Origin of the sequence: Flavobacterium cheonanense (assembly GCF_039539185.1) — a bacterium.
Classification (GTDB): Bacteria; Bacteroidota; Bacteroidia; order Flavobacteriales; family Flavobacteriaceae; genus Flavobacterium; species Flavobacterium cheonanense.
The window spans coordinates 173015-230685 of record NZ_BAABCT010000005.1; the positions used below are offsets into that span (position 1 = coordinate 173015).

The 57671-nt window shown below is 32.5% G+C and carries 51 protein-coding genes, 1 tRNA gene and 1 pseudogene (2 of these 53 running past the window's edge); 22 read left to right on the forward strand and 31 right to left on the reverse strand.

All coding sequences use genetic code 11. The features are described 5' to 3' along the window. The 9 genes from ABD766_RS10615 to ABD766_RS10655 form a co-directional block, all read left to right on the forward strand. Positions 1-1148: the 3' portion of a sugar porter family MFS transporter gene (locus ABD766_RS10615; RefSeq protein ID WP_344816669.1), read on the forward strand. The gene continues 217 nt to the left of window position 1, outside the view; the window shows 1148 of its 1365 coding nt (coding positions 218-1365); its start codon lies beyond the left edge, outside the window; it ends in the stop codon at positions 1146-1148. Further along, complete coding sequence (locus ABD766_RS10620; RefSeq protein ID WP_344816670.1) at positions 1139-3292, forward strand: GH92 family glycosyl hydrolase; 2154 nt, start codon at positions 1139-1141, stop codon at positions 3290-3292. Before ABD766_RS10615 ends, ABD766_RS10620 begins: the two co-directional genes overlap by 10 nt. 53 nt (positions 3293-3345) lie before the next feature. Continuing rightward, a complete protein-coding gene (locus ABD766_RS10625; RefSeq protein ID WP_344816671.1) occupies positions 3346-5220 on the forward strand; it encodes a beta-L-arabinofuranosidase domain-containing protein in 1875 nt (624 codons plus the stop codon). A gap of 361 nt (positions 5221-5581) precedes the next feature. Continuing rightward, positions 5582-5965: an HU family DNA-binding protein gene (locus tag ABD766_RS10630; RefSeq protein WP_344816672.1), complete on the forward strand. Its 384-nt coding sequence runs from the start codon at positions 5582-5584 to the stop codon at positions 5963-5965. Between the two features lie 963 nt (positions 5966-6928). Further along, positions 6929-8518, forward strand: coding sequence for a type I restriction-modification system subunit M (locus ABD766_RS10635; RefSeq protein WP_344816673.1), 1590 nt, complete (start codon positions 6929-6931; stop codon positions 8516-8518). A gap of 54 nt (positions 8519-8572) precedes the next feature. Then, positions 8573-10420, forward strand: a complete 1848-nt coding sequence (locus ABD766_RS10640) for an RNA-binding domain-containing protein (protein ID WP_344816674.1) — start codon at positions 8573-8575, stop codon at positions 10418-10420. A 19-nt stretch (positions 10421-10439) separates the two neighbouring features. Next, positions 10440-11693 (forward strand): restriction endonuclease subunit S, encoded by a 1254-nt coding sequence (locus tag ABD766_RS10645; RefSeq protein ID WP_344816675.1) that lies wholly within the window; start codon positions 10440-10442, stop codon positions 11691-11693. 11 nt (positions 11694-11704) lie between these two features. After that, positions 11705-14704: a type I restriction endonuclease subunit R gene (locus ABD766_RS10650; RefSeq protein ID WP_344816676.1), complete on the forward strand. Its 3000-nt coding sequence runs from the start codon at positions 11705-11707 to the stop codon at positions 14702-14704. A 32-nt stretch (positions 14705-14736) separates the two neighbouring features. Further along, positions 14737-15234 carry a hypothetical protein gene (locus ABD766_RS10655; RefSeq protein ID WP_344816677.1) on the forward strand — a complete coding sequence of 166 codons (498 nt, stop codon included), beginning with the start codon at positions 14737-14739 and terminating at the stop codon, positions 15232-15234. A 33-nt stretch (positions 15235-15267) separates the two neighbouring features. On the opposite strand, the gene ABD766_RS10660 is transcribed toward ABD766_RS10655, so the two are convergent. Together ABD766_RS10660 and ABD766_RS10665 are read right to left on the reverse strand one after the other, a co-directional pair. After that, a complete protein-coding gene (locus ABD766_RS10660; protein WP_344816678.1) occupies positions 15268-16248 on the reverse strand; it encodes an HNH endonuclease in 981 nt (326 codons plus the stop codon). A 43-nt stretch (positions 16249-16291) separates the two neighbouring features. Then, positions 16292-16414, reverse strand: a pseudogene (locus ABD766_RS10665) (DUF1826 domain-containing protein); the annotation flags it as partial. A gap of 33 nt (positions 16415-16447) precedes the next feature. Between ABD766_RS10665 and ABD766_RS10670 the strand changes: the two are divergent. The 6 genes from ABD766_RS10670 (at position 16448) to ABD766_RS10695 (ending at position 24712) form a co-directional block, all read left to right on the forward strand. Further along, positions 16448-16918, forward strand: coding sequence for a hypothetical protein (locus ABD766_RS10670; RefSeq protein WP_344816679.1), 471 nt, complete (start codon positions 16448-16450; stop codon positions 16916-16918). 523 nt (positions 16919-17441) lie between these two features. After that, positions 17442-17807 (forward strand): helix-turn-helix domain-containing protein, encoded by a 366-nt coding sequence (locus tag ABD766_RS10675; protein WP_344816680.1) that lies wholly within the window; start codon positions 17442-17444, stop codon positions 17805-17807. Beyond that, positions 17807-19099, forward strand: a complete 1293-nt coding sequence (locus tag ABD766_RS10680; RefSeq protein WP_344816681.1) for a type II toxin-antitoxin system HipA family toxin — start codon at positions 17807-17809, stop codon at positions 19097-19099. Before ABD766_RS10675 ends, ABD766_RS10680 begins: the two co-directional genes overlap by 1 nt. Before the next feature lie 154 nt (positions 19100-19253). Then, positions 19254-22583, forward strand: coding sequence for an AAA domain-containing protein (locus tag ABD766_RS10685; protein ID WP_344816682.1), 3330 nt, complete (start codon positions 19254-19256; stop codon positions 22581-22583). Beyond that, on the forward strand, positions 22583-23926 hold the full coding sequence (locus tag ABD766_RS10690) for a phospholipase D-like domain-containing protein (RefSeq protein ID WP_344816683.1): 1344 nt from the start codon (positions 22583-22585) through the stop codon (positions 23924-23926). The genes ABD766_RS10685 and ABD766_RS10690 overlap by 1 nt, the downstream gene beginning before the upstream one ends. 216 nt (positions 23927-24142) lie before the next feature. After that, positions 24143-24712 carry a hypothetical protein gene (locus ABD766_RS10695; protein WP_344816684.1) on the forward strand — a complete coding sequence of 190 codons (570 nt, stop codon included), beginning with the start codon at positions 24143-24145 and terminating at the stop codon, positions 24710-24712. A 77-nt stretch (positions 24713-24789) separates the two neighbouring features. On the opposite strand, the gene ABD766_RS10700 is transcribed toward ABD766_RS10695, so the two are convergent. The 5 genes from ABD766_RS10700 to ABD766_RS10720 all read right to left on the reverse strand — a co-directional run bounded on the left by ABD766_RS10700 (position 24790) and on the right by ABD766_RS10720 (position 28853). Next, a complete protein-coding gene (locus ABD766_RS10700; RefSeq protein WP_344816685.1) occupies positions 24790-24999 on the reverse strand; it encodes a KTSC domain-containing protein in 210 nt (69 codons plus the stop codon). A gap of 12 nt (positions 25000-25011) precedes the next feature. Further along, the gene (locus ABD766_RS10705) at positions 25012-25296 is read right to left on the reverse strand and encodes a DUF6804 family protein (protein WP_344816686.1); all 285 of its coding nucleotides are present in this window, start codon (positions 25294-25296) and stop codon (positions 25012-25014) included. Between the two features lie 103 nt (positions 25297-25399). Then, positions 25400-26068, reverse strand: a complete 669-nt coding sequence (locus tag ABD766_RS10710) for a DNA-binding transcriptional response regulator (protein WP_344816687.1) — start codon at positions 26066-26068, stop codon at positions 25400-25402. Positions 26069-26078: 10 nt separating this feature from the next. Then, a complete protein-coding gene (locus ABD766_RS10715) occupies positions 26079-27731 on the reverse strand; it encodes a tetratricopeptide repeat-containing sensor histidine kinase (protein ID WP_344816688.1) in 1653 nt (550 codons plus the stop codon). Positions 27732-28154: 423 nt separating this feature from the next. Next, complete coding sequence (locus ABD766_RS10720) at positions 28155-28853, reverse strand: DUF1826 domain-containing protein (protein WP_344816689.1); 699 nt, start codon at positions 28851-28853, stop codon at positions 28155-28157. 132 nt (positions 28854-28985) lie between these two features. On the opposite strand from ABD766_RS10720, the gene ABD766_RS10725 reads away from it, so the two are divergent. Further along, complete coding sequence (locus ABD766_RS10725) at positions 28986-30608, forward strand: hypothetical protein (RefSeq protein ID WP_344816690.1); 1623 nt, start codon at positions 28986-28988, stop codon at positions 30606-30608. A gap of 91 nt (positions 30609-30699) precedes the next feature. Here ABD766_RS10725 and ABD766_RS10730 read toward each other — a convergent pair whose 3' ends face one another. Continuing rightward, a complete protein-coding gene (locus tag ABD766_RS10730; RefSeq protein ID WP_344816691.1) occupies positions 30700-31131 on the reverse strand; it encodes a hypothetical protein in 432 nt (143 codons plus the stop codon). 119 nt (positions 31132-31250) lie between these two features. On the opposite strand from ABD766_RS10730, the gene ABD766_RS10735 reads away from it, so the two are divergent. Further along, positions 31251-31859: an RDD family protein gene (locus ABD766_RS10735; RefSeq protein WP_344816692.1), complete on the forward strand. Its 609-nt coding sequence runs from the start codon at positions 31251-31253 to the stop codon at positions 31857-31859. Positions 31860-31912: 53 nt separating this feature from the next. On the opposite strand, the gene ABD766_RS10740 is transcribed toward ABD766_RS10735, so the two are convergent. The 18 genes from ABD766_RS10740 to ABD766_RS10825 form a co-directional block, all read right to left on the reverse strand. Beyond that, on the reverse strand, positions 31913-32104 hold the full coding sequence (locus ABD766_RS10740; protein WP_344816746.1) for a YgaP family membrane protein: 192 nt from the start codon (positions 32102-32104) through the stop codon (positions 31913-31915). A gap of 34 nt (positions 32105-32138) precedes the next feature. After that, positions 32139-32444: a hypothetical protein gene (locus tag ABD766_RS10745; RefSeq protein ID WP_344816693.1), complete on the reverse strand. Its 306-nt coding sequence runs from the start codon at positions 32442-32444 to the stop codon at positions 32139-32141. A gap of 132 nt (positions 32445-32576) precedes the next feature. Beyond that, the gene (locus ABD766_RS10750; protein WP_344816694.1) at positions 32577-35771 is read right to left on the reverse strand and encodes an efflux RND transporter permease subunit; all 3195 of its coding nucleotides are present in this window, start codon (positions 35769-35771) and stop codon (positions 32577-32579) included. A gap of 157 nt (positions 35772-35928) precedes the next feature. Beyond that, positions 35929-37017: an efflux RND transporter periplasmic adaptor subunit gene (locus ABD766_RS10755; protein WP_344816695.1), complete on the reverse strand. Its 1089-nt coding sequence runs from the start codon at positions 37015-37017 to the stop codon at positions 35929-35931. A 48-nt stretch (positions 37018-37065) separates the two neighbouring features. Beyond that, complete coding sequence (locus ABD766_RS10760; protein ID WP_344816696.1) at positions 37066-38379, reverse strand: TolC family protein; 1314 nt, start codon at positions 38377-38379, stop codon at positions 37066-37068. Between the two features lie 136 nt (positions 38380-38515). Continuing rightward, positions 38516-40114, reverse strand: a complete 1599-nt coding sequence (locus ABD766_RS10765) for a hypothetical protein (protein WP_344816697.1) — start codon at positions 40112-40114, stop codon at positions 38516-38518. An 80-nt stretch (positions 40115-40194) separates the two neighbouring features. Next, the gene (locus ABD766_RS10770; RefSeq protein WP_344816698.1) at positions 40195-40395 is read right to left on the reverse strand and encodes a hypothetical protein; all 201 of its coding nucleotides are present in this window, start codon (positions 40393-40395) and stop codon (positions 40195-40197) included. A gap of 58 nt (positions 40396-40453) precedes the next feature. Then, complete coding sequence (locus tag ABD766_RS10775) at positions 40454-40789, reverse strand: hypothetical protein (protein WP_344816699.1); 336 nt, start codon at positions 40787-40789, stop codon at positions 40454-40456. A 100-nt stretch (positions 40790-40889) separates the two neighbouring features. Beyond that, entirely contained in the window at positions 40890-41078 is a 189-nt protein-coding gene (locus ABD766_RS10780) for a hypothetical protein (RefSeq protein ID WP_344816700.1), read from the reverse strand. 96 nt (positions 41079-41174) lie between these two features. After that, positions 41175-41372, reverse strand: coding sequence for a DUF6132 family protein (locus ABD766_RS10785; protein WP_344816701.1), 198 nt, complete (start codon positions 41370-41372; stop codon positions 41175-41177). Between the two features lies 1 nt (position 41373). Beyond that, entirely contained in the window at positions 41374-41640 is a 267-nt protein-coding gene (locus ABD766_RS10790; RefSeq protein ID WP_344816702.1) for a heavy-metal-associated domain-containing protein, read from the reverse strand. Between the two features lie 11 nt (positions 41641-41651). Further along, positions 41652-41954: a thioredoxin gene (trxA, locus tag ABD766_RS10795; RefSeq protein WP_344816703.1), complete on the reverse strand. Its 303-nt coding sequence runs from the start codon at positions 41952-41954 to the stop codon at positions 41652-41654. Between the two features lie 2 nt (positions 41955-41956). After that, positions 41957-42154, reverse strand: coding sequence for a hypothetical protein (locus ABD766_RS10800; protein ID WP_344816704.1), 198 nt, complete (start codon positions 42152-42154; stop codon positions 41957-41959). Between the two features lie 8 nt (positions 42155-42162). Further along, positions 42163-43569 carry an MBL fold metallo-hydrolase gene (locus ABD766_RS10805; RefSeq protein ID WP_344816705.1) on the reverse strand — a complete coding sequence of 469 codons (1407 nt, stop codon included), beginning with the start codon at positions 43567-43569 and terminating at the stop codon, positions 42163-42165. A 99-nt stretch (positions 43570-43668) separates the two neighbouring features. After that, positions 43669-45087: an MBL fold metallo-hydrolase gene (locus tag ABD766_RS10810; RefSeq protein ID WP_344816706.1), complete on the reverse strand. Its 1419-nt coding sequence runs from the start codon at positions 45085-45087 to the stop codon at positions 43669-43671. Positions 45088-45143: 56 nt separating this feature from the next. After that, the gene (locus tag ABD766_RS10815; protein WP_344816707.1) at positions 45144-45953 is read right to left on the reverse strand and encodes a sulfite exporter TauE/SafE family protein; all 810 of its coding nucleotides are present in this window, start codon (positions 45951-45953) and stop codon (positions 45144-45146) included. A 64-nt stretch (positions 45954-46017) separates the two neighbouring features. Then, a complete protein-coding gene (locus tag ABD766_RS10820; protein ID WP_344816708.1) occupies positions 46018-46647 on the reverse strand; it encodes a Crp/Fnr family transcriptional regulator in 630 nt (209 codons plus the stop codon). 2 nt (positions 46648-46649) lie between these two features. Further along, complete coding sequence (locus ABD766_RS10825) at positions 46650-47105, reverse strand: DUF1801 domain-containing protein (protein ID WP_344816709.1); 456 nt, start codon at positions 47103-47105, stop codon at positions 46650-46652. Positions 47106-47213: 108 nt separating this feature from the next. On the opposite strand from ABD766_RS10825, the gene ABD766_RS10830 reads away from it, so the two are divergent. Both ABD766_RS10830 and ABD766_RS10835 read left to right on the forward strand, forming a co-directional pair. Next, complete coding sequence (locus tag ABD766_RS10830; RefSeq protein WP_344816710.1) at positions 47214-48329, forward strand: DUF3667 domain-containing protein; 1116 nt, start codon at positions 47214-47216, stop codon at positions 48327-48329. Between the two features lies 1 nt (position 48330). Continuing rightward, positions 48331-49362 carry a M28 family metallopeptidase gene (locus ABD766_RS10835; protein ID WP_344816711.1) on the forward strand — a complete coding sequence of 344 codons (1032 nt, stop codon included), beginning with the start codon at positions 48331-48333 and terminating at the stop codon, positions 49360-49362. A 43-nt stretch (positions 49363-49405) separates the two neighbouring features. On the opposite strand, the gene ABD766_RS10840 is transcribed toward ABD766_RS10835, so the two are convergent. Further along, positions 49406-49867: a hypothetical protein gene (locus ABD766_RS10840; RefSeq protein ID WP_344816712.1), complete on the reverse strand. Its 462-nt coding sequence runs from the start codon at positions 49865-49867 to the stop codon at positions 49406-49408. Between the two features lie 120 nt (positions 49868-49987). Between ABD766_RS10840 and lpxD the strand changes: the two genes are divergently transcribed. Next, positions 49988-50977 (forward strand): UDP-3-O-(3-hydroxymyristoyl)glucosamine N-acyltransferase, encoded by a 990-nt coding sequence (lpxD, locus tag ABD766_RS10845; protein WP_344816713.1) that lies wholly within the window; start codon positions 49988-49990, stop codon positions 50975-50977. A 60-nt stretch (positions 50978-51037) separates the two neighbouring features. Here the strand turns inward: lpxD and ABD766_RS10850 are convergent. The 4 genes from ABD766_RS10850 to ABD766_RS10865 form a co-directional block, all read right to left on the reverse strand. Then, positions 51038-51111: transfer RNA gene (locus ABD766_RS10850), tRNA-His, on the reverse strand. A gap of 62 nt (positions 51112-51173) precedes the next feature. Next, positions 51174-51890 carry a bacillithiol biosynthesis deacetylase BshB1 gene (bshB1, locus tag ABD766_RS10855; RefSeq protein WP_344816714.1) on the reverse strand — a complete coding sequence of 239 codons (717 nt, stop codon included), beginning with the start codon at positions 51888-51890 and terminating at the stop codon, positions 51174-51176. Between the two features lie 164 nt (positions 51891-52054). Next, the gene (locus ABD766_RS10860) at positions 52055-53113 is read right to left on the reverse strand and encodes an isochorismate synthase (RefSeq protein WP_344816715.1); all 1059 of its coding nucleotides are present in this window, start codon (positions 53111-53113) and stop codon (positions 52055-52057) included. Beyond that, entirely contained in the window at positions 53110-53538 is a 429-nt protein-coding gene (locus ABD766_RS10865) for a hotdog fold thioesterase (protein WP_298305333.1), read from the reverse strand. Before ABD766_RS10865 ends, ABD766_RS10860 begins: the two co-directional genes overlap by 4 nt. Positions 53539-53669: 131 nt before the next feature. Between ABD766_RS10865 and ABD766_RS10870 the strand changes: the two genes are divergently transcribed. Continuing rightward, a complete protein-coding gene (locus tag ABD766_RS10870; RefSeq protein WP_344816716.1) occupies positions 53670-55277 on the forward strand; it encodes a hypothetical protein in 1608 nt (535 codons plus the stop codon). 187 nt (positions 55278-55464) lie between these two features. Then, positions 55465-57671, forward strand: partial view of a phosphoribosylformylglycinamidine synthase gene (gene purL / locus ABD766_RS10875; protein ID WP_344816717.1) — the 5' portion only. It continues 1459 nt past the right edge of the window; 2207 of the gene's 3666 nt are visible here — the first part of the coding sequence; the start codon lies at positions 55465-55467; its stop codon lies beyond the right edge, outside the window.

Below are 57671 nucleotides of genomic sequence, written 5' to 3' on the forward strand. Positions count from 1 at the left end.
TAGGACGAAGAGCTACAATGCTAATTACGGCAATTCTTTTTATTCTAAATTCTGTTGGAACGGCGCTACCCAATTCATTCACCATGTTTGTGCTATTTCGTATTGTGGGCGGAATTGGTGTTGGTATAGCTTCTATGGTTGTACCGATGTATATTGCCGAAATTGCTCCACCAAAAAGACGTGGTGCTTTAGTAGGCAACTATCAATTAGCCATTGTTATCGGTATTGTTGTGGTTTATTTTGTGAATTACTTCATTGCTTTACAAGGTGATGCCCATTGGAATTTGAACATTGGATGGCGTTGGATGTTTGGTTCTGAAATCATTCCTTCTATCCTATTTCTCGTTTTTATATTTCTAATTCCCGAAAGCCCTAGATGGTTATTGCAAAAAGGAAAATCGGAACAAGCTGTTGCCGTATTAGAAAAAATAAACGCACCAGAAGACGTGGCTCAAGTGCAATCTGAAATTCAAAATTCATTGGAACAAGAAGACAAAGGTCAGTTTAAAAATCTAATGAATCCAATCTATAAAAAAGCACTGTTTGTTGGCATTGGTCTTTCTATTTTACAACAGCTAACCGGTATCAATGCTATATTATATTATGCTCCAGAAATTTTTAAAAGTTTAGGTAGTTCAACCGATGCTTCTTTGTTGGAAACCAGTATTTTAGGTATTGTAAACTTAATTTTTACTTTATTAGCCATTAAATGGGTTGACAAAATGGGAAGAAAACCGTTGCTTTACATTGGCTCTGCTGGAATGACTATTTCATTGGCAGCAGTAGGTATTTTCATTTACAATGAAGCTGTTGGGAATTATGTACTACCCTTTTTAATACTTTTTATGGCTTCTTTTAGTATTTCTTGGGGACCAATTGTTTGGGTGTTGCTATCAGAAATTTTCCCAAATAAGATAAGAAGTTTGGCATTGGCGATTAGTGTTTTTATTCAATGGGTAGCCAATTTTGTAGTAACACAAGTTTTTCCAAGTTTGATTGAAAACCAATGGTTGAAAGATAATTTTAATGGAGCTTTTCCGTTTTATTTGTTTTCTGTAATCTGCTTATTTTCTTTATTTTTCGTTTGGAAAAAAGTACCTGAAACCAAAAATAAAAGTCTAGAACAAATGGATGCCTTATGGAAATAAGAAAAACACTCTTTAACGGATTATTATTCATTTGTTTTTGGAGTATAAATGCTCAAAACAATGCCAAATTTGTAAACACCTTTATTGGTACGGATGGCACCGGACACACATTTCCAGGACCTTCAATGCCTTTTGGAATGGTACAACCCGGACCTGATAACAATATCGCTGGTTGGAATCATACGAGTGGTTATCAATACAAAGACACTTTGCTTTTGGGATTTTCACAAACGCGTTTCAGCGGAACAGGAATTGGTGAAATGGGTAACATTTTGTTGCTTCCATTCCATGAAAAAAAGTCGAAACTTAAAAACAGTTATCATAAAAATTCTGAAAAAGCGAGTGTTGGCTATTATTCATTAATCAAAAAAGATGGTGTCAAAGTAGAATTAAGTTGTTCAGAACGAGTTGCATTTCATAAATATACTTACCCAAGTAAAAACGCAAAATTGTTAGTAGATTTCCAACATGGATTTCAATTTCTAAACGATAGTTTGGTTTTGGAAAGCGACATCAAAATCGAAAACAATAACACTATTTCTGGATATTGCAAAACGAAAGGTTGGGTAACCAAAAAGTATTTCTTTACAATTCAATTTCAAACGCCATTTGTGGCATCTAAAGAACTTCCGAAAGAGAAAAAGCAAAATGCACCCAAATACATTTTGGATTTTAATTTGTCAAAAAATAGAATTTTGCAGATAAAAATTGCTTTATCAACGGTAAGTGTTGCAGGAGCAAAACAAAATTTAAAATCAGAAATTCCACATTGGAGCTTTGAAAAAGTAAAACAAAATGCCGAAAAAGTTTGGAACGACTATCTGAATCGAATTGAAATTGAAGCACCTCAAAAACAAAAAGAAATCTTCTATACCTCGCTGTATCATTTACTTTTACAACCTTCCAATATTGCCGATGTTGATGGTAACTATCGCGGTGCCGATGATAAGATTGCATTAGCACCAAATAAAGCCTACTACTCTACTCTATCCATTTGGGATATTTACAGAGGTGCCTTTCCGTTGCTTCAAATTATAGCACCAGAAAAAATTGATGGTATTGTAAATACCTTGCTTTTGCATCACAAAGCCGCTGGATTTTTACCCATTTGGACGGCTTGGGGACAAGACAATTATTGTATGATTGGTAATCATGCCATTCCTATGATTTTATCGGCTTATACTAACGGATTTGATGGTTTTGATAAACAAGAAGCACTTAAAGCAATGATTGAAACTTCTACCAAAAGTCATATTAATTCCGATTGGGAATTGTATAATCAATACGGTTATTATCCTTTTGATAAATTAGATAATGAAGCGGTTTCAAGGACTTTAGAAAGTGGTTATGACGATTGGTGTGTGGCGCAAATGGCTGAAAATTTAAACAATAAAATAAATCAAGTTACCTTTCAAAAAAGAGCCAATTATTATAAAAACCTTTTTGATAGTGAAACAAAGTTATTTAGAGGTAAAGATACCAATGGCAATTGGAGAACGCCGTTTGATCCATTAACAGCAACTTCACCCATGAACAATCCAGGCGATTATACCGAAGCCAATGCCTGGCAGTATTTTTGGACTCCAGCACAATACGATATCGATGGTATGAAAAATCTATTGGGTGGCAAAAAGGAATTCACTAAAAAACTGAATGATTTCTTTACTATTGAAAGTTTAAATCCAAATAAATTTTTAGGTCAAGAAGCGATGATTGGTCAGTATGCACATGGTAACGAACCTAGCCATCATATAGTGTATTTATATGCTTCTTCGGAAACCCCTAAATTTGGACAAAAATACATTCGTAAAATCATTAACGAATTTCACAACAACACGCCTGATGGTATGATTGGCAACGACGATTGCGGACAAATGTCGGCTTGGTATATTTTGTCTACGTTAGGTTTTTATCCTGTAAATCCTGCCAATGGCGAATTTGTTCTTGGTGCTCCACAAGTTAAGAAAGCAACTTTGCATTTAAAAAACAACAAAACTTTTACTATTGAAGCAACTAACTTCTCTAACGAGAATATTTTTCAAGAAAACCCTAAACTGAATAGTACTTCACTATCAAAACCATTCATAACCTATTCAGAAATCATGACTGGTGGCACTCTTAATTTTCAAATGACAAACCAATAAAATATCTTATGCGAAATTTATATTTAACAATAGTAATTCTAGCGTCATTCACAATGAATTCACAAGAAAAAAATGCAACTAAAACGGAAGAGAAATATCAGATATTACCTTTTGGAAGCATAAAACCCTCAGGTTGGATAAAAGAACAAATGCAAAAAGATGTCGATGGTTTTGTAGGTAATTTGGATAAATTGGTGCCTGACTTAATCCATGACCCTATTTACAGCACAGGTAGATTGCACAAAAATAGCACGATTAAAGATTTAGGAAACAATAAAGAAGGTGATGCCGAAGGCAGTGAACAATACAAATGGTGGAACAGCGAAACGCAATCCAATTGGTGGGATGGATACATTAGAAACGTAATTTTAATCAACGATAAAGTGGGTCTTAAAAAGGTAGAAAAATACATCCAAGAGGTTTTGAAAACTCAAGATGAAGACGGCTATATTGGTATTTACGATAAAGAATTACGTTACCAATTCAACTCTGAAAATGGCGAATTATGGTCTAAAGCAACAATGTATAGAGGTTTACTAGCCTATTACGAATACTCAAAAGATAAAAAATTGTGGAACGCTATTGTGAAAGCAGTTGACAATGTAATGACCAATTATCCTATTGGAACATCTAGTCCGTTTTCTTCTGGTACTGCATTTAATGGTGGTGTTTCTCACGGATTGACTTTTACCGATGTTTTGGATAAAATGTATCAAATTACAGGCGATACAAAATATACCGATAATGCGCTGTTTCTGTATCAAGATTTTAGCAAAACCTATCAATCAGAAAAAGATGTGCAATTGAGCAATATTTTAAATCCCAATTACAAATTGCAATCCCACGGTGTGCATACTTATGAGCATTTGCGACCACTACTAGTTGCTGCTTATGCTTCTGATAATAAAGAACTACAAAAAGCACTTCAAATTTACATTCAACGAATTGAAAATACTACAACCCTAACTGGTGGTGCTATTGGAGACGAATGGATTGCTGAGCGAACTGCCGATGCTACTCACACTGGTTATGAATATTGTTCTCTTCAAGAATTATTAGATAGCTATTCTGTTGTGTTTCAAAAGCAAGGAAATCCGAAAACTGCTGAAGCCATTGAAACTATTTTTTACAATGCAGCTCAAGGTTCTCGAAACCCAGATCATTCTTGTATTGCTTATCTTAAAACCGATAATTCCTTTGAAATGGAAGGCACAAAAAATGGTGAAATCGAAGCCGACCGAAAACAAACACGTTACAAATATTCTCCTGCGCACCAAGATGTAGCGGTTTGTTGCAATCCTAATGCTGGACGAATTACGCCTTACTTTATAGAAAAAGCATGGTTGAAAGAAAATAAAAACACCTTAGTAAATGTGCTTCTAATGCCCAATAGTATTACCACTAAGATTCAAAATAAACCCATCACCATCGAGACTGTAACGGAATATCCTTATGAGAACAAATTCGTTTTCAAAATTTCAAATCCAAAGCAAGCTTACTTTGTTTTAAAAATTAGAAAACCATCATGGGTGAAACAGATTGTAACGAATGAAAAATATACCATTGAAAACGACTTTATTGTCTTCAATAGAAAATTTAAAAAACAAGAGGCGCTAACTATAGAATTCAAAGCCGAAGTTCAAATAAAAAAAGACTTGAACAACGAAAACTATTTCAGCTATGGTGCATTATTTTATGCTAAACCTATCGAAGCTTTTGAACAAAAAGGTAAATCTTATTTCACCAATTTTGATGATTTAACCTATAAACCAAAAGACAACCATCGTTTTGAATTTATTGAAGAAAACCAAGCTTCTTTCAATAAGGGTCAAATTACAATCAAAGCAAAAAATAAAACAACCCAACAAATAGAAAACATCACGCTTATTCCATTTAGTAAAACCATTTTGAGACAAGTAAGTTTTTAGAGGTTTTGACCTAATTTACCTAAACTATTTATGCAACTTTCAGACTCACGAAAGTTGCAAAATAGTATCAAAGTAAACCCTTAAAATTCACCACGAAAACTTATCGTAAAAATTCATAAATCCCTTATTTTTAGGGTTTTTTTTGATTTATAGCATTTTTAAATAATTGTTTTTCAAATAGTTACAAAAATAAAAAAATTAGTAGTATTCCTACACATTGTTAAAAAGTAAAACCGATTGTCAATAACTTTGACTTTCTTTTTCGTTTAAAATTAACAATCTTTGTATCTGTTGGTCAGGCAAATATCCGGAGGTTTGCTCAGAGGCAAAATTTATTATTTTAATTTAATACTTACAAATTATGTCAGTAAAGTTTAAGGTTCTTCAAAGAAAGAACCCGCAAGACATTCTTGCACCAGAAAAATTCTATGCTGCTGCTATTGCAGACGGCGAAACCGATTTAGAAAGACTCGCGGAGTTAATTTCTTATCAATGTACTGTGACCGAAGCCGATTGCTATGCGGTATTGATGTCGTTAGAACACAATATCATTGGCGAATTGAACGAAGGTCGTATTGTAAAATTGGGACGTTTGGGTAACTTCCAAGTAGGATTAAGTTCTGAAGGTAAAGACACCGCAGAAGAGGTATCTTCTAGTGTTATCAAAAAGAACAGAATCCTTTTCAGACCTGGTAAGAAAATGCGCAATTTGTTAAGCACATTATCTTACAAAAAAGTCAGCTAGAACCCCGAAACTAAGTAATTTAGTTTGTAAGACCTCGAGTATTCCAGTGCTCGGGGTCTTTTTTTTGTGCATTTTTTCACGAAAATTTTCGTGATTTCGTCCCGACAAAGCATTTGTTTCGTACTGACGAAGCAGTTGTCTCGTACTGATGAACTGAAATTCTCGTCCGTACAAATTGAAAAAAAACTATCTAAAGGAAAAAAAGGAAATGAAAAACTCTTTTTCAGCTTTTTTTGTGCAAAAAACTATCATTTTTGAGTCTTTTTGTATGGAAAATTAGCACTAAAAAACAGTTCTCGATACCATTTTAAGCTTCAATTTTTGCAATTTTAAACCTCAAAATCACTCCAACTGAAAAAAAACAAACAATTTTAAGCGACAAAAAAATCCGTAAAATCTGTTGCATCTGTGTCATCCGCGTTCCAATTTCAATAGCATTTATGTTTCATTAAAAACCACCTCGGCTATCAGCCACTCCTCCAAAGGAGGAGAAAACTACACTTTACCGCATAAAAAAAGCTCAAAAAAAGCAGCTAGAACCCCGATTTTTGAGCAATTAAGTATTGTAAGACCTCGAGTAATTCCAGTTACTCTATCGAATTATGTTGTAAATTTAATACATTGTTGTACAACTTGTACAACACCTGTTGAAAACTCACCAAAATCGTTGCTATCATTGGCTTAACACTCAGTAAGTTTTTAACAAACCGTACTTTTTACAGAAGAAAATTCTTATTTACACTTTCCATTTTGTACTCTTTCTCCTCCATCCTATCGTTTTGGTAGTTTTGGAAAGTGTAAAATTTTGTTTAATAACAAATTTTACTTAAATACGGAAAACCGTAAAGTTCATTAAAACGACTTTTTTACCTTTACAAAATCACGTAAAACTACCTATATAATTCTTGTTAAAATGATTTATTTTTGGTAGGTTTGAATACTAATACCTCAACAATACAAAGCATGTCTAAAAATACTGTAAAAGCCGATATCAATTTTGAACAAGAACTCTGGAAAGCTGCCAACGAACTTCGTGGCGCAGTAGCTGAAAATCAATACAAAGACTATGTCTTACCGATGATATTCTTGAAGCACATGTCAGAACGTTATGAAATGCGTAAAGAAGAATTGTTGCATTTAGTGCAAGACAAAACTTCTACTTATTTCACTGCTGATGAAGCTGAAATTAACTACGTTTTAGAAGATGCCGATGAGTATTTATCTAAAAATGTTTACATAATACCCAAAGAAGCTACTTGGGAATACCTAAAAGCCAATGCAGAGCAAGACAATATCAAAGTAATTGTTGACGATGCTTTTGATACGCTTGATGCTACTTTGGCTAAATTCAGACCTGATTTAAAAGGTATCTTACCTCGTATTTTTGTTAAAAGCCAATTGACGGCTCGACAAGTTGGTGGTTTGATTAACTTACTTTCTAACCCAAAACTTTCTCAAAAAGAAAACCCTGAAAGCGATATTTTAGGACGTGTCTATGAATATTACATTGGTAAGTTTGCGCTTGCCGAAGGCTCTGGTGCTGGGCAATTCTTTACGCCTGGCAGTATTGTGCGCTTGATGGTAGAAATGATTGAACCTTATGAAGGTAAGATATTTGATGCCGCTTGTGGCTCAGGTGGAATGTTTGTACAATCTTTGAAATTCTTAGAATCTCATGGTGGTGACAAACGCAACATTGCCATTTACGGACAAGAGCGTTATGATGGTACGTTGCGTTTGTGCAAAATGAACCTTGCTTTGCGTGATTTGTCTTTTGATGTGCGCTTGGGCGACTCGTTGTTGCAAGACAAATTCCCTGATTTGAAAGCCGATTTTATTATTGTAAACCCACCTTTTAATGTGAGCCAATGGCATCCTGAAGACTTGCCAGAAAACGACCCAAGACTGTTTGGACCAAAAGAAGAATTTACTACTGATGGCAACGCCAACTATATGTGGATGCAAACCTTTTGGAGCCATTTGAGCAACAAAGGAACCGCTAGTGTGGTAATGGCAAACGGCGCGATGACCTCTAACAACAAAGGCGAAAAGAACGTGCGCGAGTTTATGGTAAACAACAACATGATTGATTGTATTGTGCGCCTACCCGATAAATTGTTTTTGACTACAGGCATACCAGCTTGTATTTTTATATTGAGTAAAAACCGTGATGGCAAAGACGGACAACACCGAAAACGCACCGACGAAATCTTGTTTATAGACACCAGTAAAATGGGAACTATGGAAAGCCGTAAACTGCGCGTTTTTACCGATGCTGATATTGATAAAGTAGCAGCTACTTATCATGCTTGGAGGAACATTGGTGGTACTTATGAAAATACTGATGGCTATTGTTACAACGCCACTTTAACCGAAGTACAAAAACAAGACTACAAACTAACGCCTGGTATTTATGTAGGAACCGAAGAAGTAGAAGACGATGGTATTTTGTTTGAAGATAAAATGGAAGCCCTAAAAACCCAATTGCAAGCACAGTTTGCTAAAGGGAATGAGTTGCAAAGTAAGATATTGGAGAATTTTGAGAAATTGTAGTATCAATTAAATATAGTAATTTTATAAATTATTTCCAGATTTAAAAAAGTTAAAATGAAATCAGAATTTATAACCGAAACTTTATCTAAAATTGAGCAATCCATTAATTCCGGATTATTCATTGATGTAGAAAAATCAAAAGTTGAATTAAAAGATTTATCAACCACTGGTGATTGGAAATCTCTTAATGAGACCATTTGTGCATTTTTAAATACCGACGGTGGAATTGTAGTTTGTGGAGTTAGAGAAAAAGATAAAAAATATTTCTACAAAGGATTTAATAGAAACAACGAAAGTAAATTAATCGATTTACAAACTATTTATTTTAAAGATGATAATGATGTTTTAGTTGATGTTTCTGACAATATTTTATTTGATTATTTTGATTTTGATAATGGTGAAGTGGCAGTAATTGCTGTATATCCATTATCTGATGATAAAAAATATGTAAAATATAATAATGAATATTACGAACGCAAACTAACTCAAGATAGAAAAATTGCTCCTGCTAAAATACAACAACAAAAGGAATATAAAAGAGAAATTGAATATGCCAAAGAGCTTTCAAAAGTTAATGATGCACAGGTTGAAGATTTAAGCTTAGACAAAATTAATTACTATATCAATTTATTAAATAAAGAAATAAGAAATGAAACACTTAAAGCTAGTCATGAACAAGCTATATCATTTTTAAACAAACAACATTTTATTAAAGATAAAAATGTTTCTACTCTTGGAATGTTAGTTTGTGGCGATGATCCTTTTCATTTCCTTGGATCGCGTGTTGAGGTTAATTGCTATTATGACACCAGTGTTGACATCGGAAAAGACAAAAAAATATTTAGAAATGATGTTATCAATTTAATGGAAGATACGTTCCGTTATATTTGGGGTCATATTAAAATAAATAGAACCATTCGTGAAGGAGGAAAAAGCGAACCTGAATATCCTGAAAAACTAATTCGTGAAACTATAAATAACGCACTTGCGCACAGAGATTATACAATTGATAATTTTGTTACAGTTACTATCGAACCTAATCAATATATTGAAATAAAAAATCCAGGATCGTTTAAAGAAAAAATAAAACTTATTCATACTGATACAGAAATAATTGTACGAAGGTTAATTCCTGGTATTCCTGAAAGTAAAAATCCAAAGTTAGCTTCTGTTCTTAAAGTTTTTGATAAAATAGAAAGTCAAGGTCGAGGAATGGCTTCTTTAGTTAATGCTGCATTAGATAACCAGATAGATTTGCCAACTTATGAAATTAAAGATGGACTAATTGCGTTAAAAATAACAACAGGTAAATTAGTTGATGAAAGTATTGAAACATGGTTGGATGGTTTTAAAGCTTACCTAATTTCGAAACTAAAAACAGAAATAACCTTTGAGCACAAAGCTGTTTTAGCCTATTTCTATAAATCAGAATTAGTAAACAGACAACGCCTATTTTCTATTTTATTGACAGAAAGTAATAATCATTTTATAGTTATAGACGCCTTAAAAAAAGCTAATTTAATTGTTGAGTATGTTGCAAGTACTGATGAAAATCCTATATATGTTTTAGACAGAGTATTACTAAAAATTGATTTTACTGATGAATTAATTACAATGCTTGGTACAGAATACATTCATTATGATGATGCAGTGAAACAGGTTCTTAACTTAACCTATCTTTTTAGCAAATACAATAACAAATCATTGAAAGCAGCCGAAATAACACCAGAAGTTTACAGAAGAATATACGGAAAAGAAATTGTAGGTAAAACCTATGAAACTCTTGGTAGAAAAGTTAGAAACATATGTAACAAATTTGAAAAGCAAGGTGTACTTACCAAAGGAAGTAAAAATGATTATTCTTTTAATTTTGATTACACTGCCGAAAATTTGCTTTTTTAATCTACTTACATAGTACTAAATGCCAAACAACTGGAAAACATATAAACTTTCTGAAATAACTGATGTGATCACAAAGGGAACTACACCTTCAACTTATGGATTTGGTTTTACTGATGATGGTGTAAACTTTATAAAATCTGAAAGCACAAGTTATGATGGAAGACTTGATGAAAATGCTTTTGTGAAAATTTCAGAAGAAGCTCATCAAAAATTAAAGCGCTCACAATTAAAAGAAAATGATATCCTTTTTTCTATGGCTGGAGCATATCTTGGTAAAACAGGAATCATTTATAAAAATCATTTACCTGCAAATACAAATCAAGCTAATGGAATTATAAGAGTTAATGAAAATAAAGCTTTACCAAAATTTATATGTTTCTTATTACGAAATCCTTCATTAATTAGTTACGTAAATGCAAGTGCAGGACAATCTGCACAACCAAATATTAATTTGACTGATATTGGAAATTTAGAATTTAATCTTCCTTTATTGGAAGAACAACAATCCATAGCTTCCATCCTATCCGCAATAGATGACAAAATAGAAAACAACCTAGCCATAAACAAAACCCTTGAAGAAATGGCAATGGCACTATACAAACACTGGTTTGTAGATTTTGGACCTTTCAAAGATGGTGAGTTTGTAGAAAGTGAATTGGGGTTAATTCCCAAAGGTTGGGAAGTCAAGAAAATAACTACGTTAATTGATGTTAAAGACGGAACTCACGATTCTCCGAAAAGAGTTGAAGATGGTCATTTTTTAATAACATCGAAACACATGTCAGGGAATAGTATTGATTTTTCAAGTGCATATAAAGTAAGTTTTGAAGATTTCAGTAAAATTAACAAAAGGAGTTTAGTGGAAAAAGGTGATATTTTAATGACAATGATTGGAACTGTAGGTAATTTTTATTTTGTTAATGAAGAACCTAATTATGTAATAAAAAATATTGGTTTATTTAAAACTTCAAAGACACCAGAATTACAGTCATATTTTTATTCTTATTTCAAATCTAAAATTGGCCAAGAATTTATAAAGGCTCAAATGACAGGTTCAACACAACAATATGTAACTCTAAATACATTAAGAAATTTTGATATTATTATTCCAAATAAACAAACATTGACTAGTTTCAATCAAATAACAAATGATTATTTTGAAAGAATAATGATAAATACAAAAGAAAATCAAACCTTAACCCTATTACGCGATACCTTATTGCCTAAGTTAATAAGTGGTGAAGTGCGGTTAAAGGAGTTTAGAGAAAACTAAAAGCATAAAAAATGACCACAGAAGCACTAATAGAACAAGCCACAATAGACTGGCTCACCGATTTAGGATATAGCCACATAAAAGGTACTGAGTTGCCAGAAAATGCCAATGCGGTTATCTTGAAAGGGCAACTGCTGTCGTTTATCCAACAACAATACCCACACTTACCAGAAGAAATACAACATTTGGCAGTAGCCGATTTTTGCAATAATGTAGGTGCTGACGTTGTTTATAGAAATCGTGCTTTTCATCTTAAACTTACCAAAGGTTTAGACTATGAATATAAAGATGCTAATGGTAATGAAAAAGCGGTTCACCTTTACCCAATCGATTTTCAAAACCCATTAAACAATACCTTTTGGGTAGTAAATCAGTTTAGCATTGTAGGCAAAAACAAACGCCGACCAGATATTATTATTTACATCAACGGTATTCCGTTAGTATTGTTTGAACTTAAAAACTGGTTCAATGAAAACACCACCATAGCCGAAGCTTTCAATCAAATTGAACATTACAAAAAAGACATTCCGCTATTGTTTGAATACAATGCCATCTCCATAATAAGTGACGGAAACGAAGCGCAACACGGTATGTTCAATGCTTCCACCGAATGGTATGCTGCATGGAAAAGTATGGATGGTATCACTACCATTGCCGATGATTTTCAAATGCATACGTTGATCAATGGCTTGTTTCCTAAAGAACGATTACTGAATTACATAAAAAACTTCGTCTTCTTTGAAGACCATAACGGCAACTTAATAAAAAAAGGTGCCAAATACCATCAATTCTTTGGTGTAAACTTTGCCGTAGAAGCTGCTAAAAAAGCTATCAAACCATTTGGTGACGGTCGTATTGGTGTAATATGGCACACGCAAGGAAGCGGAAAAAGTATCTCAATGGCAATTTATGCCGGCATACTTAGAAGTTTGCCTGAGTTGAAAAATCCAACGATTGTCGTACAAGTCGATAGAAGTGATTTGGACTTCCAATTGTATGAAAACTTTGTTTTAGCCAAAGACTTAGTTGGTGATGTGCAACACGCTGACTCCACAGATGATTTACGAAGATTGTTATCTACAGGAAGCGGTGGCGTGATTTTTACTACTATCGAAAAGTTCCGTTTAAAAATGAGTAACGATAATCAATTAGGTGAAATCGAACATCCTATTTTATCGGAACGTGAAAACATTATTGTTATGGCAGACGAAGCCCACAGAACCCAATATGGTTTGTTGGATGGTTTTGCTTCTAATTTGCGAAAAGCGTTGCCTAATGCATCTTTCATAGGCTTTACAGGAACACCAGTAGATAGTAAAGATGCCGATACGCAAGAAGTTTTTGGAGAAACGATACACATTTACGACATCAAACAAGCAGTTGATGATAAAGCAACAGTGCCAATCTATTACGAACCACGACTTGCCAAGTTGCATTTATGGAATGAAAATATTGATGCCGAAGTTGATGTAATTACGGCTGATGTAGAAGATGACAGCAATTTAAAATGGGCAGCTATTGAGGATGCAGCAGGTTCAAAAGAACGTGTTGAGAAAATTGCCAACGACATCATGAAGCACTTTAAAAATCGTACTGAAACCTTGCCTGGTAAAGCGATGATTGTGTGCATGAGTAGAAGAAATAGTGTCAAAATGTATGATGCCTTAAAAGCCATTGAAGGTTGTCCTGAAATAGCAGTAGTAATGACAGGAAATATCTCAACCGATCCTATAGAATGGAACGAGCACATAAGAACACAAGATGCTACCGAAGCATTAAAGAAACGTTTCAGAAATCCGAAGGATAAACTTGAAATTGTGATTGTTCGCGATATGTGGTTAACAGGTTTTGATGCGCCTTGTGTGCATACGATGTATGTTGACAAGATTATGAAAGGACATAATTTAATGCAAGCCATCACCAGAACCAACAGAGTTTTTAAAGACAAACCATCAGGTGTAATTGTAGATTATATTGGTATTGGCGACCAACTAAAAACAGCAACGAGTAAATATACTGGAGGTGGCGGAAAAGGTAAACCAACCATCGATATGACACAAGCCTTGAATATGTTTTATAATCAGGTTGATGTGTGTAAATCGTTGTTACCAGAAGCCATAGATTACAGCAATTGGAAAGGATTACGCGATGGAGATAAAGTATTATTGGTTAGTAATGCATTGAATAAAATCATTAAATACGACGAGCCATCCAATCAGTTTATGTTGGAAGAAAAGAAATTAACTGGTTTGTTATCTATAGTTAAATCGCAACCAGAAATACAAGAATTTGCAGTCGATGTCTTGTTCATGCAACATTTATCGAAAGCCATTAGAAATGCTAAATCCGTAAGAACAGGAAAAGGCAATCAAAAAGACCAGATAAAGGAATTAATTAGTCGCAGTATCGAATCGGAAGATATTGTTGATGTATTTGCAATGGCAGGATTAGAACGAGCTGATATCTCTATATTAAACGAAGATTTCTTGCTTGGAGCAAAACAAGAGAAAGACAGTATTGATATTAAAATTGCGTTAATGCGTTCCATTTTAATGGATGAAGTAAAACTGAGGTTGCACAAAAACATCAAAAAATATACTTCACTAAAAGAAGAATTAGAAAAAGTAATCGACCGCTATCACACCAATGCGATTGATTCTTACACAACAATAGCGGAATTAATTGAAAGAGCCAAAGAACTTCAAGAAGAAGACCACAGAATAAAAGAATTGGGATTAAGTGATGAAGAGTTGGCATTCTATGATATTCTCGCTTCCAAAAAAGATATCATCAACGAAACTGGTCCAATACAAGATGTAGTTCATGGTGTAGTAAAAGCAGTAAAAAGCAATCTACAAATCGACTGGATGAATAAAGAAGATGCCAAAGCTGCAATAAGATTAGCCGTTAAAAAGGAATTACGTGGTAAAGTAAATATCTTAGAATTGAATACTATTCTGCAAGAAATTATGGAACAAGCCGAAGGACAGTTTAGCGAGTGGAGGGCATAGATTATTAGTAGGTTTGAAAGTAAAAAAATAATATGAAAGAAAAAGTAAATGTAATGCAAGCCAATACAAATGAAATTACTTTGTATTGTTTTCTTGGAGAAGCTTTGATAAAAATTCAAGCGCTAGAACAAGCATTAAGTCATTCGGTTACTATTAAAATGAATCCTGATGAATCAAAGGAGAAAGCTGATGAATTTTTAAAAAAGCAGCAGGGATATACTTTAGGCAGAGCCATAGGTACTGCTTCAGAAAAGAAACTCTTTAATACGGTCATACAAGAGGAATTAAACTCTTTTTTAAATCAAAGAAACTGGTTGGTTCATGGTGTTATCATTGGAAATGAAGAAAATTTTAATGCAGGAAATATAAAAGAGGAGTTATTTCAAAAAATTAAATCTATTTCAGACAAAGCAGAAGAAATTCAACGTGTAATTGAGAATGATATGATAGCGTTCTGTTCTTTTAAAGGAAAAGATATGTCAAAAATAATGGAACAAGCTAAGGAACGGTTTAGTGAGAGGAGAGCTTAATTTCTTTTTAATATTAAAGACTCATTAAACAATTTATAACACAAAACACTCCTTACGATGCCAACTTAAATTTTGAATTGAGGGATAAAGTTTAAGTTCTTTAGGCAAGTCAATACGTTTTCCTGCAAATTGTGTAATTCCATAAGGACTATTAGATTCATTAACTGATGGTGATATTCTAACTATGTACTCTTCGTTGATAGTAAATAAACCTCTGTCAAAAGCACGATGTAAATTAGGCGATAAGCAAATGCCATTCGAGATGGTATCATCATTAGAAATACTAAAAGGAATAATATGACAGGCATCTACCATTTGTGCATTACTAGTGGTTTGAATCTTCATTCCAGAAATGCAACATTGGTGGTTGTAAATTCGTGGGATTTCTTTTTTAAATATTCCACCCCTGATGAAACGTTCTTCTTGAATTTCTTCTTCAGTTAATACTTCTTCAAGAGATTGCATTTTGGTTTGGTATTCTTCTTTAGTATCGTTTACTATTTGATTTTTTATTTCTAACTCTAAAGTATATTGCAAATCGGATGCTTCCTTTAAATAAGAGGCTGTGCTTGATGGAAAATAGAATTCTAAAAGTATATTTTCTAACATAGTATTAGTAACAGCATCTGCCATTAAAAGAAAAAGAGGTTGGTCGATTTCGGCAAAGGCTATAGTGTCGTTTAAGCTTTTTAATGTACTTATACTTTTTAATGCTCCTGCTCCACTTCTTAAATAAGTCAAATGCCAAAAAGGTTCACTTTTTAAATGGAAGAATGGTAAAGCAAATGTGCATATATTGTTTGTAGTAACAAGAGTATTCCAATTGCTTTTAAATGCAAGAACTAATTCTGGTGTAATAAATATTCGATTGGAAGTAATTTCACCTTTTCTTATTAGCTGCAAAATAGACAATAAAAGAATTGGCTTATGAGGTGCCTTTATTCCATTATTGGTCGCTCTGTTTAATTTGGTTAAATATTTTATGTAAGTATTTTTTACTTGCTCGTTTGTCATATTATCTTAAATGATTGCATAAAAATAGTGTTATTTAGGTTATCTAACAAATCAACAACAACCTATATTCTCCATCCTTTTCAATTGGTGCTCTGTGAATGCATGGTGATACTTTTTGTGTTGGATGGTCTACTGCCAGTCGCCAAACAAGATCTTTGCCTAAGTTAGTTCCTTATTGCAATTTGTAAGTATAAATAAGTTGTCAAATGGACACCCTACAATTTGGACAAAATATAAAATAGGCTTGCAGCATAAAACCTTTGATAGCTATACATCGGTTTGTGCCCAAATTGAAACCACAAATGGCATATTAAATGTCTATGCAACAATCATAGGTGTTTTTGGAGGAATTGGGGAACGCTTCAAAAGTGATTTAGAAAATCAACTTTTAGACTTTGAAAAGCTAACTTCCAAAAAACCATTTTGCATTATTGGTGATTTAAACGTTACTTTTTCAGGAAGAGTGTATCCTAGTCATGATGCACGAAATAAATTAAATAATGCTTTTGAAAAATTGAAACTCACAAACGTAACTGCAGCTATTGAAAACAATGTGGACCATATTGTAATAAGTAAAGATTTCATTAAAAATAAAAAAGTGACAATCAAAACCTGGAATCACGATAAAAAACTAAGCGACCATATCGGGATTTGTTTATCCATAGAATAAAAATTCATTGCTATTCCTCAATAAACAATTGAATAACAAAACGATAAACCTCTTTTTGCACAATAAACCAATCAAGTTTATTATGCAATGGTAACTTTATCAAACGAGGGTATTTTTTATCCAAACTCTCCTAAGTCTCCTAACCTCTGCTGTTATCTTTAAATAAAAAAGAAACCAAAAAAACTTTTGTGCCGTTTGTGTTTAAAAATACATCCTGACCATCCCAAGCAAAGCGCACAAACAAAAAATCATAAAGATTGCATCAATTTACACGTTCCGCGAACAAACAAAAAAAGGGAACACCTATTGCATATCGCGATTTGCGATAAAAAGAATAAGTTGAGGTAAAACTTCTCCGAATAATCACATGTTTTCTAAGAAGTACCTAGTTTAATTTTTCCCATAACACCGGCGATTATCGCCGTAATATTGAATTTTGGTAAACTATAAAGAAATAAAATAACAAAAAAACACCTTATTTAGAATATTATTTGCTATTTTTGTTGGAAATAATCAGCATTAAATGAAAATAAAACAGTTTATGATGGATATTTCAAGCAATACTTGGTTAGCAATGAGTGATGGGGCTTTAGTAGAAACTATTGGGGCTTTTGTAAAACACCATCGTTTGCTACAAAACAAAACACAGCAGCAACTCGCTACAGAGGCCGGGATTAATCGCTCTACCATAACCCAAATAGAAAAAGGAGAAAAAATCACACTACAATCCCTACTACAAGTCCTAAGAGTGTTGAACCTGCTCTACATCATGGAGGTATTCAAAATACAAGAACAAGTAAGTCCGTTACAATTAGCCAAATTGGAACAAAATAAAAGACAAAGAGCCAGAAACAAAGACAATAGTAACGACAACAAATCCGACTGGTAATGATTACAACCGCTTTTATATACCTTTGGAATGAACGAGTGGGAGCTGTGGCATGGGATACCAACACACAAACAGCCAGTTTCGAATACGACCCGAAATTCATAGCAAACAACTGGGAAGTCGCACCTTTAAAAATGCCTCTAAATCAAGCCAACCGAATTTTTTCCTTCCCGGATTTAGTTAGAAATACTACCTTCAAAGGATTACCAGGCTTACTCGCCGATGTTATGCCCGATAAATATGGGAATCAATTAATAAACGCTTGGTTAGCACAAAATGGTCGTCCGGAAAACAGTTTAAATCCGGTCGAGTTATTATGCTTTATTGGTACACGTGGAATGGGTGCTCTGGAATTTGAACCTGTAAATTTCAAATCCAATCAAACCGCTTTCACTATCGAAATGGACAACTTGGTTAAAATAACACAGGAAGTAGTCAACAACCGACAAGAATTTGAAACCAACCTAAATCATGATGAACAAAAGGCACTCCTTGACATTCTAAAAATTGGTACATCAGCAGGTGGCGCCAGACCAAAAGCAATTATTGCTTATAACGAAAAAACGGGAATCATCAAATCTGGCCAAGCCAAAGCACCTAAAGGATTTAACCATTGGTTGATAAAATTAGATGGTGTAAGTGACAGTCAATTCGGAGCTTCAACAGGATATGGTCGTGTAGAAATGGCCTATTATCTGATGGCAAAAGCCTGCGAAATTGAAATGACCGAATGCCAATTATTAGAAGAAAATGGTAGAGCACACTTCATGACACAACGTTTTGACAGAGAGAATGGGGATATCAAACACCATATCCAAACCTTTTGCGCCATGCAGCACTTTGACTTCAATAACGTCAATAGTTACAGCTATGAGCAGTTATTTCAAACAATGCGACTATTAAGACTTCCCTATCCACAAGCCGAACAGATGTTCCGAAGAATGGTCTTTAATGTAATGGCACGAAACTGTGATGATCACACCAAAAATTTTGCTTTTCGTCTAAGAAAAAACCAAGGTTGGGAACTAACACCGGCCTACGATATTTGCCATGCTTACAGACCGGGAAGCGAATGGGTAAGTCAACATGCTTTAAGTATTAACGGTAAAAGAAATGCAATCACTAAAGAAGATTTATTGACAGTTGCCAAATCGATGAACATCAAAAAAGCAACAGAAATCATCCATCAAACTAGTGAGACAGTAAAAAACTGGACCAAATTTGCGGAAGAAACAAAAGTAGAACCTAAATTGAAAGAAGCCATAAAATCAACTTTAATTACTTTTAAGTAGTAAAAGAAAATCTCATCTACCGCCAATAGTAATTACAAATACTTTCCTCTATTATTTATAAAAACTTCTTTACTTACAAATAATTTTAATATTTTGGACTTCTATTTAAGTTATAGAGACTTCAGAAAAGAAATATAAAAATATAAACCAATATATGATTCTAGGAAAATACCAAATAAACCGTAAAAAAGAAGAGAGAGGGTATTCTATAACAGCAGTTGTTCAAGACGAATTTGAAAACAATTATTTTGCAAAATGGATTAAAGGTATTGAGCAAAACTCTCAAGCAAGCAAAATTTTGTTTGATAAATTACGAAACTTAAAAAAAGCTACCCATAAAAACTTAGCAAAAATCATTGAGTACGATTGGGATGAAAACGAACAGGCATATTGTATAATTTTTCAATTCATTCAAGCAAGAACACTAGAAAATGAGTTGTATTCACTTAAACCAACCGTTTTTTTAAAGGGTATTGAAAATAGTGTAGCATGCTTAAAAGAACTTAATCAAAACTTTAGAATTACCCATGGCGATATTAATCCTGCCAATATTTTAATTGATGAAAATGAAGATTTCTTTCTAATTGATTTTGGTATTGCAGATATTGCCACAACTTTAAGTCAAGAAAAAGAATTAGAAATTTTTGCAAGAGATTTTGCTGCTCCAGAAAAATGGAATAGAAAAGTCAGTAAAGGTTTTCCGCATCAATCAGATATTTATTCTATTGGTAAAATAATTGAATGGTACTTTGAAAAAAGAGAATTGACAGAGTTTTCAACCATCAATGAACTGATTGATAGATGCTGCGAAAATGCACCAGACCAACGAATAAACTATTCCAACTTAAAAGAAGCTATTGGTGCAATACTATTTAGTAGTCCGTTTGAAAAAGCCAATAGTATTGAAGTTAAAGGCGAATTTACCAAAGAAATAATTAAAGAGTTAAACGGTGTTGATGATGGAAAATGGTTGCCAAAAATAAACGTTTTGCCAAAAGCTCAAAACAGTACTAAGGAAAACTATTTACTAGATATTTATACCAAAAATTATTACTTACATTGTCTTTGGGTAGTGTCTGACAAACAATTAGTAATTAGGAACCATTCCAAAAAGGAAAGCATAGACGATAGTAAAAAAACGGCTGAGAAATATGCGCAAAAAATTGGAGTACCAGTTAAGTTTGATTGTTACAGTTACACAACTTTTAATTTAACACCAATACTAAAAAAAATACTAAAAGAAAAAGATAAAGAAGGCAGCTATAGAAAAGGAAAACAAGAAACTAACAAAGAATTAAAGTTTTATAAAGATTTAATTTCAAAAGAACTCGAAGTAATAGAAAAAAACTCACTTCGTTTGACGTACACTAGTTTTGAAAAGAAAAGTGAAGATGAAGTTTGGTTTAAAGTAGAGGATAATGAAAAATACAGCAATCAGGGATTAATCGTTAACCATATTGATCAATCTTTACCACCACATCCAGAAGAGTTTGAATACATATTAAGCGATACTGCCGATAAAAAACAAATAAAAAAACCACTGAAGTTTTCAGGTATAGCTTATGATTTTGATACTAAGTTAAGAATCATAAAATTCAAAGATTGTGAAAAATTATCTTTTGATGCAATACCATCAAAAGGATATTTATTTCAAAATATTAGTAAACAAGAAGAAGAAAAAAAACGTCAACTAGAAGCTATTAAAAAAGTAGAATTTAATGATGTTCAAAACAGAGATTTAATTCATTATTTATTCAACCCAAAAGACTTACAAAGTAAGTTTTTAGACATTCATTCATTAGAAGAGATATATCAAACAGACGACAAAGGAAATCCATTTGTATATAGTGATAACCAACAAAAAGCGGTTATTAATGCATTAAATAGAGAACCATTAACCATCATTCAAGGTCCACCAGGAACAGGGAAAACTACTGTAATTACTGAAATAGTATTTCAAATTTTAAACAAACAACCAAACGCTAAGATTTTAATTACTTCTCAAACCAATGATGCGGTGGATAATGTGTTAGATAATCTTTTAGAAAAAGACATTCCGTTTGTTAGATTAAGTGGTGTAAGACAGCCAAAACCAAGTTTAGCAAAGCATACGTTAGAGAGAAAAATTGAAGGTTGGAAAGAAAAAATCAGAAAAACTACCAAAGAAAATTGGAGACCAGTTAAAGAACGTTTTTTGACTGAGGTTAGAAAATCCAATGCAAATCTAGATCTGATAATTGAAATTATATCATACAATAAAAGTTGGGAATATAAAGTAAATGAATTAAAAAAAGAAATTGATGGTACTATTGAAATTCAATTCCTAAAAAACTTTTTAAATTCTGAAAGCGAACTGATTAAGGAGTTATCAAATAAAACGAAAGTCAATTTTGAAGAATATTTCATCAAGCAAAATCTTTACAAAGATTGGCTAGCAACAATAAGCTCTTTAGATGAAAAGAGTAATCTAAATCAAAAGTTAATTGATAGCATTCGGGTAATTGGAGCAACTACAAATCATATTGCCTCAAAAAAATATGCTAAATATAATTTCGAGTTTGACTATGTAATTATGGATGAAAGCGGTAAAGCAACTACTGCCGAATCACTTATTCCATTAGTTTTAGCTAACAAGGCAATTTTAGTTGGAGACCATAGACAACTCAGACCGATGCTAACAGGAACAAGAGAAGTTGAAAAATGGTTGCGATCAACCTTTAAACCAGATGAAGAATTTGACAGCTATGATGATTATTTTAACAGACCAAGTTTGTTCGAACAAATCATCACCAACATAGATGATGATTTCAAAAGCCAATTAGAAGTATGCCGTAGAAGCTCACACGACCAAGTTGTACTGACTTCCAAATGCTTTTACGAACCGTATGGAGATGAACCAATTCTACCAGCCAAAAGACCTATTGAAAAAGAACATAATTTAGATTTAAAAGTAAATAGTTCTATCATTTTTTTAGATACAGGAAATAATTGCGATAGTAAAACTAGTGGTAATAGTTCTTCTAAAAATGAAGGAAGTGCTAAATTAATTCCAGAAATTTTAAAACGCTTAGACCAATACCCTATAGTTAAAAAATATTCTATTGGTTTAATCACAGGATATTCGGCTCAAGTTCAAGAAATAAAGTATGTAATGAATAAAAATTTTGATTACAGAAAATGTAAAAATATAAAATCAGAAAATGTAACATTATCTGTTGTCGATAAATTTCAAGGTTTAGAAAAGGATATTATAATCTTTGATTTGGTTAGAAGTAATCAAAAAAATTTAGGTTTTCTAGCCAATGCAAATCGTATTAATGTAGCGCTTTCTCGACAAAAGAAACTACTGATAATTATAGGAAATTATAATTGGTTATTGTCAGCAGAAGCACCTTATCTAAAAGGAGAAACACCTGCTTTAAGAAGGTATTTAAAAGAAATTAAAAAAGAATGGATAGTTACTAATATTGAACAAATTTTCTAATGGATATAAAAGAAATATATAAAAAACTTGAAGACCAATGTCCAAGTAATTACCGAATCAATGAAATTATTCCGATTGCATATCCCTACAGAAAAGTAGTAATTAATGCAATGGTCAATAAATCACCTGAAGAATCAATTCAACAGGTGTATGCAATTTTTATTAAAGCAATAAAATCCGGAATAAATACCGAAAGTGAACTAACACATTTTTTAGGATTAGACAAAGACGATTTTATTTTAAGAGAACTTTACTTTCTTCGAGAGAGAGGATACTTAGATTTTATATCGAATGAATGGATGATAACTGAATCAGGTGAAGAATTTAGTAAAGACAATAGTATTCTTAAAATTTTATCTGAAGAGGAGTTTGAATTTTATATTGATGCTTATTCAGATGAAGTTTTACAAAATGATTTTTCTTTTTACAATGATTATAATGTTCAAAATAAAATACAACCCAAAATTAAATTTAAAAATAAAAGCCCAGAATTATTAAAAGGGAAGAGTGAACAATTGGGTGATATCTATAAAAAGGACAAAGCAGGAAAAGCATTTTTGGTAGATTACGATGAAAATGAAATCAAGTTTGATAAAGAAGTTTTTAACGATTACTTTTTAATTGAATACATTCCAACAAGAGAAAAAGAAAATGAATTAGAACCAAGAATCGAAATTAGAAATAGAAACAAGGAATATTCATTGAATAAACGTTTAACTAAAATTCTTTCACAAGAATACCCAAATATCATTTATGATTTTACCGATTCAGAGAGAGCTATTGTGGCAAATATTGAGTTAGACATAAAAAATAATGAAATTGTATTTGAGAAAATCCCAACACTAGAAAACAAAGCTCAAATAGAAACCTTGTCAATTTGGGAAACCAAAGCAAAATTCATTGAAGCTATTCAGAATTCAAAAGAAAAACTCCTAATAGAAAGTCCTTGGATAAAAAGAGCAGCTTTAAATTACATTCCAGAATTAGAAACAGCACTAAAAAGAAAAGTAAATATTATGGTGCTTTATGGTATTGAAGGAAATGATGAGCATGATTTCAAAGCAATAAGAGAAATGGAACGATTAGTTCAAAATTATAAGAACTTTAAATTGATTCATTTACCAACACATTTTGAAAGTACAGGAAATAAAAATATGGTTGGATCACATAAAAAATTAGTGATAAAAGACAATGAATATTACATTCATGGTAGCTTCAATTTTTTATCATTCAATAAAAATGAAGGTCAAAAAGTAGCCAATGAAGAAACCTTATTAATTAGCTTAGACGTTTCAAAAAAATGGACACAAGTTTTCAATCAATACAAGATTGATAAAATTTAATTCAATTCTAAAAGGATTTAGTTTTAATGTTCTAATAATAGATTCTATCACGAAAAAAAGTCAGTAGTAGAAATGACGCTGATGGTTCCATAGGGCACTCCTTCCCAACGCTCTAAAAAAAATTAAAGACACAGTTTTTATAAAAACATATACTCTTCAATACCAATAATTTTCTTCTAATTTTTATATTTTTGAATAAATTATAAATTACCCCAAATGTCCATAACCAACAAGAAACTCAAAATCAATATTTTTGGAGAGTTATGGACTTTAAAGAAAGTACTTTTAACACCCATCGAAATGGAGTATTATAGTAGCATTGCTTCTGGAATGAATCAACCGCTGCATCAAGCTTTATTAGACCCATTCTTTTATCCAAAATTACGATTGGAAAGCACTACTTCATTTATTGATTTAAAAGGAAATGTAATCTCAGGTGTTACCGAAAATTCATCCAATCAAATTGATCTTTGGTTTGATGGGAAAAAAGAGAAAATATGGGTTGCTAATTTAAAGAATGTTACCCTCTTCCCTATCTACAATATTACCTTTTCAGAAGATTTAAAAGAACTTTCAAGTGGAATTTATATCGAAACTTTAGAATTTGGAAAGATTGCTTCTTGCGAAGTAATGTTAGATGATTTTAGCAAAGAGCGTTTAGAATTTAATTTTATAAAACACAAGGAACTACTTCTACTTGAAAATAGATTTAAATACAATGGTAAAATTTTGAAAAGTAACAAAACCGATAGTAATTTTATTAGAATTCATAGTTTTGAAATCTAATAAAAGTGAATAAATCACCAAACATAAAACCATAAAATTTCTATTCTTTAGGGTTTTCCGTAAAACGGTAAAAAAACTCAAAAAACATCAAAATGATATTTGTACTGTATGAAATCGAAATAAAATTCTTCGATGTCATCGGCTTTCATAAAAGCCACAAATTCGTCTAGTGGCACTTCAAAATAGAGGTGAATTACTTTGCGTTTGAACTCTATTCCTAAAATTTGATTCTCTTCATCATATCCCACATTGAGTATATTAATAGAGTTTATTGGGTATTTAGTCATGATATACATGTTTTAATTTTCTTTAAAGCCATATATCAAAAAAATAAATCCTGTAGAGATGTCTATTGACATCCAAATTGATTTTTTGTAGAGATAAATAGGAATTATAGGATTGAAGAGAATTGCTAAACAAATAAAGGTTATTCCAAAAAGGTTTACATCTTTTTGAACCTCCTTAAACAATACCAAAATGGCTCCGATTGTAATTGCCATTCTTAAAAAAGTATAGTAGCCTATTGGCATATCAAAGCAAGCTATCAAAGCAATAACAGCGCATATCATACATATTGTTCTCATAAATGAAATATTATTTTAAAATAATATTTCAAACTTAAAACCAATAAAAGAGTATACCTTACGGGAAACCGTAAAGAGAATAAAGAAATAAAAAAGAGAGTTTTTATACTATTCCTAAATCTTTAGCAATAGAGATTAAATGAACGGTATTGTTGGCTTTAAAGTAATCTTTGAGTTTGCCGATTCTTTTTTCAATAGTGCTTTTACTGCTTGGAGTTATGCCTAATTCTTTGAATTTGATGTCCATTTTATCTTGTGGGACACCTAATGATAATTGTTTTATAAGTTCAATATCAAAATTATCAATTTCATTAATTGTTTTGTCCTGAAGTAAATGTTCCATTTCGGGTGAAATATACTTTTCATTAGTTTGAAAAAGGTTTTTGATTGCTTTTTTCAATTCATGAATACTTCTACGTCCTTTAATTACAAAACCATCAATATTTTGATTTTCAAAAAGAGATTTTATATGAAAGGTTTTATCTTCAACCGAGTGCACTATTATTTTTAAATCGGGTTGTACTTCTCTTACCCATTTTATCAAATCATCACCAGAAATTAATTGTACTTTTCTATGATCAGCTCTAAAAGACAAATCACTTATTAATAAATCAAATGGTTCGTTGTCAAGAATGGCTTTCTTGATTTTTAATTGTGCATCATCACAGTATTTAGCATGGTGAATTTCTGTAACTCCAAGTTCACTTAGTACTTGCATCACCGCTAAGTTAATACTATCAAAATCTTCCGCTATTATTACTTTCTTAAACATGACTTTGTAATTATTTAGGTATTTTCAATTTTGCTTTGAATCCTTTATTAGTTTCCGTTTCAAAAGTAATAGTTCCGTTTATGGATAAAATACGGTTTTCCGCATTTTGCAAACCTTTTTTTAAATTTAACAAATCTGAACATCCTATTCCGTTGTCTGAATAATTGATTTCGACACCTTTTTTATAGGTTTCAAATCCAATTACTACCAAGCTACAGCCACTGTGTTTTCTCATGTTTACCATCAATTCTTGCAAAGTTCTGTAGATAACTATTTTGGATTCTTTCTTGAGTTTTTGCCAGTCTGCTGGAGCGGTATTATTTTTTACAATAACATTAATATTGTTGCTGTTATAACTTGAAAGCATGGCTTTAAGAACAGCTTCAAAATTATCACCAGTATCAATTTGGCTGTTTTCTTTAGAAATATTTCTTGATTGCGTGTAGATTTTATCTAAGTTTTCAAGAAGAAATTCTTTATTGGTTGGATTGTTCAAATCTTGTGTATCTGCATAAGTCATAGCGTTAAAAACATCATTAGCTAATTCATCATGAAGCTTTTTGGAAATTCTAGTTTCGGTTTCGTAAGTTGCTTTTTGAAGCTTTCTTCTGTTTTTTGAACGAATTGTAAAAAACACAAATAAAGATATTGTGGATACAAAAATGAACAATGAAAGGTAGAGTTGTTTTTGACTTTTTTGCTTTTCGCTTTCTTTTAAAGCTATGTTGGCATCGTACTTAATTTTAGCAAATTGTGTCTTTGAGTTTTGTCTTACTTTATTAATGCTATCCGAAATATTCATTTGCTTTAAAGCAAGACTTTTTACCTCATTAGTGTTGGATGAAGCAATTAGAAACTTAATAGCTTCAATTCTGTCATCTGGACTGTTGATTGCTGTAGCAGCATTGTAGGCTTTTTGAGCAAAATCATTAGATAATTTCAAATTCGATTTTAAATAATACTCCGCCATATCCATGTAAGAAGCAATTAGCTCAGAATTATTATTAATACTATCACGGATTTTTAAAGATTGATTTAAATAATCAATTGCTTTAGGATTGTTCAATTTAAAATAAGCATATCCAAGATTATCAAGAACTTTGGCATAATTGGATTTGTCTTTAATGAGTGAAATATCTTTAGAAAGATTTAGAAGTAATTGTCCCGCTTTATTATATTCTTTCGATTCTATATAAGTATAAGCTATATTATTTATATAAACCAATTTATCTTCTTCAGTTAAGGCAGTACTTTTTGCAAGATTGAAATATTTATGAGCACTTTCATAATTATACTGTTCCAAGTGCGATATTCCAATTAGATTATAAGTTGTATTTATACTTTTATAATCAGGTAAAATAGAAATTATGCTTGTTGCAGTTGCTTCACTTCCTGAAAAATCACATCTTTTTTGTTGTATTTCTGCAAGATAATATAAAGCATATACCCTTCTTTCCTTTTCCTGATCTGAACAAGCATCATTAGCTTTATAAAAATAATAGTAAGCACTATCATATTCTTGTTTGTTATAAAATGATAATGCTTTTTCTATATTTAAATTATAGTTCTCATTTTTTGGATTTTCTATTTTCTTATTACATGAAATAAAAATAGAAAACACAATTACAATAAAAATCGGGAAATGTACTTTTTTAAATATCATTCCCTGAAATTATCGATTTTAATTAGAATAGAAAAATATTTCTATTTAATTATGGTGTTACAGGTGGCGGTGGCGGAGGAGTGTATCCAACTTATCCACTTAATAAATTTGACAAATTAAATCCAGATGATTTAACAGAAAAAATTAAGAAAACGAAGGTTACAACAAGTAAACAAAACGAACTTGTAAAGAAGGATGATAAACCGATTATTAAGAAAGATGATATAATTGGAGTCGGTAAAAGTAAATTTAAACAAAAAATTGGAATTGGTTCGTTGGTTGTTTTGGGATTGTTTGGTGCGAAAAGTATGTTTTTCAAAGAAAAAGAATGTATGGAGTGAAAAGAAGATCATTATGACTTGGTTGATTGCCAAAGTGAAGAAGTTGGATTTGCATCTGAAACATTACCAAATATTAAATTTTCTAACAAATCAACAACAACCGATATTCACCATCCTTTTCAATGGGTGCTCTGTGAATGCATGGTAACACTTGTTGTGTTGGATGGTCTACTGCCAGTCGCCATAGATGACCTACGCCTAAGTTAATTGGAGTGGCGTTGGGTTGCGCTTGGTAATGCAAATCGAAATAATTTTCTTTTAAAAAGTCTTCAAATTCAGCTTCTGGGCCATCGTGGAGGTCTTTTAATTGTGCTCTAATTTCGGGAACTAGTATTTTTTGTTGGGCTTCATCGTTGGCAATGAGGTCGCTTGCTGCTCCGTGATAGGTACACAAAAAAGTGTCGGCGGCAATGGGCGAACGGTCTACATGAAAGGAATACACATCGGTAGTAATGAAATCAAAGTCGGTATCGCGTTCGTAACATTGGAGTAAGTTGAGCACTGGAGCTGCTCCAAGGTCGGTTAGTTCTTGCAAATCCTTTAAGATAATTTCTCTAGCGCAATTTCCTTGTGGTGAAAGTTGCAGAGCCAATAGGTCTTTGGGAGTTACTTCGGTGATGTTCTCTTTCAATTGGAGTTTGCTTACTAGCTCTTTAAAATCGCCTTCCAAATTTCGGTACCAGCACAGCGCATTGCGAGTTCCTTCAAAATCGGTTTGTATCAGTTCCGAAAAAGAGGTAACGATTCCAATTTGTTTGCTGTTAGAAAATGTAGGGTTCATATAGGTAAATAAGTTTGGTAACGCGTTGCAAAATTAGTACATAAACCCTCTAAAAATTAGTTTTTTAATAAAAACATTGGTTGGTTGGAACTAACGAACTTTTTATATATTTGTAAAAATTAAACCTTACTTATGAAAAAAGTTTTTTTAGCATTATTCCTGCTTGCGTCTTGTAGTTTTTTTGCGCAATCTACCGATTTAGATCCGTTTGAAATCAACTACTCTTATGTACAACTTCCTACGAAACCTATCTTGGATAAGAAAAATAGAAACTATTCGTTTTTAATTTCTTTTGACCGCTCTTTGTTGTACAACAAATCGAAGTACTTTATTGAAAACCAAGTAACCATCTCTGGTTTAGAAAAAAGAGAAAAAAATGGTTATATGAGTGTTGAAGTAATGCTTCAGAACCCAGTGGTTACCAAAAAAGAAGTAACTACTAGAACGGTTACTAACAAAGATAGAAACGGAGTTCAATCTACTAGATACTATTACACTCCTGTGGTTTCTTATAGCCAACAAGGAAATGCAAAAGTGGTAAGTGGTGATGGTAAAATCAACAAAATCATCAGTTTCAATGGTTCTAATACCATAAAAGGAACTGAAACTGAGAATTACAACCAAGCACAAAATGGTCAGTATTCACTACAAAGTACTATAATAAACAACTATTTGAATGAAGTAGTGAACCGTTTGAATAACGAACTAAACAACGAATTTGGTTACCCAATAAAAGAAGGTAAAGACCAATTTTGGATTTTGGCAAATAAAAAACACCCAGAGCAAGCGGCTGAATACAATGCTTACTTACAAGCCAAAGCGGTTTTTGACAAAATGAACTTTGCTGAACCAGTAGATGGTTTTGAAAAAGAATTGGAAGAACCAATCAACTATTTCAAATCATTGTCTAACAAATATACTACTGATTCTAAAGCTGATAGAAAAATACGTTACAGTGCTTACTATAATTTAGCTAAAATCTACAACTATTTAGACCAACCAGCTAAGTCTAACGAATGGGCTAATATCTTAGTTACCAACGATTACGACCCAGGAGATGGAAAAACAATGATTAAAGAAAATGACAACAATATTGCGTTATTTAATGTTAATCAATTAAAAACAAGACACTTTCCTGTTGATACTAAGAATTTTATATTTGAAGAAAATGTACCTCAACAACAAGTTTACAATTCAAATCCTTCTTATTCGCAATCAGCACCTTATAGCATTGAAACCGATCCAAACTATACTTTGGCTTATATCTTGACTATCAAAAAAGATACAATTACTGGTTATATGCCAAAAAGCAGAGGATTAAACTTAAGTGATGCTGTAATGGTAACTGTAAAAGATTTCCAAGGAAAATTCTCTGAAAGAAGTTTTAAAGCGAATGAAGTAAACAAATTAATCCTAAGTAATGGTGAAGAGTTTGCAACAGTAGCGTTCAAAGTTTCGACTGAAAATGGAGGTGTAACACTTTCTGGAGCTAGTAAAAAATTCGTTAAAGAAATGTATGCTGGAAAAAAGATGTCGGTTTATCAATATTTTAATGGAGAAATTATCGTCAAAGCAGCTAACGAATCGGAAGGAAAATCGAATGCTTCTGCCTCTTGGATGTTAGGACCGAAAAAACGTTTTGAAGAATTAGCTGCAGGTTGTCCGGAACTATTAGCTAGAGTCGACAAAAAAGAGTTTAAAAACAACTTAGAAAGTATCTTATCGTTTGCACAAGCGCTTGACGAGTGTAAATAATAAGTTTAGATAAATTAAAAAAAGGATAACTCGAGTTATCCTTTTTTTTATGCCATACCTTTTTTATAGCAATACTATAAAATAGCGATAACTAAATAACTTTTTCAATAGTCTTAAAACCTACTGTTTTCCCTGGTGAAGACTTTGGTCTTTTTATAAAATAACCATCACCGTCGTCGTCACTATCCTCTTTAATAATTAACGTAAAACTATATTTAAGGTCTTTGCCTATTTCGTCCTCATTCACTACAACCTCTACTTTTATGGATTGATATTTAGGATAGAACGTTCTATTGACTTGATGGAAATCATAAGCTTTTAAAGTGGCATTGTAATTCAGATAAGTAGTAAACTCTTCGCTATGCTCTTCTTCTGTGATGCTAATTTTAATACATTCTGGATGCGGTTTGGCTTCCATAGTTTCGAAATGCAATAGCGTGAATTTTTTCGTATCATGGAGCACGCTTTTCAAAGGCATGGCTCTATTGGCTCTTAAGTTCATGATAGAAATAAAATTACTCATTTGCTGATTTTTAAAAACTAAAGATACAAAAAACAAATGTTGTATTATTCAAAAAAAATAAATAGGTTTGAGGTACACAATAGTACTAAAAAAACTATTTCATTTACAACAACAAACTCATGGAAGACAAGCAATTACCTGTTCATTTAGAAGGAAGTTACGACAGCATTTATGGTAACTTTGGCTATAGATTTGCTGCTTTACTCCTTGATGGAATCATCCTTGCTCCAATATCTGTCGGATTTTTTGTTTTTAATAGTATGGATTTAAATAATGTCTATGCAGGTATTTTGGTTAGTAATGCCATTACTATTTTCTACCACATCTACTTCCCTACCAAATTTGGCGCTACGCCAGGCAAACTTGCATTAGGATTACATATATTAAAAATGAATGGTGATGCTATAACCTATAGTGACGCCTTTAGAAGGTACTTACCCAATTTACTACTTGGACTTATTGCGATAATCAATACCCTATTTGCAGTAAGCAAAGCCGATGCAAAAGTATACAATGATTTGAGTTGGATGAAGCAATCGGAATACTTGCAAAGTATGAATTCAAGTATGTTTTATATCCAAATGATTTGTATTAACGCTTTATTATTTACAAGTTTTTTCATCTTTATGTTCAACGAAAGAAAAAGAAGTATTTCTGATTTAAGTGGTGATACCGCTGTGGTAAAAAAATACTACTTGAAGCAAATAAAAGAAGTGATGAATAAATAATAAAAATGGTTCCCACTAAGAGAACCATTTTTTATTCAAAGCAATTAATTGATTTAATCTTTCACTCCTAATTTAGTCAATATATCGGCCATCAAACACCATTTTGTAATGGATGATTGTAAAAGATTAGCACCGACAAAGGCAGTAAACCACAACCAATTCTGATTTACATATAAAGATAAAAGTATGCTGATAAGGATAAAAGTTCCTGCAACGGCATGAATAATTCTTGTTTTCATTTTAATATTAGATTTTAGATATTAAATATTAGATATCAAATTAATTAGATTTTTCTATATTCAGAATGGCGGAATGGATATGTGATAATGTTTCTTGTTTTGCATTGAATTCAGTTATAGCGCTACAAACCATATCAACATTTTCCTTTTCTACAAAGGCGTAAAACATTATGGATTCATTTTCGTTCATTTCTGTTCCAAACCAATTGCTTTCAATGGCGTCTTCTGAAGTGTCTCTATAGCCTGTAACTTCTCGGTAAGAGAACGTTTTGACTTGTGCTTTTTTTAGAATTTGTTTGACTTCTTTTTCAAATTCAGCTACTGCTGTTATTAATAATAGTTTCATGTTTAAAAGTTTAAGAGTTTAAAAGTTTAAGAGTTTAAAGGCATAGCTTAAAAACTAAAACTTATATTTAAAATGCATTTCGACAAGCTCAGTGTGACAATTGACTGAATACTGAACACTGACCACTGACCACTAATTATTCTCCCATTTTTTTCTTTCTGTAATGTAGTAGATTAATGGCACTACAATCAAGGTTAGAATTGTTGAAACGATAGCTCCAAAAACTAATGAAATCGCTAATCCTTGGAAAATTGGATCGAATAGAATGATTACGGCTCCAATTACAACGGCTCCTGTTGTTAGTAAGATTGGTGTGGTTCGCACTGCTCCTGCTTCGATAATGGCTTGTTTTAATGGAATTCCGTCATTAAGTCGGATTTCAATAAAGTCGATGAGCAAGACGGAGTTTCGAACCATGACTCCTGCCAATGCAATCATTCCAATAAAAGATGTTGCTGTGAAAAAAGCTCCTAGTAACCAGTGACCGAATACAATTCCGACCAACGAAAGTGGAATTGCCATCATCATAACCATTGGTGTTTTGAAATTTTGGAACCAACCTACAATCAGCATATAAATGATAACAATAACAACCGCAAACGCTACACCCAAATCACGGAACACTTCTAATGTAATTTGCCATTCTCCATCCCATTTTACCGTGAAATCACTTTCATCTGATGGTTGATCCATATACAATTCGTTGACTTTGTATCCTTTTGGCAATTTCATCTTTTGCAATTCTTCGTTCATTCCCAAAATAGCATACACCGGACTTTCTAGTGTTCCTGCCATATCAGCCGTTACATAAACTACTCGTTTTTGGTCTTTTCTGTAAATTGTTTTCTGCAAAGTATCAGCAACCACTTTAACCAAATCAGAAACTGGAACCACATTACCCTGACTTCCTTTAATTTTTAAATTCTGAATGTCTTGCAACGATGTTTTGTCTTTATCATCAAGAGACAATACGATTCCAACACTGTTATTAGAATTTTCATCATACAAATTAGAAACTGGATATTCTTTCAAAAGATAAGTAAGATTTCCAACTACTTGTTGTGGTGCAATTCCGTTAAGCATTGCTTTTTCTTTGTCCACTTCCAATCGATATTCAGTTTGATTATCTTCAGTCATCCAATCGACATCAACAATATCGGATGTTTTTTCTAAAATACCTTTTACTTGATTGGCTACGGCAATTTGGTCTTTATAATTTGGTCCATATATTTCGGCAACCAATGTCGATAAAACTGGTGGTCCTGGTGGCACTTCGATAATTTTGACATTCGCACCATATTTTTTAGCAATCTTTTGCACTTCTGGACGAACCAATTTGGCAATATCATGACTTTGTAAATCACGGTCTTCTTTGTGTAACAAATTCACTTGAATATCAGCCATATTGCTTCCGCCACGCAAATCGTAATGACGAACCAAACCGTTGAACGTAATAGGTGCAGAAGTTCCGATGTAATTTTGATAATCCACAACTTCTGGAATAGTCGTAAGATATTGAGCGATTTCTTGAGTAACGGCTGCCGTTCTTTCTAACGTAGTTCCTTCAGGCATATCAACTACCACTTGGAATTCGTTTTTGTTATCGAAAGGCAACATTTTTACCAAAACGGATTTGGTGAAAAACATCAAAACAGAACCTGCTAATAAGACAACCGTAATTCCTAACATTACTCTACGTTTGGTAGAATTTTCAAGAAATGGACGTTCAATTTTGTTGTAAACTCTATAAATCCAAGACGTTTCTAATCCTTGTTCGGCTTTGTGTTCTTGTTCGTCCTTTTCGTGTAATAAATGATACCCCAAATAAGGCGTAACAGTTAAAGCCACAAACAATGAAAGCAACATCGCAATAGAAGCTCCAATTGGCATCGGACTCATATAAGGTCCCATCATTCCTGATACAAACGCCATTGGAAGAATTGCTGCAATAACGGTAAACGTTGCTAAAATGGTAGGATTTCCAACTTCATTAATCGCAAAAATAGCGGCTTGTTTGAACGGTAATCGCTTCATCTTGAAATGTCGGTGCATGTTTTCGGCAATTATAATACTATCATCTACCACAATTCCCACCACGAAAACTAAGGCGAAAAGCGTAATTCTGTTAAGCGTATAACCCAACATATAGTAAGCAAACAAAGTCAAAGCAAACGTTAATGGCACAGAAAAGAATACCACTAATCCACCACGCCAACCCATAGCTAACATTACTAAAAGCGTTACGGCAATAATCGCAATTCCTAAGTGCATCAATAATTCTCCTACTTTGTGAGAAGCAGTTTCTCCATAATTACGAGAAACCTCCACATGAACGTCGTCGGTAATTAAAGTTTTCTTCAAACCTTCTACTTTTTCAAGGATTTTATCTGCAATTTTCATCGCATCAGCGCCTTTTACTTTTCCTATAGAAATAGTAACCGCTGGATATTCTGATTTGTTTTTAGTATATTTTTCATTGGCTTTTCCGTAACCAAAAGACACATAACTTCTTGGTGTTGAAGGTCCATCTTGAACAGCAGCTACTTGTTTTAAATACACTGGCATGTTTGCATTTACACCCACAACCAAATTCTCAACGTCTTCTGAATTGGATAGAAATTGTCCTGTTGTAAGCAAGTATTCTTTATCATTAGAAACAAAACTTCCCGATTGCGAACTACCATTATTGGCTTGAATCATTTGCATAACTGACAAAGCATCCACACCATTTTCAGCCATTTTATCTTTGTCTAAAACTACTTTCAGCTCACGAGTTCTTCCACCAATTTCTTTGGTAATGGCAACATCTTTTACTTTTTCTATTTCAGAAGTTACTTCTTCGGCAATTTGACGAATTTCAAAATCGTTTAATGTTTCGCTCCAAAGTGTCAATCCCATCATGGGAACATCGTCAATCGAACGCGTTTTTACCATAGGTTTGTAAACACCTTTTGGGAACATATTTTCGTTTTTCATTAACTCGTCGTATAATTTTACATACGAGCGTTCCGAATCTTCACCTACATAAAATTGCACAATAATCATGGCTTGACCATTCATAGCCATACTATGTAAATGCTCAACGCCTTTGATGTTTGACAAAACTTTCTCCAATGGTTTTATAACACGGCTTTCTACTTCTGCCGGACTTGCTCCTGGATAACCAATCATGACATCGGCCATTGGAACATTGATTTGTGGTTCTTCTTCACGCGGAATTAAGAACGAACTATATACACCGATTATCATCAATCCAACCATCAATAGAATGGTTAATTTAGAGTTGATGAAAAAATGGGCTATTTTACCTGATATACCTTCTTGCATTTTTTTTAGTTTATGAGTTTAGAAGTTTATGAGTTTAAAAGGCAATGCTTAAAAACTAAAAACTTATATTTAAAAAGCACTTCTACTGAGATTACTGCGACTGAATACTGCGACTGAATACTGCGACTGAATACTGCGACTGAACACTGAACACTGATTACTGAATACTAACCAAAGCTCCGTTATACAATTTTCCTTCTGCTGAAACGATGTATTGTTCGTTAGCCGATAATCCTGATAAAACTTCTACTTGGTTTCCGAATGATTTTCCGGTTCTTATCCATCTTAAAATGGCTGTTTTTCCGTTGGCTATGGTGTAAATTCCTGTAAGTTGTCCTTGTTTTACCAAAGCACTTTCTGGCACCATAACTTTATCTGATTTTATTGTTGTTTCCGTTTTAGGTTTGTTCGCAATTGGAAATTGAACATTCACAAACATTCCTGATAAAATGGCTTTGTCAGTTGCGTTCAAGGTTACTTTTACTAAATATTGTCCACCTGTATTTTTAGCCGAACCACTTACTTCAGAAACTTTTCCTGACACTTCTTTGTTGATTGATTTTACTAAAACTTTAACTGCCATTCCGTTAGTAATTTGAGCAATATCACTTTCAGAAACCATTGCAGTTACTTGCATTCTTGAAACTCCTTCAACACTAACTAAAGGCATTCCTGGATTCGCCATATCACCTTCTTTAACAAACGTATTAGTAACTTCTCCAGAAAATGGAGCTGTAATATTGGAATAAGAAAACTGCGCCATTACTTCGTTTCGCATTTGCCTTGCTCCTTCTAAACCTGCTTTTGCCATTTCGTAACGCGAAGTCATATCGTCCAATTCTTTTTGAGTAGCACTTTGTTGTGCAAATAAGGCTACAAAACGATCATAATCTTTTTTGACATTATTATACCCTGCTGTTGCTTGCAAAATAGAAGCATCTACTTGTGCTTTCTTGGCTTGTAAGTCGGTGTTGTTTACACTTACTAGAAGCTGCCCAGCTCCTACTTTTTGCCCTACTTTTACGTGAACTTTTGTCACATAACCCATCATTCGAGTAGAAACATTGGCACTATTTTCGGCTTCAATTTTTCCACTTGCGGTTACAAATGGCGCATTTGAATCGGCTGAAATTCCGCTTACTTGAACTGCAATGGCTGGTTCGTTATTGGTTGCTTCTTTCGTTTCTTTTCCGCATGATACGAATAAGATAGTTGATAGGGTTAGGATGGTTATTACTTTCTTCATAATATTTTCTATTGTCTTAATACTTAATACTCTAATCTTAATACTCTTTTACTTAGTTAAAAATTGCAAATACTGCTTAGTGAAATTATATTCAAAAACCGATTGCAAATGCTCCAATTCTTTTTGAATCATTTGAGTTTCTGATTGCAATAAATCGGTTGTTTTTTCTAATCCTTGCGTAAATCTATTTTGACGAATTCTATAAGCTTCTTGGGATTGTTCCAAGGCTAATTTTGACAGATTTACTTTATTTTCAGCATCTTTCAATTGACGATTGGTTTTGTTTAATTCCAATTGGCTTTGTTTTTTGTATTGGTCTTTTTCAACATCGGCTTTTTGCGATTCAGCTTTGGCTTTTTGAAATTTTCCAATCGATTTATATCCGTCAAAAACATTCCATGATAATTGCGCTCCGACTAAATATCCTTTAGCAGCAGTTCCTAAAAAGTTTTGGTCGTACAATTCATAACTTCCAAAAGCATTTAATCTTGGTAAGAAAGCCATTTTAGAGGATTGCAACATTTTAGCATAAGCTTCAGACGATTTACTCATCGCTTGAATATCCTTTCTATTATCTGATAATGAAGTATTTATTTCTTCAATTACAATTGCATTATCTAATTCTTCCGATGGTTTGTAGATTTTCCCATTACTATCTTCATTCAATAAAAAAGCTAAATAATCGGACGCATTTTGCACATTACTCTTGGCATATTGCAGTTGGTTGGCGATTTCATTTACTCGAACTTGAACATTCAGCAAATCGGTTTTTTGCAACATTCCTTGTTTGAAATAATTATCAACTAATTTCAAATTGGCTTTTCCTGTTGAATTGGCTTTTTCTAAAACTTTTACTGCTCTGTAAGCCAATTGCAATTGCATGTACGCTTTTGAAACCTCTAATTCTAAATATTCTTTAGTACGTTCGGTTTGCAATTGATAGGCTTCCATTTTAGATTTTGCAGCTTTTCTTTCAAACAAACCATCAACATTAATTAAAGGTTGTTGGATTTCAAATTTGGTAGCAAAATTTTGCGTTTTAGCTGGATCATTTAACAACGCTGGATTGAAATCTGCCATAGTCAAAATTTCTTGATTCAATTTAGAACCAAAAGCCATCAATGGATTGGTGGTAGAAATTCCGGTATGCGACACATTGATGTTGGGCAAAAAGAGTGCGTTGGATTGATTGTAATCTGCCTTTGCTGATTGATAGGTTTTTTCAGCAATTTTTATTTGTAAATTCTTTTCGGATAGTTTCTGAGACAATTCGCTTTTAGAAATAGACAAAGTATCTTGACTAAAACCAAAAAGTGAACTCAAAATTGTTCCTGTAAAAATGATGTAACTTATTTTCTTCATAATTTTATATCTGAATTATAAAGCAAAAGTAGAACGGTAAAAATGTCTTTACAGTTACAAATGTTACAGAGTAACTAATGTTACAAAAAAAGCGTCCAATTTCTTGAACGCTTTTTGAATAAATAGTGTGATTTATTTAGTTAACTATCACTTTTTGAGAAACATAAAATTTATCATTAAAGATAAAAGTTATGATAACAGTTTGATTTGCAACGCCATCGATTTCAAAATTCATTGAATTTTCTCCTTGTTTGGCATCAGAAACTTCACCATCTGTAATAATTTTTCCGTCTAATGAAGTTACGAAATAATCAATTGTTGTTTCATAAGCCATATTAAAGTTAATTTTTACAACACCATTTTGAGTTGGATTTGGAGAAACCGACATAGAAAATGGATTTTTTCCGTTGATTTCTTGAACTCCCAAAGGTTGATTACGTATCAATTTTACTTCATAAATGGTTGGATTTGCTGAAGTTGTACTAGTTTGATTCACGCTGAAAGGATTTTGCGTCGGACTGCTCAAACCACCTACGATATGACCAATTACAAATTCATTTGCAGTGATTTCATCTAACTTTATTACTTCATTTGAAAAATGTGGTAATGCTTTGTTTTGAATAAATTCGGCACTAGCACCTTTTAAACTCGGCATTGTTTCTGGCAATTGATATTCTTGCAAAGAACCATCTGCAAAGCGTGTTGTGCGACTAATTGTATTTACAAAAGGAACCGCATTATCCTGAATCAAAGTGGTTCCGTTATAATAGTATTGGCTAATTCCTCCAAAAAACAAATTGTGCATTCTGTTGGTTGATGCATCATACAAACAGGATTTGGCACTGTGATAGTTACTCAAATACTGATTAAATGTAGTTTGAGCAACATGTCCAGATGCCTTAATATCAACCGGATACAAAAATGGTAAATCTACATTGATTTGAAAAACACCTGATGAAATCGTATAACCCAATTCGCCATTTGGAAAAACTTGTGGTAACAAATTATAATCTCTTCTGTGTAAATGAACAGCATCGGTAATTACTTCATAATTAGCAATACTCAATTGTGTTCCTGAATTGTTAATGGTAAATTTTTTAATTCCATTAGTGTAGGTTTGCACAAAAGTTGGGTTGTTCATTGGGTTATATCTTCCGTCAAATCTATGACCTCCAACAAGATAAAACGTGTTTCCAATTTTACCTAATTGTCCGCCAGTAACTGCAAAATTTTCATCCGTTATTTGTTTGAAATAACTTGCAATTGGAGTTCCTGCAATTACTGCATTTATCAAGTTGGGCACATCAACTGATGTCATTTTATTGAACGTGATATGATCATTGGCTGTAGCCGAAAACGCGTAACCACCAACTAAATAAAGAGTTGTGTCATCTTGGTAAAAGTTGAAATTTGTCGCTTGAAGTTGTTCTTTTAAAGCAGTTGCCAAAGAATTTACTGAAGCTGACCAAAACTGATTGGTAGCAATATCAACCACATAAATATTGGTATTATTACTTGCAGCTGGAAAAGCATTGAAAGGTTGGCGTGCATGAATTCCGTCGATTCTCCCTCCTATTATTAACCATTTTCCGTTATGTTGTGCAAAGGCATACGAATGAATTCCGGGAAAATTCGGAATGGTTATCGGATTTAATTGCACCTGATAATCAAAAGTAGTTTGCGAAATGGCAAAACTTGAAATTAAGAGGAATACAATTTTATATAATGTTTTCATTTTAAGATTTTTAAAATTGTATAATAGAAGATTAGTGTCAATTAAAAACTGACACTAATCATCACTATTACATTAAAAAATTACGCTTTTTTCTCTTCTGCTTTTTTAGAAGAACAACAGCCTCCTTTTTTCTCACCTTCGCCACAAGATTTTTTCTCTTCTGAAGAACATGATTTTTCTGTTTTAGCTTTTTTCTTTTTTTGTTTAGGCTCTTGTTGAGCGTTTACATTCATTGAAAATAAGAAAGCTACTATTGCTAATATTGAAACTATTTTTTTCATTTTTTTATGTTTTAAATTTTTAAATTGATTTGTTGTAATTCATTAAATTACGCTTATTTTAAGACAATAAAAACGATTCTGGTGGTTGCCAAATAGTTACATTATAATTAGAACTAAAGTTTTTGTGGTATAAAATATTTTCTTTTTTTGGAATAAAACTTATGTTGTTTACAAAAGAATATGTTGAAGCAAATACTAAAAATGTTGGACTATTCAAGCTATAACTTAAGAGACATTTTTCTTTTTCACAACCTTTAGTTGGTTCACAGTCAGAATTGGATTTATTGCATGAAACTTGTTCTTTTTGAGCCAATTGCATTTTGATTGCTTTAACCGACGGAAGAATGGTTAAGGCATTAAAATAAAAGCATAATAAAATTGCAAAATATTTCATAGAACAAATTTATTCAATAAAAATAAATTAAAATGTGACAAATGTTACACAAAAAAAAGCGTCCAATTTCTTGAACGCTTTTTTAAAATATCTTAGCTAATTATGCTGCTTTTTTAGATGCACAACATCCACTTTTTTTCTCACCTTCACTACAAGATTTTTTTTCTTCTGTTGTTGAAGCTGTTTTTTCAGTTTTAGCTTTTTTCTTTTTTTGTTTTGGCTCTTGAGCGTTTACATTCATTGAAAATAAAAACGCTACTACAGCTAACATTGATGCTACTTTTTTCATTTTTTATATTTTTAAAATTAATGTTTCTTTACTTATTTATATCAAATAGTGTTCCAAATATACTATTTTATTCCTTAAACAAAAATAAATTAACTTTTATTTATTCTTGTTCTCCTTTACAAATAAATTGAATAACAATCCGCCCATCAAGGCACCATATAATGTGCTATTCAATGGTTTAGAGGTTATGGCACAAGTTCCGCTAGCGCAACCTACATAATGATAGTAGGCATATCCTGCAATTGCTCCAACGATAACTCCAACTGCTGCTATAATAATTGCTTTCTTACTCATTTTATTTGGTCTCATTCATTCTTCCGATAGCGCAATTCACATAGGATTTGGCTTGGCGAAGCAACGTATTATCACCTTTTTCTGGATAACCAAGTTCGTTTAGTTTAGCAATAATTGTTGCTCTATTCGCGGTTCCTTTTACAACTATGGTATCAATTTCTTTATCAATGGTAACTTCTTCTACGTTATCAATTTTTAATAAAGCTGTTTTAATACTGTTCATACAACCACCACATTTTATATTCTCAACTTCAAAAATTGTTTCCATTTTTTTATTTATTAATTTGTTTTTTCCAGAATAATTTGAATAATTTCTTCTTTAGATAAAACTCCTGATTGACGCCACAGTTGTTGTCCTCTTTGATACAACATCATTGTTGGAACACCACGAACTTGTTGCATTGCCGCTAATTCTTGGTTTTTATCTACATCTACTTTAATGATAGAAACTCTATCACCTAAACTGTCTTTTACTTGTTTCAAAACTGGTCCGAGCATTTGACATGGTCCGCACCAAGTGGCAAAAAAGTCTATTAAAACAGGTTTATCAGAATTGATAATATCTTTAAATGAATCGTTCATAATTATTTATTTTTATCGTAATTTACATTACATCCACTTGGTCCGCAACCCATATTAAAAAGGGCTTGAAACAAAAAGAAGATTCCAAAAACTATAAAAAACCATTCGTGCGTTTGATAAGCATTATAAAATAAAAATAAAGCCAATGCTACTCTAAGGAATCGCATAAAATGCCAATTGGTAAAAAGTAATTGTTTCATTTTTTTATTTATTTCAATGTAGATGGACAAACGTAATTTGTTGTTTTAATTCCGGTATTTCTTATGGCAGCAAAACCACCTAATACGTTGATTACATTATGATAACCACGAGCTTTTAATATCGATGCAGCAATCATAGAACGATAACCTCCGGCGCAATGCAAATAAAAATCTTCTTCTTTAGGAAACTCAGCCAAATGTTCGTTTAAAAAATCTAAAGGAGTTGAAGGAACGTCTAAAATATGTTCAGAAGCATATTCTCCTGGCTTTCTTACGTCAAAAACTGGAACCTTTTCTTCCATTTTCTCTTCGAGAACTTTTGCTGTAACAGAAGTAATTGTATCATATTCTAGACCAGCTTTTTTCCATTCTTCAAATCCACCCTTTAAATAACCTAAAGTGTTGTCATATCCTACCCTTGCTAATCTTTTGATAGTTTCTTCTTCTCTACCTTCTGGAGTTACAAGAAGAATTTCTTGTTTGATGTCTAAAATCAAAGCACCAACCCAAGGAGCAAATTGTCCATCAATACCAATAAAAATTGATTTCGGAATATGTCCTTTTTCAAAATCATCTTGGTGTCGAACATCCAAAATTAAAGCTTCTGTTTCGTTCGCAACCAATTCAAATGTTTTTGCGTCAAAAGCTTTTGCTTCTCTTACAATATCTTCTACGTTACCATAACCTTCCTTATTCAACTTCACATTCATAGGAAAATAAGCTGGCGGAGGCAATAAACCGTCGGTAACTTCGGCTATAAATTCCTCACGTGTCATATCGGCACGAAGCGCATAATTAGTCGCCTTTTGGTCACCAATACTTCCTACGGTTTCTTTACTTAAATTTTTTCCGCAAGCACTTCCTGCACCATGCGCTGGATAAACAATTACATCATCTGCTAAAGTCATTACTTTAGTTCGCAAACTATCAAAAAGAATTCCAGCCAGTTGTTCTTGCGTCATGTCAGCTGCTTTTTGAGCCAAATCAGGACGACCAACATCACCTAAAAACAACGTATCACCACTAAAAAGCGCATAGTCTTTTCCGTCTTTATCTTTTAATAGGTAACATGAACTTTCCATTGTATGTCCAGGTGTGTGAAGACATGTAATTGTTATTTCACCCAATTGAAAAACTTCACCATCTTTGGCAATATGCGCCTCAAAAGTTGGATTGGCATTGGGTCCAAAAACAATTGGAGCACCTGTTTTTTCAGCTAATGTAACGTGTCCGCTAACAAAATCAGCATGGAAATGGGTTTCAAAAATGTATTTTATTTTGCCTCCATTGGCAGTCGCTTTATCAACATAAGGTTGCACCTCACGAAGTGGATCAATAATAGCTACTTCACCGTTACTTTCAATATAATAAGCACCTTGTGCTAAGCAACCTGTATAAATTTGTTCTATAATCATACCTATATCATTAATTTGATAATGTAAAATTAATCAGTTTTGAACGATAATAGCGTAACTTTTGTTACAATTTAACAAAGAATCCGTCTAAACTTTTTTTTACAACATTGTAGAAGGACAAACGTACTCTGTTTTTGATAATGAAGTTTTCTTAATATCATTAAATCCTCCAATGACATCAACAAAATTATCAAACCCTTTTTGCTTTAACATGGAAGCTGCAATCATGGAACGATATCCGCCTGCGCAATGCAATATGAATGCTTTATCCCTAGGAAATTCAGCTAAATGATTGTGCAAAACATTTAATGGAATATTGATTGCATCAACCAAATGTTCTGATTGGAATTCGCTAACTTTTCTAACATCAATAATGATTTGTTTTTCTTGATTGCAGTGTTTTTCAAGTTGCTCGGCAGTAATTCTGTGAACTATATTAATTTCTTTTCCTGCGTTTTGCCATGCTTCAAATCCGCCATCTAAATATCCAATAGCATTGTCGTAACCTACACGCGATAAACGAATAATAACTTCTTTTACTTTTTCATTATTTTCTGCAACAATTATAATTTCTTGTTTGATGTCTAAAATCAATTCGCCAACCCAAGACGCAAAATTGCTCTCTAAACCAATATTTAAGCTATTTGGGATAAATCCTTTTGCGAAAATTTCGGCTCTACGTGTATCCAGAATTAGAACTTTCGTTTCGTTAATAAGCACTTCAAATTCATTTACTGAAAATGCTTTTTGACCTTTCTCCATGATTGAATCTAAAGAATCATAACCTTGAATATTCATCAATACATTTTTTGGAAAATATTGTGGTGGCGTTGTTAATCCAGTTAAAATTGCTTCTACAAATTCATCTTCGGTCATTTCTTGCAAAGCATAATTGGTTTTCTTTTGATTACCAAGTGTATCAGTAGTTTCTTTACTCATATTTTTACCACAAGCACTTCCAGCACCGTGATTTGGATAGACAATTAAATCATCTGATAAAGGTATAATTTTAGTGCGAAGCGAATGATACAAATGACGTGCTAATTTGTCTTGCGTTAAATCGGCAATTACGTGTTGTGCCAAATCAGGACGACCAACATCACCAATAAATAAAGTATCCCCAGAAATTAATCCTTGCTCTTTTCCATCTTCATTAGAAACTAAAAAGCAAGAACTTTCCATGGTGTGACCTGGAGTGTGAATTAATTTTATATCAATTCCGCCAACTTTAAAAATTTCGCCATCTGTTCCAACGTGCATTTCAAAACCTGTTTTCATTGCTGTTGGTCCGTAAACAATTGTAGCTCCAGTTTTGTTTGCTAAATCTATATGACCTGAAACAAAATCGGCGTGAAAATGGGTTTCAAAAATATATTTTAACTTTACATTATCACGTTCTAATCTATCTAAATAAGGTTGGGTTTCTCTTAAAGGATCAACAATTGCAGCTTCTCCATTGGAAGTGATGTAATAGGCAGCTTCTGCAATACATCCGGTATAAATTTGCTCTAATCTCATAAGATAAAAATTTTATCAAAAATAGAGGAACAAAAAATTAGAAAATATGATAAATATCAGATGTTACCAAAGAAAGTCTCCTTGATGATAATGTAAATTCCCATAGCGAGAACGAACCATCCGAAACCTGTTTTGAGTTTTTCTCCATCGATTTTTTTAGAGAGATAACTTCCAATAAAAACACCAATTATAGAGCAAACTGTGAAGATTATAATTAAATTCCAATCCAAATTTTGTTCTGGACGAATATCACCAATAAAACCTATTAATGATTGAACTGAAACAATAAAAAGTGATGTTCCGACTGCCATTTTCATTGGAGTTTTTGCTAAAAACAATAAGGCTGGAATGATTAAAAATCCGCCACCAGCACCTACGAATCCTGCTACAAATCCTATAAAAAGTCCCTGAGAAAAAATTGCAATATAGTTTAGTTTGGTATCATCGTTAATGATTTTTTCTTTTAAAGGCTTTATCATTCTAATAGATGCTGCAATCATTACAATGGCAAAAACAACCATTATCAAAACCGATTTATGTAATGAAAATGAAGTTGTAGAAAAGATAACTTCAGGAATATTGGGCACAATGAATTTTCGTGTCAAGAAAACTGCAAGAATTGTAGGAACACCAAATAAAACTACTTTTTTAAAATCGACTAATTGCTGTTTTGCTTTTTGAACACCTCCAAATAATGCTGTTGTTCCAACTACAAATAAAGAGTATGCTGTTGCAAGAATAGGCTCAACACCCATAACATAAACCAAAATAGGAACTGATAAAATAGAACCTCCACTTCCTATCAAACCAAGAGTGATTCCAACAAAAAACGCTAAAATGTATCCAATTATATGAGATATTTCCATTTACTAAATTTTGCGGAACAAAGGTTCGTATTTATATTTTTAAATTGGGTAACTATTGTTACAATTATACAACAATTTCGATGGAAGCTCTGTGTAATTTTATTCTTCCTTCGTTTTCTAAAGCTTTTAGCAATCTTGAAATTACTACACGTGAAGTATGCAAATCATAAGCAATCTCTTGATGCGTGTTTTGAATGTGATTTGTTTTATTGATTTTTGCTTTCTCAAAAAGATAATTCAAAAGACGTTCGTCCATATTCATAAATGCCAAATTATCAATTGCTGTTAGCATTTCTTTCAATCGATTGTTGTAGCTGTTGAAAACAAAATTGCGCCATGATTTGTATTTCCCTAACCATTCTTCCATTTTACTGACCGGAATCATGATTAGTTTCACATCGGTTTCGGCAACAGCTTTAATTTCGCTTTTAGTATCTCCAAGGCAGCAAGCCATTGTCATGGCACAAGTATCTCCTTTTTCTATGAAGTATAATAATAGTTCACCTTCATCAAAATCTTCTCTTAAAATTTTGATTGCGCCTTTCAATAATAAAGGCATATTCTTGATATAATCACCAAAATCTATCAGCACATCACCTTCCTTAAAATCGTAGATTCTTGCTACTTGAGCTATTTCTTCAAGAAGTTTTTCTTCAAAAATGGCACTGTAATTTTCTTTTACTATATCTAACATTATTATTTTTTTAGGTTTTTTTCATAGTCAGAAATCCATTGTTCCACAGTAACTTTTGAAAGTAATTCTCCAATTAAATCATAAGGAATATCGTTCATTTTCTTAAATCGTATGCAACTTTTTCCCATATCTAATTTTGATTTACAATATTTAGGATATTCAGCCGAAAACCAATCGTGTAGATTTTTATCAGAATAAACCATCATATGGTAGATGTTTATGGAATTCTTTTGAGAAGCGATGGCAAAAAAAGGCAAAGGCAATTCAGGTGTACAATGATAACCATTTGGATAAATAGAATGTGGTACAACATAACCCAACATACCATAACTAATTTGCTCTTCAAAACCTTTTGGAAGATTTTGTAACGTTATTTCACGAAGTTTTGACATTGCTTCTCTTCTATCCTCTGGAAGTTCTGCTAAATATTGTTCAGGAGTTGTGGCTTTTGATTGCATATTCTAAATGTATTTGTAACAAAAATAAAATTTTATAACTAATTTATAGTATCAAAAGTAAAACTAATTTTTTTTAATAGCTTTACAACATAAAATATCGTTTACTTTATGTCGCACAAAAGTCCTTTAAGAGAAGATAAAACTTGTTTGAATTGCAATCACGTTGTTGCAAGTCGCTTTTGTCCGAATTGTGGTCAAGAAAACACTGAATCTCGTAAAACTTTTCATCATTTGTTTATACACTTCTTTGAGGATTTAACACATTATGAAAATGCTTTTTGGAAAACGATTAAAAATCTTTTATTACGTCCAGCATCATTAACTAAAGAATATTTATCGGGAAAACGATTGTCTTACCTTGCTCCTGTTAGGTTGTATATTTTTATAAGTTTTGTTACGTTTTTTCTAATTTCACTTTTACCAAGTAATATTGCTGAAGAGATAAAAGCTGATGAAGCCAGAACAGAAAAAAAGCAAACTAAAGCTGCTGGCGGATTAGTGAAATTTACAGAATCTAACGAAATAGAAGATACTATCAATATCTCTCCACAAGAATTAAAATTAAAATCCTTATTAAATGAAGGAAAATTATCTAAAAAGGAATACGATACTTTATTAGATTACACTCAAAAATCTGAAGATAAACAAAAAGTAGATTTCGCATTTGGTGGTAAAAAATATAAATCCATAAAGCAAATGGATTCTTTACAAAAATTTGGAAAAGATAAGTTAAATCCTGTAAGTTTTTGGTTTGCAAAAAAGTTAATGAAAGTTACTCAAAAGAAGGATAGTGACGAAATAATTCCAGCATTTATAGAATCATTCAAACACAACATTCCAAAAGCATTATTTGTTTATATGCCTTTATTTGCCTTTTTATTATGGCTCTTTTATGACAAAAAGAAATGGTATTATTTTGATCATGGTATTTTTACTTTGCATTACTTTTCTTTTATGCTTTTAATAATTTTAATTTCAACATTTTTAATTCAATTTATTTATCTATTTGGAGAAAATGGAGTTACAGAAACCATTGATATTTCATTGAACTTAATTATTCCTATTTGGTTTATATATTACTTTTACAGATCAAGTAAAAACTTCTATCAAGGTACTCGAATAACATCATTCATAAAAAGTAGTTTGCTGCTATTTTTAAATACAATTTTGATGTTTTTTGTTTTAATGTTTTTCATCATCTACTCATTTATAACCATTCACTAATATGAAAAAAATACTAATTACAGGTTTAGCGCTAATACTATTATCGTGTTCTGGAACTCAAAATAGTCCATCTACCAAAACAACTAAACCCTTAGATGTTAATAGTTATGTTAACTCAATCACTGCTGAAGAACTTAAAGTTAATCTCACCGTTATTGCATCCGATGAAATGGAAGGTAGAAATACAGGAAGTGAAGGTCAAAAAAAAGCAGGAAACTATATTATTGAGCAATACAAAAAAATGGGAATTCCTTTTCCGAAAGGAGCTGATAGCTATTACCAAAAAGTGCCTTCTGAATACATGAAAAAAGGATTTAGTCCTAAACTACCTGATTCAGAAAACATCTGGGCTTTCATTGAAGGTTCTGAAAAACCAGAAGAAATTATAGTTGTATCTGCGCATTACGATCATGTTGGAATGAAAAATGGCGAAGTTTATAATGGTGCCGATGATGATGGTTCTGGAACTGTTGGTTTAATAGAAATTGCACAAGCTTTTCAGAAGGCCAAAAAAGAAGGTCACGGACCAAAACGTTCCATACTAATACTTCACGTAACTGGAGAAGAACACGGATTGCATGGCTCAAGATATTATTCTGAAAATCCTTTGTTTCCTTTAGCTAATACTGTTGCTGATGTAAATATTGACATGATTGGACGTCGTGATGAAGCACATGCTGATTCTAACAATTATGTTTATGTAATTGGTTCCGATTATCTTTCAACCGATTTATACAATATTTGCGAAGCAGTAAACAATAAATACACCAAATTAACTTTGGATTATAAATACAATGACAGAAACGATAAAAATCGTTTTTACTATCGTTCCGACCATTATAACTTTGCTAAAAATGGAATTCCATCAGTATTTTTATTCAACGGAACTCACGCAGATTATCATAAACCTACTGATGAAGTTGATAAAATTGAATTTGATGCATTAGCAAAAAGAACCCAATTAGCTTTTACAATAGCTTGGGAAATTGCCAACAGAAAAGATAGAATTGTCGTTGATAAAGATGGTAAATAGATTATAAAAGAAAGCTCCGATTAATGTCGGAGCTTTTTTTGTATTAGAATTTTGAAATAAATTCCTTTAATAATTTTTCTGAAAAAAATAAAGACGAATAAGAATCGTGTGCTTGTGGATTATTTAATTCGAAATCAGCTAATTTATCTAGATATAATTTCAGTTGTTCTTTAGTAAGTAGATTTCTATAATCTTGCTCTTGACGAATCAAAGTTTTAATGTATAGAGCCGTATCTCTTTCATCTTCGGAAACATTCATTTTGTTATAAATAACTAGTAATTCTTTATATTGACTGATGAATAAATCCTTGAAAATTGGATTTTGTTCTTCTGTATAATTTACAATTCCGAAAGTAATTCTGCCTTTTGTTTGCCAGAACATAGTTTCACCTTCTGCACCTTTTGCAACAAAATTTTGCATCACAGCAACTTTAAGCTTAATCGCTCTTTCAATCTGTCCAAAGGTTAAGATTGGAGCTAAAAATAATATTAATAAATATTTCATCTTTTAAAATTATAGAAACAAAAGTAAAATATTTTCAAAAATAAATAAGGTATTTAACTAATAATTAGTGAATATGAAAACTATTTACTTAATTTGAAAGCTATAACCAAACCAAATTAAATGAAAAATTATACAATTCAGGAAATTAATGCCATTCTAAATGGTGAAATTATTGGGACAACAACCAACACCATAACTGCTCCAGAGCAATTAGAACTAGCTACTGAAAATGAAATTTCTTTCATTGGAAATAAAAAATACGAAAAATATTGGGCTGCTTCAAAAGCTTGTGCTGCCATAGTAAACCAAGATATTTCAATAGAACCAGGTGAAAATCGAGTGTTTATAAAAGTAAAAAATGCCGATTTGGCGATGTCTCAAATTCTTGAGATGTTTGCGCCACCTACTCCACAATTTAGTCACGAAATTCATCCAACAGCTACCATTGATGCCTCTGCAAAAATTGGAAATGGTTCTAGAATTGGTGCTGGTTGTTATGTTGGTCCAAATGTAGTTTTAGGCGAAAATGTTACTTTATATCCAAATGTAACCATTCTTGACGAATCGACTATTGGAAACAATACTGTGATTTGGCCTGGAGCTGTGGTACGTGAAAGATGTCATGTTGGTGCCTACTGCATTTTGCATCCCAATTGTACCATTGGAGCTGATGGATTTGGCTTTAGACCATGTCCAGAAAGAGGATTGGCTAAAATTCCACAAATTGGTAATGTAATACTTGGGAATAATGTAGAAATTGGTGCAAACTCATCTGTAGATAGAGGAAAATTCAGTTCAACAATTCTTGGTGATGGATGTAAGATTGATAATTTAGTTCAAATTGGACACAATAGTAAACTTGGAAAATTCTGTATCATGGCAGGAAATAGCGGTCTTGCTGGTTCAGTAACTTTAGGAAATGGCGTAATGATTGGAGGAAGTGCTTCTATAAAAGACCATTTAACTATTGGCGACAGAGCTATAGTTGGTGCTGGTTCTGGAGTTGCAGCCGATGTTGAAGCAGGAAAAACTGTTTTAGGATATCCAGCAGTTGATGCACGAACAGCCTTAAAACAATGGGCAATTTTAAAGCGAATGGCTACAGAATAATCAATTAAACTATATATAAACAAAAAAAGCCTTGAATTTCTTCAAGGCTTTTTAATTAAGGGTGGCTGACCGGGTTCGAACCGGCGACCCTCGGCACCACAAACCAATACTCTAACCAGCTGAGCTACAACCACCATTTTTAACGAGTGCAAATGTATTGCAAAAGTTTTATTTTACAAAGAAAAATTTAAAAAAATTATTTCAAATCACTTAAGCTATTGACTGTCAAATATCTTTCTACAGTATATCCTTCAGCGTAAGCAACACCTGTTATTCTTCCTAAGTCTTGGGCTCTATATTTTACACTTTCTAAGAAATTTTTCGAACTTATAGGAGACTCTGGTTCTTTAGAATTTGGATCATAAAATTGTGAGCCATATGCTAAAATTGATTCCATTTTAACTTCCATAAAACCTGAAATATCTACTACAAAATCAGGTTCCAAATTTTTCCATTGAATGTAATGATATACAACTTTTGGTCGCCAAGCACTTTGCTTTTCACCATTACATTCTGTTTCAATCATTCGTAAACCTGATAAAAAACAAGCATCAGAAACTAATTTACTTCCTTTTCCATGATCGATATGTCTATCATCAATAGCGTTACAAAGCACGATTTCAGGTTGGTACTTTCTTATCATTTCGATGATTTTCAACTGATGTGCTTCATCGTTTACAAAGAAACCATCTCGCATATCAAGATTTTCTCTAACAGAAACACCCAGAATTTGAGAAGCCTTAGCTGATTCCGAATTACGAATTTCAACTGAACCACGAGTTCCTAATTCACCACGAGTCAAATCGATAATTCCGACTTTCTTCCCAAGAGAAATTTCTTTTGCAATAGTTCCGCTACAACCCAATTCGACATCGTCTGGATGAGCGCCAAATGCTAATATATCTAGTTTCATTTTAAATAATGTATATTGTATTGTTGTATATTGTATTGTTGTATATTGTATATTGTAATCTTGTATAATGTATTGTCTTATATTGTATTGTTGTATAATTAACCTCCTACTTCCTACTTCCTACTTCCTACTTCCTACTTCCAACATCCATCCTCCAACTTATATCACAATACACTTTTAATAGTCAAAGACTTATTCTGTGTTTCTATAAATTCTTTTTCAGGATTACTATCTTTTGTAATTCCGCAACCAATATATAAATTTACTTCATTATTTTCAATTTTCATGCATCGCAAGTTCACAAATAAATCCGTTTGTTCTTCCTTAAAGGTTTGAAAATCCTTGTTCCATTCTCCTAAAAATCCTGCATAAAATTCTCTATTATAACCTTCGTTTTCAAGAATAAATTGTTTGGCAACCTCTTTTGGAAATCCGCAAACAGCTGGTGTTGGATGTAATGAATCGATAATATTTGAAATACTATTCCTATCCTCAACTTCAGCTTGAATGTCTGTTTTAAGATGCACTAAATTTCCAGCTTGCTGATTATAAGGTTTCGAATAAGTTACATTTTCTGAAAATGATTTTAAATTATTTACAATATAATCAGTGACTATTTGCTGTTCAACAATTTCTTTATCTTGCCATTTAATCAATTCTAAACCAGTGTTTAATTGTGTTCCAGCTAAAGAAACGGTTTTAATCAAATTTTCGTCAATTTTTAAAAACTGTTCTGGTGTTGCACCCATCCAAAAACCAATTTTAGGATGATAAAAACAATATTTAAAAGCCGATTTATAATTAAATAGTAGTTTTCTAAAAACCAATTCAATATCAAAATGATTAACTTGTGTGATTTCTTTTCTTGATAAAACTACTTTTTCAAATGCTCCATTTTGAATAGAGTCAATTCCTTTTTTTACCAAATTCTCAAACTTAACTTTATCCTGTAAATTGGTTTCTGATTTAAAAGTATTTTCAAAAATAAAATCAGAATTTGAAACTTCTTCAAAATAAATATCCGAATTATCTTCAGGAATTAAATACCGCTTTTGATTATCAAAAGATACAAATGCGAAGCCACTTTTATCATTTTCAAGCTCAAATAACGCATCATTTTTCTGAAGAAAAGCAATTATCTTGTCGGAATTAGGTTTGCAATAACAAACAAATGGAAGTTTGTTATTGAACTGCTCTTTTACTTTTTGAAATAAGAAACTCATCGTCCTTTACTTGGTAAAATCATATTCGTTAATTTGCATAACGATATTAATCTGTCGGCTTCATCTACAATTCTAATTTCCCAAAGATGAATACTCGCTCCTTTGTGTAGAATTTTGGCTGTGGCTGTTACCATTCCTTCACGTTTACTTCTAACATGGTTGGCAGAAATCTCAATTCCACGAACTTCTTGTTTTTCTGGATTAACAAACATAATGGATGCTGCACTTCCAACGCTTTCTGCTAAAGCAACAGAAGCACCGCCATGCAACAATCCCATGGGTTGATGCACTCTTGGATTTACAGGCATCGTTGCTACTAGAAAATCCTCTCCCGCGTCGATGTATTCAATCTCTAATGTTTGCATTAAAGTATTTTTAGACCACTCGTTACATAGTTGTAACATCTTCTCTTTATCAAATGACATAGCAATAATTTTATACAAAATTAGTCATTTTTAAATTACTTGATTAGGAAGTAAACTAATAAGTAACTTTTGACGTTATCTATTTTTGAAATTTCAAATTATTACATACATTTACCAAAATTCAGTGATCCATGCGTAAATTACTTTTTTTATTATTTATAACTATTGCTCTAAGTTCTTGTAGGAAAGACTTTGAATTTGAACCCAATACAGGCGGATTATCATTTTCAAAAGACACCGTTTATTTGGATACCGTTTTTACTAACATTGGTTCAAGTACTTACAGATTAAAAGTTTACAACAAAAGTGACAAAGATATCTCAATTCCTAAAGTTCAATTAGGAAAAGGCATCAACTCTAAATACCGATTAATGATTGACGGAATGACTGGAGATGCTGGTGCTCAAGGTAAAATCTTTAGTAATGTAGAATTGCTTGCTAAAGACAGTTTGTTCATTTTCATTGAAGTTACAAGTGATGTAGCAAGTGCTAATCCTACTGATTTTCTTTACACTGACCAAATACAATTTACTAATGTAACTGGAGCGCCGCAAACGGTTGAATTGGTTACTTTAATTCAAGATGCGATTTTCATTTATCCAAATCGTACACAGAATGTTGATAATTCATATACCTACGAAAATATATCTTTAGGACTAGATACTGATGGAAATGAAATTAAACTTATAGGAAGTAATTTAAGTGAAACCGATCCAGTAAATGGTGATGAACTCCATTGGACCAATGCAAAACCCTATGTAGTTTACGGCAATGCTTTAGTTCCGAATGGAAAAACATTAGTTGTTGATGCTGGATCCAGAGTGCATTTTCATGCCAATTCAAGTTTGATAGTTAATCAAACGGCTTCCATTCAAGTAAATGGAGGAAATCCACCTGCCAATAATCCAGAGAATATAACCAATGAAGTGATTTTTGAAGGCGATAGATTAGAACCTTCATTCGCAAATGTTCCTGGACAATGGGGATCAATAATAATTTTATCTGAGTTAAATACTAACACCATTAATCATCTTACAATAAAAAATGCTACTGTTGGATTATTAGCTCAAAAAAGATTAGCTGTAGATGAAGACGATACACACCAACCTAAAGTTACTATTACCAATTCTCAAATATACAATTGCTCTAACGTAGGTATCTTAGGTAGAGATGCACAAATTACTGGTTCTAACTTAGTTGTCAACTATTGTGGTGAAGCAAGTTTGGCAGCAACTCTTGGTGGTTCTTATAATTTCACACATTGTACCTTTAACAATAATTGGAACAGTTCAAGTCAGGTTGCTGTACTTTTGAGTAATTATTTGGAAACATCAACTACGCTATATATTAGTGATTTGAATGCGGCGAACTTTAACAATTGCATTATTTATGGAAGTAATCAAATAGAAATGTTTCTTGATAAAAAAACAGAAGCGCCTTCCCTATTTAATTACAAATTCAATCATTGTTTGATAAAATTCAATAACATCAATAACCAGTTTTCAAACAATCCTTTGTATCCACCAATTAATACAACTGACTATACTTCTTGTTACATTGCAACTAATTCTTCTACATTTAATCCGAAGTTTAAGAATGTGGCTAAAAATAAATTATGGTTAAGCGAAGCTTGGAATACAGCAATGACAAATGATGCTGTATTCAGCTCTTTCAATGATATTGTTGGAAATTCCAGAAGTTCTAATGTTGCATTGGGTGCATATCAATTTGTTCCTTAAAAATTTTAATACAAAATAAAGAAGGTTTCAGTTGTCAAAATTGAAACCTTTTTTTTACAAAATTGTCAAAAACTCGTTAAAAACTATTTACTTCTTTTTTGGCACTCCGTACTATTTGACTTAAATTTGCATCACAACATTGTACAGACAAGTCACTGGCTTGTCTGTACCACAACAACACAACACAATGATTCACTTTTTCGGAAACGAAACCGCTACTGTATTTGCTGTGCAATCACACAACGAATTATCCGCAGAAACTACCTCAAAATTAAATTGGCTTTTTGGCAACGCACATAAAATAGATAAATCCGTACTTGCGGATTTTTTTGTTGGTCCACGTGCCGCAATGGTTACTCCTTGGAGCACCAATGCTGTCGAAATTACCCAAAACATGGGAATCGAAGGCATCATCAGAATTGAAGAATTTGAAAAAGTTTCAAGTGATTTCTCTGATTTTGATCCAATGCTTTCGCAAAAATATTCAGAATTAAATCAAGATATTTTTACCATCAATATTCAACCAGAAGCTATTCTTGAAATTGAAGATATTGCCGCTTACAACAAGCAAGAAGGTTTGGCGCTAAACGATGAGGAAGTTATTTATTTAGAGAACTTATCTAAAAAACTAAATCGAAAACTTACCGATTCAGAAATTTTTGCATTTTCACAAGCCAATTCTGAACATTGTCGTCATAAAATTTTCAACGGAACATTTATTATTGATGGCATAGAAAAAGAAACTTCACTTTTCAAATTAATCAAGAAAACATCTTCTGAAAATCCGAACGATATTGTTTCAGCCTATAAAGATAATGTGGCTTTTGTAAAAGGTCCGAAAGTAACACAGTTTGCTCCAAAAAGAGCTGACAAACCTGATTTTTACCAAGAAAAAGAATATGATTCGGTACTTTCTTTAAAAGCAGAAACCCACAATTTCCCAACAACAGTCGAGCCTTTTAATGGTGCGGCAACAGGTTCTGGTGGAGAAATTAGAGATAGATTAGCTGGTGGACAAGGTTCACTTCCTTTAGCTGGAACAGCGGTTTACATGACATCGTATTCAAGATTGACTAACAATCGAAAATATGAAGAAGCTATGACTGAGCGTCCGTGGTTGTACCAAACTCCAATGGATATTTTGATAAAAGCATCCAATGGAGCGTCCGATTTTGGAAATAAATTTGGACAACCTTTGATTACTGGTTCTGTTTTGACATTTGAACATAATGAGCAAAACAGAAAACTAGGTTACGATAAAGTTATCATGCAAGCTGGTGGAATTGGTTACGGAAAATTAGACCAAGCAATTAAAAAGAAACCGCAAGAAGGTGATAAAATTGTAATTCTTGGTGGTGAAAATTATAGAATTGGAATGGGTGGCGCTGCGGTTTCCTCTGCAGATACTGGAGCTTTTGGTTCTGGAATTGAATTGAATGCCATTCAACGTTCGAATCCTGAAATGCAAAAACGTGCTGCCAATGCCATTCGTGGATTAGTAGAAAGCGATAATAATCCAATTGTTTCTATTCACGATCATGGTGCTGGTGGACATTTGAATTGTCTTTCAGAATTAGTTGAAGAAACTGGTGGATTAATCGATTTAGATAAATTGCCAGTTGGTGATCCAACGCTTTCTGCTAAAGAAATTATTGGTAACGAATCGCAAGAACGTATGGGATTGGTTATAGGCAAAAAAGATATTGAAATTCTTCAAAAAATAGCCGACAGAGAACGTTCTCCAATGTACCAAGTTGGTGATGTTACTAATGACCATCGATTTACATTTGAATCGAAAACTACTGGTGCAAAACCAATGGATTATGCGTTAGAAGACTTTTTCGGAAGTTCGCCTAAAACCATTATGACTGACAAAACTATTGTTAGAAATTATAGTGATTTAGACTATTCGCAAGAAAATATTCCGGCTTATTTAGAAGAAGTTTTAAAACTAGAAGCTGTTGCTTGTAAAGATTGGTTAACTAATAAAGTCGACCGTTGTGTTGGAGGAAAAGTTGCCAAACAACAATGCGCTGGACCATTGCAATTACCATTGAATAACGTTGGTGTAATGGCTTTGGATTATAATGGCAAAGAAGGAATTGCAACATCAATTGGGCACGCTCCTATTTCGGCATTGATTGATCCAAAAGCTGGAAGCAGAAATGCGATTGCTGAAGCGTTATCTAACATCGTTTTTGCACCTTTAAAAGATAATTTAAAATCGGTTTCACTTTCTGCCAACTGGATGTGGGCTTGTAAAAATGAAGGTGAAGACGCAAGATTATATGAAGCTGTTGAAGCTTGCTCAGAATTTGCTATCGAATTGGGAATCAATATTCCGACTGGAAAAGATTCGCTTTCTATGAAACAAAAATATCCTAATGATGAAGT

Coding starts and splice junctions, on each gene's coding strand:
- ABD766_RS10620 (WP_344816670.1), top strand. CDS start 1,139: ATGGAAATAAGAAAAACACTCTTTAACGGATTATTATTCATTTGTTTT.
- ABD766_RS10625 (WP_344816671.1), top strand. CDS start 3,346: ATGAATTCACAAGAAAAAAATGCAACTAAAACGGAAGAGAAATATCAG.
- ABD766_RS10630 (WP_344816672.1), top strand. CDS start 5,582: ATGTCAGTAAAGTTTAAGGTTCTTCAAAGAAAGAACCCGCAAGACATT.
- ABD766_RS10635 (WP_344816673.1), top strand. CDS start 6,929: ATGTCTAAAAATACTGTAAAAGCCGATATCAATTTTGAACAAGAACTC.
- ABD766_RS10640 (WP_344816674.1), top strand. CDS start 8,573: ATGAAATCAGAATTTATAACCGAAACTTTATCTAAAATTGAGCAATCC.
- ABD766_RS10645 (WP_344816675.1), top strand. CDS start 10,440: ATGCCAAACAACTGGAAAACATATAAACTTTCTGAAATAACTGATGTG.
- ABD766_RS10650 (WP_344816676.1), top strand. CDS start 11,705: ATGACCACAGAAGCACTAATAGAACAAGCCACAATAGACTGGCTCACC.
- ABD766_RS10655 (WP_344816677.1), top strand. CDS start 14,737: ATGAAAGAAAAAGTAAATGTAATGCAAGCCAATACAAATGAAATTACT.
- ABD766_RS10660 (WP_344816678.1), bottom strand. CDS start 16,248: ATGACAAACGAGCAAGTAAAAAATACTTACATAAAATATTTAACCAAA.
- ABD766_RS10675 (WP_344816680.1), top strand. CDS start 17,442: ATGAAAATAAAACAGTTTATGATGGATATTTCAAGCAATACTTGGTTA.
- ABD766_RS10680 (WP_344816681.1), top strand. CDS start 17,807: ATGATTACAACCGCTTTTATATACCTTTGGAATGAACGAGTGGGAGCT.
- ABD766_RS10685 (WP_344816682.1), top strand. CDS start 19,254: ATGATTCTAGGAAAATACCAAATAAACCGTAAAAAAGAAGAGAGAGGG.
- ABD766_RS10690 (WP_344816683.1), top strand. CDS start 22,583: ATGGATATAAAAGAAATATATAAAAAACTTGAAGACCAATGTCCAAGT.
- ABD766_RS10695 (WP_344816684.1), top strand. CDS start 24,143: ATGTCCATAACCAACAAGAAACTCAAAATCAATATTTTTGGAGAGTTA.
- ABD766_RS10700 (WP_344816685.1), bottom strand. CDS start 24,999: ATGACTAAATACCCAATAAACTCTATTAATATACTCAATGTGGGATAT.
- ABD766_RS10705 (WP_344816686.1), bottom strand. CDS start 25,296: ATGAGAACAATATGTATGATATGCGCTGTTATTGCTTTGATAGCTTGC.
- ABD766_RS10710 (WP_344816687.1), bottom strand. CDS start 26,068: ATGTTTAAGAAAGTAATAATAGCGGAAGATTTTGATAGTATTAACTTA.
- ABD766_RS10715 (WP_344816688.1), bottom strand. CDS start 27,731: ATGATATTTAAAAAAGTACATTTCCCGATTTTTATTGTAATTGTGTTT.
- ABD766_RS10720 (WP_344816689.1), bottom strand. CDS start 28,853: ATGAACCCTACATTTTCTAACAGCAAACAAATTGGAATCGTTACCTCT.
- ABD766_RS10725 (WP_344816690.1), top strand. CDS start 28,986: ATGAAAAAAGTTTTTTTAGCATTATTCCTGCTTGCGTCTTGTAGTTTT.
- ABD766_RS10730 (WP_344816691.1), bottom strand. CDS start 31,131: ATGAGTAATTTTATTTCTATCATGAACTTAAGAGCCAATAGAGCCATG.
- ABD766_RS10735 (WP_344816692.1), top strand. CDS start 31,251: ATGGAAGACAAGCAATTACCTGTTCATTTAGAAGGAAGTTACGACAGC.
- ABD766_RS10745 (WP_344816693.1), bottom strand. CDS start 32,444: ATGAAACTATTATTAATAACAGCAGTAGCTGAATTTGAAAAAGAAGTC.
- ABD766_RS10750 (WP_344816694.1), bottom strand. CDS start 35,771: ATGCAAGAAGGTATATCAGGTAAAATAGCCCATTTTTTCATCAACTCT.
- ABD766_RS10755 (WP_344816695.1), bottom strand. CDS start 37,017: ATGAAGAAAGTAATAACCATCCTAACCCTATCAACTATCTTATTCGTA.
- ABD766_RS10760 (WP_344816696.1), bottom strand. CDS start 38,379: ATGAAGAAAATAAGTTACATCATTTTTACAGGAACAATTTTGAGTTCA.
- ABD766_RS10765 (WP_344816697.1), bottom strand. CDS start 40,114: ATGAAAACATTATATAAAATTGTATTCCTCTTAATTTCAAGTTTTGCC.
- ABD766_RS10770 (WP_344816698.1), bottom strand. CDS start 40,395: ATGAAAAAAATAGTTTCAATATTAGCAATAGTAGCTTTCTTATTTTCA.
- ABD766_RS10775 (WP_344816699.1), bottom strand. CDS start 40,789: ATGAAATATTTTGCAATTTTATTATGCTTTTATTTTAATGCCTTAACC.
- ABD766_RS10780 (WP_344816700.1), bottom strand. CDS start 41,078: ATGAAAAAAGTAGCATCAATGTTAGCTGTAGTAGCGTTTTTATTTTCA.
- ABD766_RS10785 (WP_344816701.1), bottom strand. CDS start 41,372: ATGAGTAAGAAAGCAATTATTATAGCAGCAGTTGGAGTTATCGTTGGA.
- ABD766_RS10790 (WP_344816702.1), bottom strand. CDS start 41,640: ATGGAAACAATTTTTGAAGTTGAGAATATAAAATGTGGTGGTTGTATG.
- trxA (WP_344816703.1), bottom strand. CDS start 41,954: ATGAACGATTCATTTAAAGATATTATCAATTCTGATAAACCTGTTTTA.
- ABD766_RS10800 (WP_344816704.1), bottom strand. CDS start 42,154: ATGAAACAATTACTTTTTACCAATTGGCATTTTATGCGATTCCTTAGA.
- ABD766_RS10805 (WP_344816705.1), bottom strand. CDS start 43,569: ATGATTATAGAACAAATTTATACAGGTTGCTTAGCACAAGGTGCTTAT.
- ABD766_RS10810 (WP_344816706.1), bottom strand. CDS start 45,087: ATGAGATTAGAGCAAATTTATACCGGATGTATTGCAGAAGCTGCCTAT.
- ABD766_RS10815 (WP_344816707.1), bottom strand. CDS start 45,953: ATGGAAATATCTCATATAATTGGATACATTTTAGCGTTTTTTGTTGGA.
- ABD766_RS10820 (WP_344816708.1), bottom strand. CDS start 46,647: ATGTTAGATATAGTAAAAGAAAATTACAGTGCCATTTTTGAAGAAAAA.
- ABD766_RS10825 (WP_344816709.1), bottom strand. CDS start 47,105: ATGCAATCAAAAGCCACAACTCCTGAACAATATTTAGCAGAACTTCCA.
- ABD766_RS10830 (WP_344816710.1), top strand. CDS start 47,214: ATGTCGCACAAAAGTCCTTTAAGAGAAGATAAAACTTGTTTGAATTGC.
- ABD766_RS10835 (WP_344816711.1), top strand. CDS start 48,331: ATGAAAAAAATACTAATTACAGGTTTAGCGCTAATACTATTATCGTGT.
- ABD766_RS10840 (WP_344816712.1), bottom strand. CDS start 49,867: ATGAAATATTTATTAATATTATTTTTAGCTCCAATCTTAACCTTTGGA.
- lpxD (WP_344816713.1), top strand. CDS start 49,988: ATGAAAAATTATACAATTCAGGAAATTAATGCCATTCTAAATGGTGAA.
- bshB1 (WP_344816714.1), bottom strand. CDS start 51,890: ATGAAACTAGATATATTAGCATTTGGCGCTCATCCAGACGATGTCGAA.
- ABD766_RS10860 (WP_344816715.1), bottom strand. CDS start 53,113: ATGAGTTTCTTATTTCAAAAAGTAAAAGAGCAGTTCAATAACAAACTT.
- ABD766_RS10865 (WP_298305333.1), bottom strand. CDS start 53,538: ATGTCATTTGATAAAGAGAAGATGTTACAACTATGTAACGAGTGGTCT.
- ABD766_RS10870 (WP_344816716.1), top strand. CDS start 53,670: ATGCGTAAATTACTTTTTTTATTATTTATAACTATTGCTCTAAGTTCT.